Origin of the sequence: Paractinoplanes rishiriensis (genome assembly GCF_016862375.1) — a bacterium.
In the GTDB taxonomy this organism is placed as follows: domain Bacteria; phylum Actinomycetota; class Actinomycetes; order Mycobacteriales; family Micromonosporaceae; genus Actinoplanes; species Actinoplanes rishiriensis.
Genome location: NZ_BOMV01000034.1, coordinates 1 through 56203 on the forward strand (window position 1 = coordinate 1; position 56203 = coordinate 56203).

A 56203-nucleotide genomic window follows, 5' to 3' on the forward strand; every position below is an offset into this window, starting at 1 on the left:
TTCGAGGCGGCCGGCGAGGAGGCGCTCGGCGACGACCCGGCGCTGGCCGCCCGGCTGTTCGCGGCCGCCGCCGACGCGGGTCGTCCGGCCGCCGCCCGCCGGGCCCTCGCCACCGCCCTCACCGGCGACCTCGACCTGGCCGCCCGCCTGGCCGACCGCACGGTGGCCACCGGCACTCCGGCCCAGCGCGCCGAGGCCGCCTACGTGGCCGCCGTCGCGATGGCCCACCGCGGCCAGCTCGACCGGGCCGCCGACCTACTGCAGTGGGCCGGCCCCGGTCCGGCCGGCGGGTTCCGCTCCGTCGGGCTGGTCGGCACCGGCCGGGCCGCCGAGGCCGGCGAATCCGCACCCGGCACCGCCGGCGACGGCCCGCCCACGCTGCTGCACGCCACCGCGTCGCTGCTCGCCCGGGGCGTCCGCGAGTCGGTGACCGGCGAACCGGCCGTCGCGCTGTCCACCCTGGTCCAGGCGTCCACCCTGCTCGAACCGGCCGGCGCCGCGGTGCTGCTGCCGGACAGCCCGGCCGCGCTGGCCGCGCTGGTCGCCCTGCACAGCGCCGACCTCGATGTCGCCGACGTGACGCTCGAGCGCGCGGTACGCACCGGCCAGGGCGGCCCGTTGCTCGCGCCCCGGCACCTCCTGCTCCAGGCCTGGACGAGGATGCTGCGCGGCCACCTGACGGCGGCCGGCCAACTGGCCGCCGCCGCGACGGCCGCCGCCCGCCGCCCGGTCCCGGCAGCGGCCGAGACGGGTGTGCCTGCGACGGGTGGCCGGGACCTGCTGTTCGCCGCGGCACTGCGGGTGGCTCTTGCGCGGCGGGACAGTGACCTGGTCGGGCTTCGGGCGGTCTGGCCGGACGCCTGTCAGGTGCTGATCGGGCAGCCGGTCGACCTGTTCATGCTGCTGCCGCTCGGTGAGCTGACGGTGGCCGCGGCCCGGCTCGGCGAGCACCGGCGGGTCGCCACCCACCTGGCCGAGGCCGATCGCCTGTTGGAGCGGCTCGGTGACCCTCCGTTGTGGAGCGCGCCGCTGCACTGGAGCCGGCTGCACGCGGCGATCCTGGCCGACCAGCCCGAGGAGGCCGAACGCCGCGCCGCGGCGCTGGACGGCCAGCGCGCCTCCGGCCAGCTCCCCGCGGCCCTGGCCGCCGCGGCGCAGAGCTGGCTCGCCGTTTTGGCTGACAAGATCGATCCCGAGCAGGTGGCCACCGCGGCCCGTGACCTCGCCGTTCTCGGACTGGCGTGGGACGGTGCGCGGCTCGCCGGTCAGGCCGCGATCCGCACTTCGGACCGCAAGGCGATGGCCGTTCTGCTCGACTGCGCCCGGCAGTTGCAGGGCCGGCCGGTCGCGGCCGACCCGGGCGAGGCGGAGACCGGCCCGCGCGCCGCCCGGCGTGTCGCGAAGGCTGCCGGCGACACGCCGGGGCCGTTGCTCAGCGAGCGGGAACAGCAGGTGGCCGCGCTGGTCCTGGCCGGTTTGACGTACAAACAGGTGGCCGACCGCCTCTACCTGTCGGCAAAGACCGTCGAACATCACATAGCTCGGATACGCCAACGCCTAGGCTGCACCGATAGACGTGAGTTGCTGTCTCGTCTGCGCGAACTGATGGCGGACGGGACGGAGGCCGGCGGAGCGGATCGGGTGGTGGCATGAAGGAGTGGCTCCGGCGGGGCGTCGACCCACGGACCGCGGCCGGCCCGGTCCTGCTCGTCCTGCTCTGGCTGGCGGCGGCCGTGCCGGCGGTGTCCGACGCGACCCATCTGGTGCGGGCACGCACCACGGCCGACCAGCTCGGGCCCGCGGTCGACACCGCGGTGGTCGAGCTGCAGGAGGAACGGCGGCTGTCCAGCGCCTACCAGACCGGCGGCGACCCGACGGCGCTGGCCGCGCAGCGAGCCCGCACCGACCAGGCGCGGGCCGCCCTGGACCAGGCCGCCGAGGGCTGGCGCAGCAACCTGTACACCGACGACGCGGCCGCGTCGGTCGACGAGATGCGGCTCCGGCTCGGCGAGCTCGCCGGTGTCCGGGCCCAGGTGGACAGCCAGCAGGCCGGGCGCAGCGACGTCCTGGCCGCGTACTCGCGGGTCATCGACGCCGGTCTCGGCGCGCCCTGGCTGCCGTCCGGCGCCGCGCCGGTCGCACTCGGCCGGGCCCGCGAGGCGCTCGCCGAGCAGGACGCGATGCTACGGGTCGCACTGGCCACGCCGGCCGGTGTCACCGACGCCGACCGGCTGCACCTCGGCGACCTGATCGGCGCGCGGCACGCCCGGCTCAACGACGCCGGCGAGGCCGGCCGCGACCGAGGGCTGGCCGCCGTCGAGGAGCAACTGCTGCTCGGCCGCACCCCGCCGCCGACGCCGGCCGAGTGGGCCGCGGCCGCCGACCCGGTCAACACCGACCTGCGCGCGGCCGAGGTGGACGCGGTCCGCGAGGTCACCGAGGCGACGCCGGGTGCGGTGGCCGCCGTCGTGTACGCCGGACTGGTCGCCGGCATCGGGCTGATCGCGGTGATCGGCGTCCTCCTGCTGGCGCGCCGGAGCGCGACAGCACGACCAGCCGCCGCGACGACGGCCGGTGCCGGCGCGGGTGGCGGCGGCGACGATTCCCTCCGGGGGCTGCAGGCGGTCCTGCTCGACCTGCATCGCCGCAGCCAGCGCCTGATCCACCGGCAGCTGCGCCTGCTCGACGCGATGGAACGCCGGCAGTCCAACGACGAGACGCTCGGCGACCTGTTCCGCGCCGACCATCTGGCCACCCGGATGCGGCGGAACGTGGAGAAGGCGATCATCTTGGCCGGCGGCCAGCCGGGCCGGCGCTGGCGCCGGCCGGTTCCGCTGGTCGAGGTGGTACGCGGCGCGGCCGCCGAGGTGGCCGACTACGTCCGGGTGGCCACCGCGCAGGTGCAGCCGGCCGGTCTCGCCGGCCCGGCGGTCACCGACGTGACCCATCTGCTCGCCGAACTCATCGACAACGCCACCACCTATTCGCCGGGGGAGACCCGGGTCCGGGTCAGCGGCTGTCGGAATGACGACGATGGATATACCGTAACGATCACCGATGCCGGCCCCGGCATGAGTGACCTCGACCTGGCGACAGCCCACCAGGTCATGTCCGAAGCGGAGCCGCCGGGGGACGGTGTGTGGTGGGGCTTCTACGCGGTGGGCAGGTTCGCTGCCAGGCAGAACATCACCGTGCGGGTCGAGCGGGGCGCGGCCGGCGGCGTGGTCGCCGAGGTCGTCCTGCCCAGCGAATTGCTCACCGACCCGGGGGACGGAGGGCCCGGGCCGGACGCGCCACCACTAAGTCGGGTGGCGCGGATGCGGGCGCGGATCAACGAAATGAGCGAAGCTTCAACTACAACCGTAGATCTCCCCGTGGTGAGTGTTGAGCGGACCCAGTGACGACAACGGAGGCACAGTGAACGACCGGATTCTTTCCGCGATGGGCGTGGGTCCGCTGCTGGACGAGCTGGCCGGCTCGCTTCCGGGTACCGAGTGCGTCGTGCTGCTGTCGACCGACGGGCTGCCCCTGCTGGTCGCGAGCGGGACCAACCCCGACCGCGCCGAGCATCTGTCGGCGGTCGCCGCCGGGTTACATGCGATTGCCGACGCGGCCAATCGCAACAACGGCGGCCGCCGGGTCGATCAGACCGTGGTCGAGATGGACTACCGGATGCTGGTGGTGGTCCCACTCGCGCTCGGAGCGTTACTCGCGGTGGTGTTCGACGCGGTCACCGACCTGTCCGGGACCCGCGAGCGGATCACCCGGTTCGCCGACCGGCTCGGCCTGCGGATGGAACGCGCTGATCTGGTAACAACGCCATGACCAGCCCCGCCGAGGACGTCTGGTACGACGCGGAGGCGGGTCCGCTGGTCCGGCTATACGCGATCACCGGCGGGCGGACGGAGACGCCGCCGGGAGACTTCACGCTGGGCGCCATCGTGCAGCGGGTGCCGGACGCGACGCCGGCCACCGACCTGTCCCACGAGCAGGCCACCGTCGTCGAACTCGCCGAGCGGCCGGTGTCCGTGTCCGAGGTCGCGGCTCGGCTGGGACTGCCGCTGGGCACCGTGCGGGTCATCCTCAGCGACCTGCGCGATGCCGGTCTCATCCACGTTCCCCGTTCCCGCGACGCCAGCCAGGCCCCCAACATGCAGTTGTTGCAGCGGGTGCTGAGCGGCCTCAACTCTCTGTAATCCGTGGAGGATCGACCGATGAACGAGTCGTCGTCGCGGCCCCGGCGCTCGCCGAGCGTGGTGCTGCTGGACGCGATGCTCGGCATGGCAGCGGCGGTGCAGAGCGGGAACCTGCCCGGCGTGCGCACCGGCACCACCAAACGCCGCCGGCCCGGCATCGTCTGGCTGATCATGGGCGTCCTGGTGGCCGGCGCCGGCACCGCCCTGCTGGTGAGCGCGATCCTCCGCGGCCCCGGCGGCTTGGCCGCGCTGCCACCGGCGGGCGTCGCCGCGCCTGCGCCGATCGTGAGTTCACCGGTCCCCGGCAGCACGCAGCCGGCACCGTCCACCCCGGCGCCGACCACCACCGCGGTCGCCACTCCACGCCCGTCCCGCTCGACCTCCACGGTCGCCCCGTCGCTGCAGCCGACCACACCCGGCGGCGCGAGGCTGACCGCCGACTATGTCGCCGCGAACGGTTCCGGCCTGCTCGGCTACCGCGCCACCGTGACCCTGACCAGCCACGGCCCCGACCCGGCGGCCGACTGGCAGTTGACCGTCACGCTGCCCCGGAGCACCCTGCGGGTAGCCGCCGTCACCGGCGCCACGGTGGAGCAGGCGGGTGCGGTGTGGACCTTCACCCCGGACGACTCGACCCGCGAACTCCGGCCCGGCGCGACCGCGGAGATCGCCTTCGACGTCCGCGGTGCCACCCTGGTCGACGCCCAGCCCACCGACTGCCGCATCGACGACGACCCCTGCGGGGGCCTGACAAGCTGACCGCCGGCGCCCCGGGGGCCCGGGGCGCCGGCGGTCGACGCGAGGATCAGGCGCCGGAGGCGCGGCGGTCCTCTTCGGCGTCGGCGGCGCCCACCGGGACGCCGTCGGTGTCGCGGTGGGTCTCGTCGGTCGGGACTTCGGCGCCGGACGCCTCAGCGTCGGCGGCTGCGTCCGAGGCGCCTACCAGCGGGCCGGCCTGGTCGGGGTTGTCGTCCTTCATCTGCTCGGTGCCCAGCGGAACGGCAATGGGGTAGCCCTGCGGCGAGGAAGTCGTCATACGGTCCAGTTACCCGTGCCGATATTGAGAGAAACGGGCGTGGCGCGTCGCACTTGGCGGGAAATGGGGTGACTGGGAGCGGCGCCGTTGGGGCAGCATGGCCCCGTGAGGGTACGGGGACCGGCGGGATATCTGTGGTGGCTGGCACGGCAGCTCAAGGGGCGGGTGGCGCTCGGCGCGTTCTTCGGGTCGACCTGGTTCATGAGCATGGCCATTACGCCGTACCTGCTCTCCCAAGCTGTTGACCGTGGTTTGAAGGGCGGCGACCGGGGCGCGTTGATTGCCTGGTCGGGGGCCGTGCTGGTGGTGGGCATCGGCAGCGCGGGGCTCGGGATCATGCGGCACCGGAGCATGACGAAGCTGCGGCTCGCGGCGGCGCTGCGGACCGCCGAACTGGTGCTCACCCACGCCACCCGGCTCGGGGCGGCGCTGCCCCGGCGGATCACGGCCGGTGAAGTCGTCACGATCGGGATCTCGGACGTGTGGACGATCGGGCGGGCCATGAACGTCGGGGGCATCGGGGTTGCCTCGATTCTGGCCACCGCGGTGATCGCCGTGCTGTTGTTCCGTACCTCTCCCATGCTTGCGGTTGTGGTTTTGATCGGTGTGCCGGCGCTGGTGGTGCTGGTCGGGCCACTGCTCAACCGCACGCAGCGGGCCGGTTCGCGGTACCGGGAGCGCCAGGGCGAGCTGAACGCCCGCCTGGTCGACGTGCTCGGCGGGCTGCGGGTGCTCAACGGTCTCGGCGGGAAACAAACCCATCAGGCCAGGTACGAACGGGAGTCTGCGACCCTGCGCCGGCTGGGCTACCGGGTCGGCGGCCCGTCCAGCTGGATCGGTGCGCTCGGGGAGGGGCTGCCGGTGGTCTTCCTCGGGGTGGTGATCTGGCTGGCCGCCCGGCTCGCGGTGACCGGGGAGATCACCGTCGGGGAGTTGATCGCGGTGTACGGGTACACGGCCATGGTCGTGATCCCGGTGAACGTTCTGATCTTCTGCGGGTTCGACGTGACGAACGGGCTGGTGGCCGCTCGCCGGGTCATCGACTTCCTGGCGTTGCCGGTCGAGGACCCGCATGGAGCCCCGGGGCCGGAGGGCCCGGCCACCCTCTACGACCCGGAGTCGGGGGTGTGGGCCGAACCCGGCTGCTTCACTGCCCTAGCCGGCGACGGCGCGGCGATCATCGACCGGCTGGGCAGGTACGGCCCCACCACGGCGACCTGGGGCGACCGGCCGCTCAGCGGGATCGCGCTCGCCGAGGTCCGGTCCCGCCTCCTGGTCGCCGACAACGACGCCGACCTGTTCGCCGGCCCCCTGCGCGACGTGGTGGCCGGCCGGCACGACCCGGACGACGCCCTGGTCCGCGCCGCCGTCGACACCGCGGTCGCCGGCGACGTGGCCGACGACCTGGGCCGGCCGGTCGAGTGGGCCGGCCGCAACCTTTCCGGTGGCCAGCGCCAGCGGGTGCGCCTGGCCCGCGCCGTCTACGCCGACCCGGAGATGCTGCTCGCCGCCGAACCCACCTCGGCGGTCGACGCGCACACCGAGTCGGCCATCGCGGAACGCCTGACCGCCGCCCGCACCGGCCGCGGCACCGTGCTCGCCACCACCTCGCCGGTGCTGCTGGACCGCGCCGACGTGGTGCACTACCTGGTCGGCGGCCGGGTGGCGGCGACCGGCACGCACCGGGAACTGCTGGCCACGTCGCCGGGCTACCGATCGCTGGTGACCCGGGTGTTCGGGGAGGACGCATGAGCGCGGTGCTGCCGGTCGCCGATCAGCGGGCGGTGGGCCGGGCCGCGTTGCGCCTGCTGGCGGCCGATCGCCGGACGGTCGTCGTGATGATCATCCTGAACTCGCTGGCCGCGCTCGCCGGCCTGGGCGGTCCGTGGCTGCTCGGCGAGATCATCGACACGGTCACCACGGGCGGTGGGGTCGGGGCCGTCGACCGGCTGGCGGTGGCGGTGCTGGCCTGCGCGCTCGTGCAGACCGTGCTGTCCCGGTACGCGCTGTCGATCGCGTACCGGTTCGGCGAACGCGCCGCCGGCCGGATCCGGGAGAACTTCCTGCGGCGGGCCCTGGCCCTGCCCGCGGCCGTGGTCGAGCGGGTGCCGGGCGGCGACCTCGCGGCCCGCGGATCCACCGATGTGAACGCGGTCGCCACCACGCTGCGCGACATCCTGCCGAACATCTTCGCCGGCGTGGTGCAGATCATCTTCCTGATAGCCGCGGTGGTGCTGCTCAACCCGCTGCTCGGGGTCGTGGGCGTGCTGGGCCTGTCCGGGATCTGGTTCGTCACACGCTGGTATCTGCGGCGCGCCCGGAACGCGTACCTGACTGAGGGTGAGGCCAACTCGAGGCTCGCCGAGGAATTGTCCGCCACCACCGAGGGGGCGCGCACCATCGAGGCGTACGGCCTGCACGAACGCCGTCTCGCCGCCGGCGGCGAGGCGATCGCCGAGACCAAACGCACCCGCCTGGTCACGCTGGGCCTGCGCAGCGTGTTCTTCCCGCTGGTGGAGACCTCGTACGCGGTGCCGACCGTGCTCGTGCTGCTGCTCGGCGGGCTGCTCTACCTCGACGGCCGGGTCACCCTCGGCACCGTCGGCGCGGCCGTGCTCTACCTGCGCCAACTCGTCGGCCCGCTGGACACCATCCTGATCTGGATCGAGCAGGTGCAGAGCGGCGGCGCCGCGTTCGCCCGGGTGGAGGGGCTGTCCGCGGTCCCGGTCCCGCCGCCGGCCGTCACCGAGCCACCCCACAACGACAAGATTGAGGTACGCGGGGTCCGGTACGCCTATCAGGAAGGCCATGACGTGCTGCACGGCGTCGAGCTGACCGTGCGGCCGGGGGAGCGGCTCGCCATCGTGGGCCTGTCCGGCGCCGGCAAGTCGACCCTGGGCCGGCTGATCGCGGGCGTGGACCGGCCGAGTTCCGGCACCGTGACGGTGGGCGGCGTCCCGATCGCCGACCTGCCGCCCGACGAGTTACGCCGCCAGGTCGTGCTGGTGACCCAGGAGCACCACGTGTTCCGCGAGTCGCTGCGGGACAACCTGATGGTGGCCGCGCCCGACGACGAATTGCGCCGGGCACTCGCCGCGGTCGGCGCCGACTGGGCCGACGACCTCGACCGCGATCTCGGCGAGAAGCCGCTGGACGGGGCCGAGGCCCAGCAGCTGGCGCTGGCCCGGGTGGTGCTGGCCGACCCGCATACGGTGCTGCTGGACGAGGCGACCGCGCTGCTCGACCCGACCGCGGCCCGGACCGCCGAGCGGGCGCTGGCCGCCGTGCTGCATGAGCGCACGGTGATCGCGATTGCGCACCGCCTGCAGACGGCCCACGACGCGGACCGGGTGGTGGTGATGGACGACGGCAGAATCATCGAGATGGGTACGCACGACGAGCTGGTCGCCGCGGACGGCCCTTATGCCGCGCTGTGGCACTCCTGGCACGGCGAGGGCCAGCCCAGGCTCAGGTGACCACGGCTCAGCGGACCACGGCTCAGCGGACCACGGTGAGGTGGCCTCGGCGGGTGGGGCCCTTGCCCTGGGGTTTTGCGCGCAGGAAATGCAGGCCGAGGAGGGCTAGCAGCACCGAGACCGTGTCCCGCAGGACCAGGTAGCCGGCCTCCGGCGCCGTGAAGCCGCCGAGGTCGATCACGCCGTGCAGGACCGCGCCGGCGGCCGCGGCCGCGGCCGCGATCCCGGTGAGCCGGACCAGCACCGCGCCGGTGCCGGCTCCGGCCGGCGGCAGCCAGCGCTGCGCCAGGAACACGATCAGCACGGCCGGCACCACCTGCGGCACGGCCATCGCCAGGGCGGCCAGGATGCCGTGCGAGGTGACCGCGACCGAGGCGGCCACGGTGCCCAGCGCGATGACGTCGAAGCGGAGCATCCGGTAGGGCGCCTGGGCCAGCAGCCAGACCGCGCCGACCACGGCGGCCGGCCAGAACAGGGCGACCTCGGTGCGGCCGACCTCGGTGAGGTGGCCCAGCAGGGTGGCGACCAGGTAGAGCGCGGCGAAGCTCGCCGTCCGGATCGCGTATCGGGCGAGGCTCATGGCCCGTACGATCGGCCGCCGGCCAGCCGGCTTGAGCGCTCCGCGTGAGTGACCGGAGCGAAGTGCGGGTACACCCTCCGGCATGACTGTCGGTTCGCCAACCGTCCACGGGCGGTACCGCCTCGGCCGGACCCTGGGCGCCGGCGGCATGGGCCGGGTGTGGCTGGCCCGCGACGAGGTTCTCGACCGGGACGTGGCGCTCAAGGAGATCCTGCTGCCCAGCGAACTGCTCGAGACCGACCGGGACGCCCTGCACCATCAGACCCTGCGCGAGGCCCGCGCCGCCGCCCGGCTCAGCCACCCCGCCGTGGCCGGCGTCTTCGACGCCTTCGAGGAGGACGGCCGGGCCTGGATCGTGATGGAGTACGTGCCGTCGCGTTCCCTCCAGGAAATCCTCGACGACGAGGGCCCGCAGACCCCGCAGCGCACCGCGGAGATCGGCCTCGAGGTGCTGGCCGCACTCCGGGCCGCCCACGCCGCCGGGGTGCGGCACCGCGACGTCAAGCCGGCGAACGTCCTGCTCGGCACCGACGGCCGGGTGGTGCTGACCGACTTCGGCGTGGCCGCGGTCGACGGCGAGAGCCTGACCACGAGTTCCGGCATGGTGGTGGGCTCACCGCAGTACATGTCCCCGGAGCGCGTCCGCGACGGCGCCGCCAGCGCCGCGGCCGACCTGTGGTCGCTGGGTGCCACGCTGTACGCGGCGGTGGAGGGCCAGCCGCCCTACGCCCGCCGCAGCGTCATGGAAACGATCACCGCGATCGCCACCCAGGACCCGGTTCCGGCCCGCCGAGCGGGCCCCCTGGCCCCGGTTCTCGAGGGCCTGCTGCGCCGCGACCCGGCCGCCCGGACAGATGCCGCCGAAACGGAGAAGAGGCTGCGTGCGGCCGCCGAGGCCCCCGCGCTGCCGAGGCAGCGCACCGCCGCACCGGTTTCCGCCCCGCCCGCATCCGCAACAGCCGCCGCGCCACCCGTGGCGGAGGAGGAGGCCGCGTCGACCCGGACGGAGCCGGCTGCCGCCCAGCCGGCGGCGGAGGGGGAGGCCGCGTCGACCCGGACTGAGTCGGCCGCCACCCCGCCCGCGGCCGCGCCGATGCCGGTGGAACCGGTGTCCGACGACCCCGTCCCGTCGGCCGGCGGCCTCGCGCCGACCGCCGGATTCACCCCCGAGCCCGCATCCCGCAGCCGCCGCCCCCTGCTCATCGCGGCGGCTGCAATCGTCGTGATCGCGCTGCTGGCGACCGCCGCCTGGTTCGGCCTGCGCCCGTCGTCCGACGCCGGCACCCCCGACGCCGCCCCCACCACCAACGCACCGGCCCAGCCCACCCGGAGCCCCGCCGCGACGACGGCAACCACCGAGAGCGCCACCGAGCCCACCACGGCCCAGACCGCCACCGCCACAGCCACCGCCGCCGAAGTACCGCCCGCAGGCTGGCGGCTCTACCGCGACCCCACCGGCTTTGCGCTCTTCGTGCCCGAGGGCTGGACCCGCTCCAAGGAGGGTTCGATCGTCTACTTCCGGTCCGAGGGGCGCGTCCTGGGGATCGACCAGACCGACGACCCGCATCCGAACCCGGTCGAGGACTGGCGGGGCAAGGCCGAATACCGGGAGAGCCGCGGTGACTTCCCCAGCTACCGGGAGATCAAGATCGTCGAGGTGGACTACTTCCGGGAGGCGGCCGACTGGGAGTTCACCTTCAACCGGCGGGGGACCCGGCAGCACGTGAACAACCGGGGCTTCGTCACGGCGGACGATCAGGCGTACGGCATCTGGTTTCAAACCTCCGACGCAGCGTGGGCGGACCACCGGGATGACCTCCAGCTGATCTTTGAGAGTTTCCGCCCGGCCGACGGGTGAACATCGAAAGATGCCTATTGATTAGCCGAGCGCCGGGCGCCAAGCTGGTCCCGTTGTTACTGACGGGTTAACCAGGAGAGGCGCCCCATGACAACTCGCCGCACCGCGCACGCCCGCCGGACCGCGATCGTGGCCGGCAGCGCCCTGGCCATGGTTCTGGCCAGCGCCACGCCCGCCCTAGCCGCGCCGCCCGCGAAGCTGCCCGGCAACGCGGACGCCGTGGAGACCAGGTGGCAGCCCGCCTTCGACTACGACACCGACGGTTGTTACCCGACCCCGGCGATCGGCCCGGACGGCCGGGTGAACGGCGGCCTCAACCCGACCGGCGCGCTCAACGGCGAATGCCGGGACGCGTCCGATTTGGACAACACCAACGGGTACGCGCGGGCCAAGTGCAACAACGGCTGGTGCGCGGTCGCGTACGGGCTCTATTTCGAGAAGGACCAGGCGCTGGCCGGAAGTTCCCTGGGTGGGCACCGGCACGACTGGGAGCATGTCGTGGTCTGGGTGCAGAACGACCAGGCCAGGTACGTGTCGACCTCGGCGCACGGCCAGTTCAGCATCGCGGCGGCGGCGAGCGTCCGGTGGGACGGCACCCATCCCAAGATCGTGTATCACAAGGACGGGGCCAGCACGCACACGTTCCGGCTGGCGAACGCGAGCGACGACCCGCCGGAGAACCACCGCCGCGCCTGGCAGTACCCGACGCTGGTGGGCTGGAACGGCTACCCGGGCGGCATCCGGAACACGCTGAGCAACTACAACTTCGGCAGCGCCAACTTCGGCCTGAAGGACGGCACCTTCGTCACCACCCTGACCCGGGCCAAGCCGGCCGGGATCACGTTCGACCCCGGCGCATGACGAAACGGCCGGACCAGGGAACCCCGGTCCGGCCGTTTCCGCAGAGATCAACGGGCTCCGGTCAGGTGCGGCCGGGTGGCCAGGATCGCGCCGAGTGCCGCGTACCCGATCAGCAGGTGGGTCGGGCCGACCAGGTCGGCGACGCCCTGACCGAAGATGACCATAGACGGGACGGTCACCACGGCCCAGCTCTCGGCGACCAGCGGCCAGATCCGGGCGGCGCCCCTCCACCGGCCGGCGAACGCGATCTTCACGCCGATGATGAACATGCCGAGCATCGAGAGCGGCCAGAACACGTCCAGTACGGCCAGCCAGGTGTCGTCCCGGAAGGCCGGGACGGCCCCGTGCAGCAGACTCCACAGCCCGGCGAGCGCCAGCAGCACGTACTCGACCCGGAACATGCCCACCGCGACGCGCGAGGTGCCGGTCGCCCTGGTTTTGAGTTGTACGGTGAGCAGCGCGACCACGCCGATCTGGAAGAGCAGGCCGGTGAGGTCGGTGAGGGCGATCCCGAGCGAACTGGCCGGGGCGGCGCCGAGCGGGAACATCGCAGCGGCCCAGGCCAGCGACCCGCCGGTCAGGACCAGGCCGAGGCGGCGGACGGTGCGGGCCGAGATGGTGGCCGGTGCGGCGGTGGCAATCGGGGTGGTGAGCGTCGCGGTCATTTCGGTGTCTCCTTGCGGTGCGGTTCGTTGACCAGAACTCTGCTGGTCACGCGTCCCGGGCCGGCAGTTGCCGGAGCCCCGGTCCGATCCCGCTCCGGCCCGGCCGTTCCGGGACCGCTGTCCCGGGACCGTTGTCCCGCTGGAACCGGGACAGCGCCGACTCCAGCAGCGGCAGCGTGCCGGGTGTCGTACCGGTCCCAGTCCCGGTGCACGATCCGGCTGGCCGCCTCCATCCGGCGGAACAGCGCGGTGCCCGGGTACGGCGTCATGATGTGGAACGTCGCGGTCTCCAGCCCCACGCCGACCGCCCACTCCACGGTCCGGTCGAAGACGTCCGGCCCGTCGCCGTCCATCCCGAACACGAAGCTGGCGTTCACCATCACGCCGGCGTCGTGCACCCGCCGCGCCACGGCCGCGTAGTCCCGGCCCACGTTCTGCCGTTTGCGCTGCTCGGCCAGATTCGCCGCGTTGATGGTCTCGAACCCGACGAAGATGCTGCGCAGCCCCGCAGCGGCCGCCTTTTCGAGCAGGCCCGGGGAGAGGATCGCATCGACCGTGCTGGCCGCCTGCCAGACCCGGCTCATCCCCGCCATTCCGTCGAACAGCGCCTCGGCAAACCGCCGATTGCCGAACAGGTGGTCGTCGAGAAAGTAGAGGTGCCGCCCCGGCAGCCGCTCGATTGCGAAAGTCGTCGAGGAAGCGCGGCCAGGTGTCCTCGCCCGGCCCGAGAAAAACGGCGTCGGCGTGCCGCGCGGCCTCGTCCGGCAGCGACGTGACGTGCAGCCCGCCCATGGCCACGAAAACCCCGCGCTCCCGGTACATGTCGGCGAGCTGGTAACTGCGCCGGGCCGAGGTGATGAACGCCTGAATGACCACGAGGTCCGGCACGTCGTCGGCAACCGCCGCGTCAATCCGCTCCACGTGCTCGTCCAGAATCCGGACCTCATCCCCGTCATCCAGATACCCGGCGAGTGTGGCCAGCCCCAGAGGCGGAAACAGCGAGTACTTGATCGGCCGGAACAGCGGGCTGGTCGCCTCGGTCAAAGCCGGAAGGATCATGGTGACACGCATGCCAGGAACGCTAGGAAACGCGTGTGGAGAAGTGGTGCTCCCGCGGTGAAGGGCTAGCGATTGATAACGATGCCGAGGGTTGCCGCCACAACGGCCAGCAGGCCGGCGGCGCGGGTCAGGCGGCCGGCGAAGTTCGTGGTGTCGGTGCGGCCGGTGACTGTGAAGCCGCCGGCGTGCAGGTAGCAGGACGGGGGTGTCACGCCGCCGTCGACGAGGAGTTGGAAGACGAGCGTGTCGCCGGGGTTGAGCAGGATGCCGCGAATCTCGGCCCGGTTGCCGCTGTGCGAGACGGCGGTGAGCGGGCGCGGCGCCGGCCAGTCCTTGGGCACGAGATAGACGCTGGCGGTCAGGATGGTGCCGTCGGCGAACTCGACCGTGGGCGGCTCGGACATGTCGCAGTCCCTGAGCTCCACCCGGCCGGCGTTGCGGAACTCGACGCCGACCATGCGCGGATTGTCGACCCTGTTCTGGTTCCAGAAGACGTCCAGATGCTGCCAGGGTTGCGGCTGCGCGTTCCTCGATCGCCAGAGCAGGGTGTCCTCGATGCTCACCTCGATCCGGCGTAGTTGTTCCCGGCGTCTGTCCATCCGGCCGGCGATCAACGTGAGTCCGCCGACGATCAGCGATCCGGCGGCGACGAGCGTGGTCAGCTGCATCGAGGTCCCCCTGCTGGAGTACACCGGTAGGGTAATCATGGTAGGGTTTTCCCTACCAGAACCACGGTAGGTTCGGGTCCGCTTAGATCACAAGGGGCAGTGGGGAAACGGCATGCGGGTCTTCCTGGTGGAGGACAGCGGATTGTTCCGGCAGGTCCTCGCCGAGGCGCTGCGGATCCACGGCGTCGACGTCGTGGATCAATATCAGGATGCGCAGCAGATCGTGGCGGACGTCGCGAGCCTTCGGCCGGACGCCGTCATTCTCGACATCCGGCTGCCGCCGACCTTCACCGACGAGGGCATCCGGGCCGCTGCCGCGCTGCGCCGGGCATCCCCGGACCTGCCGATCCTGATCCTGTCGGCGCTCAGCGATCCGTCCCTGTTGGAGCGGCTGCTGGACATCGGCACGAGCGGTGTCGGATACCTGCTGAAGGACCGCGTCGAGGACGTCGACGGACTGGTCACCGCCCTCCGGCGGCTGGCCGACGGCGACACCGTCGTCGACCCGACGGTCATCCGGTCGCTGGTCGGCCGGGCGCGGCCGGCCAGCCCGCTCACCCTGCGGGAGAAGGAGATCCTGCGCCTGGTCGCCGAGGGCTATTCGAACCAGGGCATCGCGGCCCGGATAGCGCTCAGCCAGAAGACCGTCGAGAAACACATCCTGGGCATCTTCGAAAAACTCGGCCTGCCCCGCGAGGTCGACCGCAACCGGCGGGTCCTGGCCGTCCTGGAGTACGTGCGCGAGCGCTGACCACCGCGCGGTGCTCCACGGTCGGTGGAAATCCGGGGTTTGCCGTGGCCGCGGCCGGCGATGCGGGCCACATTGTGGTGCATGCAGCCCGAACAGCACGCGCCGATTTTGGAGATTCCGCCGCGTGGTCGCGGCAGAATGCGGTGGGTTGTCGGTGGTGCTGCTGCGGTGGTCCTGGGGATCGGGGGCGGTGCGATCGCCTACGGCCGGCTCGGGCAGGATTCGGGTGTGGCGGCCTGCGCGGCGATCCGGGACAGCCGGTTCTCGCAGTCGTCGGGTTCCGCCGAGGACATGACCGTGGAGCAGCACCGGCAAGTCCGCGAACTGTTCGCCGACTCCGGCAACGACGAGATCCGCGAGCACGGCACCAAGCTGGTGGACCTCATCTGGCAGGTGCAGCAGATGGGCGACGACGCCGGGTTGGGAGCGCTGGCGCTGGGCTATGAGATTCCGGCGTCGAAGTCCCTGGTCAAGATTACCTTCACGTTCCGCAACACGACGTCGGGGCCGATTCCGATCGAAGCGGCGTCGCAGTGGTTGACGCTGATGTACGGGCCGAATCGCACGGAGGGCGAATCTGAAGCGGGGTATTCGTCCGACGACGAATCGGAGCAGTTGTCGAATCAGGACGAGCCAACGCGGATCGCGGCGAGCGGCTCGGTCCGGATGTGGCGGACGTTCGCCGTGCCGACCGGCGGACTGACCGAACTCGCCGTGCGGGTCGACCAGCCCGAGGTGCCCGGATCGACCGGAATGCCGGCAGCGTACACGTTCACCGAGGTGGAGAAACTGCTGACGGCCCGGCCGATCAGGTGATCGGCCGGGCCGCGCGAGCCGAAGCGACTCAGACGGCGAAGCCGCGATGCCTGCGCACCAGTTTGCGCAGCATGAAGACGGTCTGGGCGATGGTGGCCAGGTACAGGATCGGCCAGCCCAGGGACAGGATCGCCGACTGGACTCCGAGGCTCTGCTGGCTCCAGGCGTAGATCGCACCGCCCAGGACGGCCACCAGGACCACCAACGGCATCACGTACGCGGATCCCTTGCCCTTTTCGGCATTTGCCTGTGCTGCCCAGTTGTCCTTGTCGGTCTGGGCCAGGAACTGGGTCCACGCCGAGACGAAGTGGCCCATCCGGATCCACATGTACATCTCCGCCGGTAGGAACAGGGCGGCGTAGAGGAGGTCGACGGCGCTCTTGTCCTTCATGGCCAGTGCCAGACGCAGGTTGAGCAGCATCGCCACGGCCGGGGGGATCAGCCAGATCGGGTTGAAGATGAACGCGTCGATCGACAGCGCGGCCACCAGCAGGAGCAGGAAGCCCAGGCGGGAGGCGATGTTGAACAGCATCGAGATGTTCTCGTACCAGCGCAGCCTCAGGTTCGGGTGCAGCGGCTGGCCCTTGTTGTCGCCCCGCTGGCCGGGCCAGAACAGGTCGATGGCGCCGAAGTTCCACTTGACCTGCTGGCCGTGCAGCGCCCGCAGGTTCGTCATCGGGCCGACGTAGGCGTACGCGCTCGCACTGATTTTGGTACTGAAGCCGGCGTCCTTGATCTGGAGCGACAGCTTGCTGTCCTCGACCTCGCTGTCCCGGACCCAGGGTGCCTGCTGGTGGTGGCGGATCATCACCATCTCCAGCGCGCGCAGGCTGAACAGGCTGCACTGGCCGCCCAGCACCGCCATGTTGCGGCCGCGCAGCAAGTTGTCCATGTTGAACGCGGCGAACTGGGCCCGCTGGCCGGCCACCAGGAAGCGCGCCATCAAACCCTTGTGCCGGCTCTTGTCGATGCTGTAGATGGCGCTCAGCCCGCCGATTCGCGGGTCGTCGGTCATCTCCAGTTCGAGCCGCTCCACGGTGTCGCGGGCCAGCGTGGTGTCGCCGTCCACGCCGAGGATGTAGTCGTAGCCACGGGACAGGAAGTAGCCGTAGTTGAGCGCGCCCACCTTCTTGTCCGGATTAACACCCATGTCGTGTACGTGCACGGTGGTGACGAATTCCTCGCCCTTCACCGTGCGGGTGTGCCGGCCCTCGAAGCTCCGGGCGATCTCGGGAGTGTCGTCGTCGGTGTTGTTGATGATGACGTGGATGACGTTCGGCAGGCGCGTCTGGGCGAGCAGACTCTTCAGGACGTCGGCGATCGTGTCCTGCTCGTTGTAGCAGGGGATGATGCAGCTGATCGTGGCGTGCCGGGGCGTCGCACTGGTGGCCGACGCGATCTCACCAGCGACCGCCTCGACGGCCTCCAACTCGGACAGCTGCGGCGGTGCCGGCGGGAGCGCCAGCGGTCCGGCCTTGGAACTGCGGGGCAGCAGGATCTGACGGTCGGTGGCCCGGCGGAGGCCGGGGCTTGGCTCGGTCATCCGTTTGCACCATTCGTGAGCAGCGGCAGGGTCAAGGTGTCGAGCGCGGTGGAGCGGTAGTAACTGTTCGACTTGGGGGCGGTCTCCACGAGGAGGTCCAGCCGGACAGTCAGCGTGAGCTTCGGTGCTCCCGCCGTCGCCGCGGGCAGCGTCACCACAGTCCCGTACGGGTACGGCGGGGTGACGTCGAACTTGCCGTTGTCGGTGGCGACCACGTCCCGCTTCGTGCCGTCGTCCTGAATCACCTGGAAGGTGCTGACGGTGATGCGGTGCGTGTTGCCGGTGTCTTCGATGTGCGCGGACACGTTGATGGTCTTGAGCGTCTCGGCGGTGTACTGCTTGGCGTTGTCCGAGGTCCAGTAGGTCAGCTTCACCGAGAAGTTGCCCTGCTTGAGCCGGTGCGTGACGGTGCCGGTGTCCAGCGGTCCGCTGGCCCGGACCGGCAGCTTCACCGGCTGCGCCGCGGCGGACGCCGAGAGCGTGGGTGACGGCTCGGCGCTGGGGGCCGAGCTTTCGGTGACCAGGGGCTTGCTGCTACTGGTGAGCTCCTTGAGGTTGCTACATCCGGTCAGGCTGGCGCTGAGCATGGCGGCGGCCAGTCCGACCGCCAAACTTCGGGGGAGGCGCAATGGGGGGCCCTTCGCTTCAGAAGCTGGCTGATGACTTTGGGCGTGACTCAGGGGGCGTCTCCTGCGGGGTGGGTGCCGGGGTCAGGGGTCTTCGTCGGCGGGAAAAGCCGCCAGTTGAGCCTTCCGGCGGTGACCGATGCCACGACCGGCAACTTTCCTGCACCTGTACGGAACCAGTTCAGCCGCGCGTCATGCCCCGTTCACGATGGGTGGCGGCTGCGCCCTATTCTCGGAGCCGTGAAGATTCGGCGCGGTGTTGGCGGCTATCTCAATCCGATTGTTCTGGTCGGGATCGGGTTGTCGGTGGGGCTCGGGCTGGTCTTCGATCTCACCGGGGCGGCCAGCGGGCCCGAGTCGGTGCTGGCCGGCTTGCTCGGGGTCACCATCACGCTGGTGCTGGATGCCAGCTGGCGGGCCGAGGAGCGGTTCGAGTTACGCACGCTGATGCGGTCGGCCGTCCGGGACGAGGTTCGTGAGCTGGCGGTCATCGTCCGGGAGATCGAGGAGCGTCAGTCCGCGCCCGAGGTGACCGGTGAGCTGCGCCGCCGCGTACACGACTTGAATGTGGGTCTGCTCGATCTTCGGGACGGGCGGATCGTGCGGCCCGGGTCCGACATGGGGCCGCTGCTGACCGCCACCGAGAGTTGTGAGCGCAGCATGGAGGCGGTCACCAACCTGCTGTCCTCGGGCACCGGCGGCGTGACCTGGTGGCGCAGCGTGCCCGGCCGCCGGTACTGGGCGGCGAACCTGGCGGCGTTGCAGCGCGGCGTGGTGATCACCCGGGTGTTCATCTGCGACGAGGTCGACGACGACGTCCGCCGGCTCATCGACGAGCAGATCGCGGCGGGCGTCGACGCCGTGGTCCTGCCGCGCCAGGAGGTGCACCCCGAGCTGCAGGTCAACCTGGTGCTCTGGGACCGCCGCCGGGCCTGGAAGGCCGACATGAACGCGCAGGGCCGCATCCTCCGGCACGTGGTCAACGCCGACGAGCGGGCGGTGCGGCGCCTGGCCGAGGCCTTCGACAGCTGTCTGGCGAGCGCCCGTCAGTGACCCCGCTGGCCGCGATCGCGATCGCGCTGGTGGTGTGGGCGATCGGCCTGATCCGGCCGGTCCGGGTGCGGGCGCTGGTCTACAGCCTGCCGATCCCGATGACCCTGGTGCTGGCCGGCGGCACGGTGCGGGTCGACGGTGCCCAGGTGGTCGGTGTGTTGCTCCTGGTGGCTTTCCTCGCGGTCACTGCATTTTTGCACGTACGCATGAAAGCGCCGGCGGTATTGGCGGTGGTGACGGCGGCGGCCGGCTACGTCCTCGTGGCGTGGGCGCTTCCGGCCCGGCTCCCGCTGCTGCCGTGCCTGCTGGCCGTAGCCGGGTTGTGGCTGGTGGGCGTCCTGGTGCGGCCCACACCGGAGTTCGAGCGGCCGGCACCGCCACCGCTGTCCTGGCCGGTCGCCGCGGCGAAGCTCACGGCCGTGCTGGCGGCGTCATTCTCGATGGTCTGGCTGGGTGGACTGCTGGCCGGCCTGGTGGTGACGTTCCCGTATTCGGGGGTGCTGGTCGCGGTCGAGGTCCGGCGTGAACTCGTGGCGTTCACGTGGGCTTTCACGCGTACGGCTATAGGATTGGTGGGTTTTATCGGGGGTTTCGCGGCCGCGCAGGAGCACGGGACCGCGGCCGGGCTGGCGGCCGGCTGGCTGGCCTACGCGGTGTGCGCGGCGGCGGTACACCGGCTGTCCCGGAGCGAGGCGGTCGCCGGGCGCCGGTGAGAATCAGGTGAGTGGGTGGCCGGTGGTGCTGTCGACGTGCGCCGGCAGCGTCCCCTCGTGCTGGTCGCCGGTGCTGGAGGTGCCGGTCGGCTCGAACATCAGGATGGCGCCGCCCGGGGAGGTCGGCTTGTGCTCGGTGCCGCGCGGCACCACGAACACGTCACCGGCGCCCAGCGTGACGGTCCGTTCGGTGCCGTCGGCGGCGCGCAGGGCGATGTCGAACCGGCCGTCCAGACCGAGGAAGAACTCGTCGGTGTCGTCGTGGACGTGCCAGACGTGCTCGCCCCGGGTGTGCGCGATCCGCACGTCGTAGTCGTTGACCCGGGTGACGATCCGCGGGCTGTAGATCTCGTCGAACGAGGCGAGCGCCTGGCTGAGGTTCACGGGCTGGTCCATGCGGTACAGACTTCTGCTGCACCGGCTCCCCGGTCTTGTACGTTCTTGAGGTGGACGAGCCGCTTCCGGAACGGTGCCGGGTGGTGGCCTGGCGGCCGGCCGTGCCCGGCATCAGCGAGGTCTTCCACGCGCGCATCGTCAACTACGAGTACCCGAAACACTGCCACGACACCTGGACGGTGCTGATCGTCGACGACGGCGCCATCCGCTACGACCTGGACACCCGCCACCACGGCGCGGTCGGCCGGACGGTGAGCATCCTGCCGCCCGGCGTGGTGCACAACGGCTACCCGTCCCGGCGCACCGGCCACTTCCGCAAACGCAACCTGTACCTGGACTCCGGTTTTCTGCCGTTGGATCTGGTGGGCCGGGCGGTCGACGGGTCGAGCTTCGAGGACGCGGCCCTGCGAGCCGCGATCGGCGCCCTGCACGACCGGCTGACCGCGCCCGACCCGCTCGACGTCGAGGAGCGCCTCGCCGCGATCGCCGAGCGGTTCCGCCACCGCCTGCTCCGCCGCCCGCCGGTGGTGCGCGACCCCGAACCCACGGTCGCCGACGGCCTGCGCGACTATCTCGACGGCCACCTCACCGGCGACGTCACCCTGAAGAACGCCGCGCATCTCCTCGACCGCAGCGTCGCCCACCTGGTCCGCAGCTTCACCCGCCGCTACCGGATCTCGCCACACGCGTACGTCATCGGCGCCCGCATCGACCTGGCCCGCAAACTGCTGCTGGACGGCGTGCCCCCGGCCCGGGTCGCCGCGGAAACCGGCTTCCACGACCAGGCCCACCTGACCCGCCACTTCACCCGCCACGTCTCCATCCCACCGGGCCGCTACGCGGCCGGCTACCCGAAAGCCGCCTCGGGGTCGTAGGGGTGACGGACCGAACGAAACCTCAGCCGATCCCGGCGGGATTGACCCGGCCGGCGTCGATCTCCGCCTCCAGGGTGTCGCGGGCCTCTTCGGCGTCGCCCTGCCGGACCAGCTGATGGAGGAGGAGCTCGAGGGCGCGGCTGTTTCCGGCGCTGACCCAGATGCGAAGGATGTCGATGGCCTCGAAGGCGCGACCCTCGCGGAGCAGCAGGAGGGCCAGGCGCTCGGCCGCGGCCCAGTTGCCGGTGTCGGCCAGGGCGCGCAGTTCCGCGAGCCGCCCACATCTCGCCAGGAGTTCCGCGAGTAGCGGCTTGTCGGGGCGGACCAGTTCGATGGCCTCGTCCGCGGCGCCGCGTGCGACAAGCAGCTCAGCGGTGAGCCGCACCAACTCGCGGTCCGCCGCGGCTACCCCGGAGCGCCGCGACCGGAGCTCGTTGACCCACTCCTCCGTGAGAACGTCGTCCAGCCCGCGCTCGCGAAACATCCGGGCCACCTCGGCGACGTAATACGGATCGGTGTCCGCGCGCGGTTCACCGCGACCGGCCCAAAGGGAAACCAGCCGGTCGACAGTCGCCGGGTCGGTGCCTGCGCCGTCCGGTACCGCCCGCCGGAGATGGTTCTGCAGCAGGATGTGGCGGAACTGGTACACCGGCCCGGCCCGGCGCAGGGCACCACGGCCGTGGGCGTCCTGCAGGAAGCGCCACAACCGGAACGGGAGCTGGCCGCGCGCCGCCAGCACCTGGTGAGCGATGTGGAATTGGAGCAGTGTCCAGCCGCCGGCGAAGAGCCAGGCCCCGGCGGCGAACACGACCAGCGACCAGAGCCCGGCGATCACCGCGTCGCGGGGCGAACGACTCCAATAGAGCACGGCCACGACGGCGACGGCGCCGAGGACGCCGTACTGAAGGGCGGTGAGGGCGGCCCCGGCCCGGACGAACCGCAGGCTGGACTTCGGTGTCGTGGCGACGAAGCGGGCCGGGGCCCACGGGCCGGTCCCGGCGGCCACCAGCCCGGCGGCCAGCGCCGTCGGAAGCGCCCACATCCACTGTTCGAGGATCCACGCGGTCAGCAACCCGCATGTCAAACCGTAGGCGAAACGCTTACCGCGATGCGCGGTTCCGGCCGCCAGCGGGCCGCGGACCGTCTCGACACCGCGCCACAGCGGCTGTAGCCACCCGGCGGCGGCCATCAGGACGAGATAGGCGGCGGCCGCCGCGCAGACGATGCCGCGGCCCGCGACGACCTGGCCGGCGACTCCGGCCAACACGGCGGCGAGGATGCAGGCGATGAGCGCGCACGAGGTGGGGTTGATTCTGAGGTTCCACCAGTGCAGATCTCGCGGGGCGGACCTGGCCAGCACGCTCAGCCACCTTGCCGCCTGCTCCGGCGAGTAGCGCCGGCCGATGTGCTCCCGCGGCACCGGCGTCGCCCGATAGGTACTGGTGACAAAGGTGGCGAACAGGCAGTCAGCGACCGCCCGGCGCGACGGGAGGGCGAGGAGGTCGGTGGGACGGGTGGACGGTTCCCGGTACGCAGCGCGGGCCAGGGCCACGAACAGTGGGCTGGACAGGGCGCTGGATACGTGCGGTGCACCACCCCGGCACAGCTCGTCGAAGACCGGTTGCCAGCGCGGGCGAGCCAGCTCCGGGTAGGACAGGAACTCGATGACCGCCTCCGGCGTGACCGGGGCGAGTTCCACCACGGCGGCCCGGGTCAGGATCGCCTGGCCGAGGACGACCATGCGCTCGTAGTCGGTGCTCCGGCAGGTGACGACCAGCGGCCGCTCCTCGGCGGCGAACGCGTCCAGTGCCAGGACAGCCCGGTACTGCCGCGACTCGGGCAGCTCGTCCAGGCCGTCCAGGACCGGCAGCAGCAGGCGCCGCTCGATCATCCGGCGGGCCAACGTGTCCGGGTCCCCGTGCCGGGCCAGCGCGTCGCCGTAGTCCTGGACGATCCGCCGCGCCACGAAGTCGTCGAGGTGCTCGCCCGGATCCCACTCGTTGATCGCCAGCAGCACCGGCGTCGGCTCGCCCTCGGCGGCCCTTCGGAGCAGCCCGAGAGTGAGCAACATCGCCAGCACGGTCTTGCCGCCTCCCGGACCGCCCAACACCATCAGCTGCCGATGCGGAAGCCCTCGGAACGCGTCGACGATCTCCGCGACGTCGCCTTCCAGCGGCAGCTCCCGCCAGTCCGCGGCGCCGCCCATGACGACCGGGCGGCCAGCGGCGGGCCGGCCGGTCGACGACCAGCGGACCGAGATCGGTGCCGGGTGGCTGACCGCGCGCAGCACGGCCTCGTGTGACCACTGCCGATCGATGCGGACACGCAGCTCGGCGAGAGCCTGCTCGACGTCCTGCCCCGCGCTTCGACGCGGCCACGCCCGATCGAGGATCACCAGGGTCGTGCCCAGCGCGCCGACCGGAAGCGCGAGCACATTCGCCCAGCCGACCAGCCGCTCGAAGGACGCGTCCGACCCGGCGACCAGCGCGCGCGCCACGATCCAGCCGCTGACCAGGAGCGCCGCGACGCCGATCAGGAACCATCCGGCGGTTTGCAGCCGGTCCCGCCATCCCCTCACGCGCCGATTGTGTCAGCCACTCGTGCCCTACCGTGACCGTACGGGTTATGGAATCTGATCGACCAAGCGGAGTTCCTGGTTCTGGGTTGTCTTGGAGTGACAAACCCTGATACCGGAACTCCGCTTCGCGATCAACATACCTTTCGACCAGGCTCGCCCACGCTTAGCTGAGCGGCGTTGGGGCTGCCGGTATTACTTGCCCTTAGAGGAGGTTTCGTTGCCGTTTTGGCGAAGGTGCGGGGGCGGCGCGACGGTCGTGCAGTTCAGCGGCACGCCGGTGGAGATGAGCCGTTCAACGGATCCCGGGGCGCCGTGCGTCACGGCCAGCTGGGCCCCGTTCAAGTAGCCGATGAACAACTGCTTGCCGGGCGGCACGGCCGAGGGGATGAACCGGAAGGTGACCTTGCCGTCCGCTTCGCGTTGGGCCTGCACGACGCGGTCGACGCCGGGGCCGCTGCCACTCGGATCCAGGGTGGCGTCGTCGTTCGGACCGGTGCAGAACTCGCCGACCCGGATCAGGACCGGGAAGCCGGCCTTGCGCAGTGCCGCCTGCAGGCCCTCGCGGTCCTCGAAGTACCGCTGCTTGTCCCAGGTCACCTCCACGGTGCCGTCGGACTGCTGAGCGACCGTGTAGGCGACCGTCTGGATGTGCACGGTGCCGGGCGGCGCCGGCGGCGGGTTGGCGTACGTCGTCACGCCGAACGCGACGCCGGCCGCGGCGACCACCGCCGTCGCCGCGCCCGCCAACCGGCGGCGGTGCAGGCGCGTGCGTCCCGTTGTCATGATCTGCTCGGCCGGCATGTTCATCGTGACCCCGTCCAGCGACTCATTCAACGCGCTCAGTACGGCCGACGTGTCGGTGTCGAAGTTGTTCATGCTTCACCCTCCTGGTGCTGTTCGGTGACGAGTTGGCCCCGCAGTGTCGAGACGGCGCGGGACAGGTGGGCCGTGACGGTTCCGCGGGCCATGCCGAGCGCCTGGGCGGTGGCCTCGGTGTCCAGGTCGAGGAAGACCCGAAACGCGATGACCTCCCGTTGCCGCTGAGGTAGTTGCCGCAGGACAGCCAGCAGACCCGGATCGGTCCCGGCGGCCGGGCCGGTGACGTCGGCGACGTCGCACGCATCGCTGAGCGCGACCTCCCGGCGCCGTCGGCGCCACCAGGAAACCCGGATGTTCAGCGCGGTGCGCACCACCCACGCCCGCGGCATCGGATGCCGTTGCACCTTCCGCCATGACATCCATGCCTGAGTGAACGCCTCGGACAACAGATCCTCGGCGAGCTGCCTGTCGGCGACGAGCGCGAGCACGGCACGCAGGCACCTGTCCCGCTCCGCCTGATAGAACTCGGTGAACTCCATTTGACCCACACCCTGTACTCGCCTCGGGGTCCCGATCCGCTTACCTCTGCCAGGCCGTAATTTCTGACCGCTGGATGCCAAGGGGGCAACGGCCGAGCCCCGCACCTCGACCAACCGGCCGCGCTCGTCCTCGATCACCGTCAACGTCTCGAGACCGAAGTGCTCGACGATGCGCTCGGCGAACACCCGCCCGGTCCACGGTGGTGCAGGGGAGCACCTCGAACTGCCGGCCGTACTGCGGATGTGATGACACCGGCTCCGCATCCGCAACTCTCACCCGGCTGCGCCCCCAGCAGCGACCCGACCACGGTCAGCAGATCCGACCCGCGACCGGTCGCCACGCGGTCTGCGCAAACTTCGGGGTCGCGTCAGGTCCCAGGCTGTAAATCGTGGTTCTGAACAGGGAGTGCGTCCGGGCAGCACGAACGGCGTACACGTTCGTCCGATCCGGAGACCGTCCACCAGATGTAACCCGCAGCGCACCGGCCGGCGGCTTGCGCCGCCGCTCTCAGAACCGGACCTGCACGTTCACCGTAATAATCGGTGGTGGCGCAATGGCAGTGCCGGGCAGTTGGGTAGCCCTCTTAACCCCGGAGGCGACGGTATCCACACGACCGTCGAACAGTCCTCGGTCGCCGTCTGCCGACTTACAGCGGCCAGCCTCTTTGTCTCCCCGGCACCACTGTCCGACCCAGAGAGTTGCCGTGACGAGGCATCAAGGAGGGTTCACCATATGGGTGCCCTTGGGCTTTTCCCTGAGCTTCGCACCCGGCAATTACCCGCCACGCACGTCAGGGCGGGGACCGGTCTCGAATACTGACCGGGAGTTACGTCTCGGGCATCAAACCCGACCTCCAATCGACGTACTCACTCACTCCGTGTGACCTCGTGGCGCACCTGACATCGGCAGATCCGGGCGTTTCAGGGTCTGGGTGCTTCGTCCGGCGTGGTTGGTGGGGTTCCTGTGTTGCTGTCTTCGGGTCAGCTTGGACGGGACCATCGCGAGGCAGGCGGGATGCGCCTCGCCTCGCTTGCGTGTGCTTCGGGCCGTAGCTGTCCCTGATACGCGGAGCCCTAGGCCCGCTCGTGTGTCAGGGTCAGGCGGTCCAGCCGAGCCATTTTTCGCCGGCGGTCAGGGCGGCCCACCAGATCAGGAACGCCAGTACCGGGATCACCAGGACCCACAACGGCTTGCGGCGCCGCATCATGGTGATGGCCGCGACCAGCAGGACCAGCCACACCAGCAGCAGCACGCCGATCGCCCACGCGGGCGCCACCAGGCCGCTCGACACATAGAAGACCAGCGTTGCCAGGAACGCGGCGAACGCCAGCCAGCCCAGCAGCCACTGCCACCACGGACGCGTCATCGCGTCAGCGTAGCGGCGGCGCGTACCAGGCGGCAGTGTTGCCCGGCAACGAATCCGGGGTCACGCCGGGGCCGCTGGCCAGGATGGGATCCGGGTGCGGTGCGGGGGCCGGTGTGTCGCCCAGGTTGACCGCGCAGACGAAGCCGGGGCCGCGCGCGAACGCCAGCACGTCCGGCGCCGACGGGAGCCAGGTCAGGCCGGCGGAACCCAGGTGCCGGCGGTGGTGCAGCGCCTCCCGGTACAGGCACAGGGTGGACGAAGGGTCGGACAGCTGCCGGTCCACCGTCAGCCCCGCCCACGACGCCGGTTGCGGGAGCCACGACGCGGTGCCGGGGCCGAAGCCGTACGAGGGGGACGTGCCGGACCACGGCAGCGGCACCCGGCAGCCGTCGCGGCCGCGCTTCCGGCCGCCGCTGCGCCGGAACTCCGGGTCGCGGCGGGACTCGGGCGGCAGCCTGACGACCTCCGGCAGGCCCAGTTCCTCACCCTGATAGAGGTACGCGGAACCGGGCAGTGCCAGCATCAGCAGCGCCGCCGCCCGAGCCCGTTGCCGGCCCACCCGGCCGCCTCCGTAGCGGGTCGCCTGGCGTACCACGTCATGGTTTGCCAGCACCCACGTCGCGGGCGCACCCACCGTGGCCAAGGCACCCAGGCTGTCGTCGATCGCGGTGCGCAGCGCCGCAGCCGACCAGGGCGCCGTCAGGAACGGGAAGGTGAACGCCGTGTGCAACTCGTCGGGGCGCAGGTAGCGCGCCATCCGGTCGAGGTCCTGCACCCACACCTCGCCGGCGAAGACCCGGCCGCCGGGGTAGGCGTCGCTGAGCCGGCGCCAGTCCCGGTACACCTCGTGCACCTCGTCGACGTCGAAGTACGGGTGTGCCGTGGACGGGCGGCGGCCCAGGTTCGGCATCTGCGGGTCCTTCGCGAGGCCGTGCGCCACGTCGATCCGGAAGCCGTCGACGCCGCGGTCGAACCAGAACCGCAGGATGTCGCGGAACTCGGCGCGCACCTCCTCGTTGGTCCAGTCCAGGTCGGGCTGCTCGGGGGCGAACAGGTGCAGGTACCACTGGTCCGAGCCGGGCACCCGGGTCCAGGCGCGGCCGCCGAAACCGCTGCGCCAGTTGTTCGGCGGCGCCTCGCCGCGGCCGTTGCGGAACAGATAGCGGGCGCGTTCCCGGCTGCCGGGGCCGGCCGCCAGCGCTTGCCGGAACCACGGGTGCTGGTCGGAGGTGTGGTTGGGCACCAGGTCGAACAGCACTCGCAGGCCCAGCTCGTGGGCCTCGCGGATCAGGGCGTCGGCGTCGGCGAGCGTGCCGAACCGGGGGTCGACGTCGCGGTGGTCGGCCACGTCGTAGCCGTTGTCGGCCTGCGGGGACGGGTAGAACGGGTTCAGCCAGATCGCGTCCACGCCCAGGTCCTGCAGGTACTGCAGGCGGGACCGGACGCCGGGCAGGTCGCCGATCCCGTCGCCGTCCGCGTCGGCGAAGCTCCACACGTACACCTGATAGATGACGGCGTGGCGCCACCAGGGTTCGCGGCTCACCGCTGGTCCATCCGCTCGCGCAGTTCCTCCTCCTCCAGGCTGGCCAGGTCGGCGGCGGCGTCCTCGTCGCGGGTGAGGTTGGCGCCGGTCTTGGGGTCGAAGAGGTGCATGCGGCGGGAGTCGGCCCAGAACTCGCCCTCGTGGTTCTCGCGCAGGCGGCTCATCGCGTCGATCTTGATGATCAGCTGGCTGCGCAGGGCCTCGCTGTCGAGTTCCGCGGCCAGGTCGGCCAGTTGCCGGGCCACCTCGGGGTTGGCCTCGAAGGGCAGGTACGCGTACTGCGAGTCGCCCAGCCACTCGGTGACGTCGACCTGCGCGCGGAAGGTCGCGCCCCGGGCCCTCTTCTCCGGGTCGAGCATCCGGGCGTCCTCGAAGTGGTCGGGCCGCAGGCCGGCGATCAGCAACTGCCCGTCGCTCACCTTGCCGGCTGCCGCCGCGGGCACCTCGACCTCCAGGAACGGCAGCTTCAGGCGGGCGCCGTCGACCATCGCGGGCAGGAAGTTCATCGGCGGCGAACCGATGAACCCGGCCACGAACATGTTGACCGGCTGCTCGTACAGCTCCCGCGGGGACGCCACCTGCTGGAGCAGGCCGCGGCGCAGCACCGCGACCCGGTCGCCCAGGGTCATCGCCTCGGTCTGGTCATGGGTCACATACACCGTGGTGGTGCCGAGCCGTCGTTGCATCCGGGAGATTTCGGTACGCATCTGACCGCGCAGCTTGGCATCCAGGTTGGACAGCGGCTCGTCGAACAGGAACGCGTTGACCTGCCGGACGATGGCCCGGCCCATGGCGACCCGCTGCCGCTGGCCGCCGGACAGGTTGGCCGGCTTGCGGTCCAGGTGCTCGTTGAGCTCCAGCATGTTCGCCGCCTCGTGCACCCGGCGGCGGATCTCGTCCTCGCTGATGCCCTTCATCAGGCGGAGCGGGAACGCGATGTTCTCGAACACGGTCAGGTGCGGGTAGAGCGCGTAGTTCTGGAACACCATGGACAGGTTGCGGTCCCGGGGCGCCTTCTCGTTGACCCGGTCGCCGCCGATCAGCATGTCGCCGGACGTGATGTCCTCCAGCCCGACGATCATGCGGAGCAGCGTGGACTTCCCACAGCCGGACGGGCCGACCAGAATCATGAACTCGCCGTCGGCGATGTCCAGGCTGACGTCGTTGACCGCCTTGAACCCGTCGCCGTACTCCTTGACGATGTTGCGCATCTCGATGGCAGACATGTACGGGTCCTTTCAGCCCTTCACGGCGCCGGAGGTGAGACCGGCCACGATCTTGCGCTGGAACAGCAGCACCAGCACCACCACGGGGATGGTCACCACGACGGCGGCGGCCGCGATCGGCGCGGTCGGCTGGGAGAACTGCGAGGCGCCCTGGAAAAACGCGAGCGCGGCGGGCACCGGGCGGGCCGCCTCGCTGGAGGTGAGCGTGATGCCGAAGACGAAGTCGTTCCACACCGCGAAGAAGGTCAGGATCGCCGCGGTGAAGACGCCCGGCGCGGCCAGCGGGACGATGACCCGGCGGAATGCCTGCCAGGCCGTCGCGCCGTCGACCTGTGCGGCCTGTTCCATCTCCCAGGGGATCTCGCGGAAGAAGGCGGCCAGCACATAGACCGACAAAGGCAAGGAATAAGAGAGGTACGGGATGATCAGGCCGAGCCACGTGTCGTAGAGACCGACCGTGCGCCACAGGTTGAACAGCGGCGTGGCGATCGCGATCACCGGGAAGACCGTGATGGCCAGCGCCACCCCGAGCACCAGTCGCTTGCCGGGAAAATCCAGACGGGAGATCGCGTACGCGGCCAGCGTCGCCAGGATGACCGAGAAGGTGGTGGCGATGACCGCCATACCGACCGAGTTGCGCAGTGCGGTGGTGAACAGGTCGGAGGCGAACACCGTCCGGTAGTTGTCCCAGCTCCACACGGTCGGCAGGAACTGCTTGTTGGTGATGTCGTCGCCGGCCTTGAACGACAGCGACACGATCCAGAACACCGGGATCAGGGCGTACAGGATGATCAGGATGGCGCCTGCGATCCAGTACGCCTGGGTGCGACGGCTGGCCTTCATTTGCGGTCACCCCTCTGCTGGGACAGGTCGGTGCGGAAGACCTTGAGGAAGAGGAACGCGATCAGGACCACGAGGATCGCGAGGATGACGCTGACCGCGGAGCCGAGGCCGATCATGACCCGGCTGATGGTCTGCCGGTACGCCAGGAACGACAGGGTCTCGGTGCTCTGCGCGCCGGCCGTCATGATGAAGATGCTGTCGAAGACCCGGAACGCATCCAGCGTGCGGAACAGCAGCGCGACCATGATGGCCGCCTTCATGTTCGGCAGGATCACCCGCTTCACCCGCTGCCAGGCCTTGGCACCGTCGACCTTGGCGGCCTCCAGGTAGTCGTCCGGGATCTGGGCCAGGCCGGCCAGCAGCAGCAGGGACATGAACGGGGTGGTCTTCCAGATCTCGGCGACGCAGACCGTGAAGATGGCCGACCAGGTGCCGCCGAACCAGTCGAACTCGCCCAGGCCGAACAGCGGATTCACGAAGCCGTAGGTGTTGCTGAACGCATAGGCCCAGGCGTACGCCGAGACGACGGTGATGATCCCGTACGGGACCAGAATTGCCGTTCGCAGCGGCGTGCGCAGATGGAGCGCCCGGTGCATCACCATGGCCAGCGCGAAACCGAGCACCAGTTCGGCCGCCACGGTGACGACGGTGATCAGCGACGTGATGCCGAACTGCCGCCAGAACAGGCCGTCGGTCAGGATCATCGCGTAGTTGCCGAGGCCCACGAAGTCGCGGCCGGTCGGGTCGGTGAGGCGGTAGTCGAACAGGGACAGCCAGACCGCGTTGAGAATCGGGTAGCCGGTGACCGCGACCATCACGATGAACGCCGGACCGGCCAGCAGCCAGCCGAGTTTGCGTTCGTGCCGGGCCCGGTCGGTGAGCCGCACCCGGCGCCGGGCGGTGCGGGCGGCCGGGGCCGTCGTGGTCGGCGCGGCGGGAGTCGTCGTGCTCATGGCCCCTCCTCTAGATCAGTCGCCGGTTGGACAGGACGTCCTCGAGCAGGTTGTCGGCCTCCCGAGGGGTGGTTTCCGGCGAGAGCGCGTCCGGCGGGTGGTACGCGGTCTGAATCGAACCGGTGACGTCGCCGTAGTACGGGCTGACCGGCCGCGGCGTGGCCTTGTCCATGCCGGTGCGGATCTCGTCGGCCATCGGGAACATCTCGCGGATCTGCGGATCGTCGAACACCGCACCCAGCGCCGCCGGGTTGCCCGCCTTGATCATGAAGTCCTTCTGGCTCTGCTGGTTGGCCAGGCAGCGGATGGCCTGCACCGCGAGGTCCTGCCGGGTGCTGAACGCGCTGACCGACAGGCCCAGCCCGCCGGACGGCGGCGCGCTGTCCCGGCCGGCGTCGACCCGCGGGTAGCTGGTCCAGCCGACGTCGTCCTTGAAGCTCGCCGGCAGGCTGCCCTCGTCGATGGCCGAGTCGAAGGCGGCCCACACGTACGGCCAATTGACCATGAACCCGCCGTCGGCGGCCTGGAATGCGGCCCGCGAATCCTCCTCGCCGGCGGTGCTGAACCCGGCCGGCGCGGCCGGTGACGCCGCGAGGTCGTGCATGATCTTGACGGCCGCGGTGCCGGCCGGGCTGTCCAGCTCGCCCCGCACCTCGCTGGCCGGCAGGTTCTCGCTGTCCGGCGCCAGAATCGAGCCGCCGGCCGAGGCGATCAGGGCGTTGACCCAGACCATCAGGCTCTCGTTGCGCCGGCCCTGCGCGGCCATCGTGACCCCGGCCTGTGACGCGCCGCGGATCAGCTGGTCCCAGGTCACCGGCCCGGCGGCCGGGTCGACGCCGGCCCGCTGGAGCACCGACTTGCGGTACCAGAGCAGTTGGGTGTTGCCGTAGAGCGGTGCCGAGTAGAGGGTGTCGCGGAACGTCGACTGCTCCAGCGGTCCGTTGAGGATGCCGGTGGAGAACTCCTGCCGTTCGGCGCTGGTGAAGGCGCGCAGGAAGCCGGCGTTGGCGAACTCGGCCATGAACGGCGGGTCGACGCTGACGATGTCCAGCGACCGGTCCTGGGCGGCCAGCCGGCGCAGCAGTTGCTCCCGGCCGCCGGCCGCGGTGTTCGGCAGGCGCTGGATGTCGAAGGCGTACGCGCCACCGGACTCGGCGGCGCAGCGGGCGGCGACGTCCGCCTGGGCGGCGTCGGCGATGAAGTAGGAGAGCGTGTTCGTCGATTCCTCGCCGCAGGCGGTGAGCAGCGAGGCGGTCAGGGCCAGCACGGCGGCGGCCCGCGGGGCGCGATGCGGATAGTCCTTGAGCACGGTGCCATCCCTTCGTCCGTGAAGGCGGCCGGATCAAGTCTGGAAACGCTTGCGGATTTCAGCCTTGATGTGACCCACATCTCATGTCAAGGGCTCGGCTCAGGTCGGAATTGGCATTCTGCAAACGCTTCCAGTCTTGCTATCGTGCAGTCGTGCCTGCCGCCGCGAGGGTCAACATGGCCGACGTCGCGCGCCACGCCGGGGTGTCCCTGGCGACCGCGTCGCGTGCGCTCAGCGCCCGGCCGCACGTGGCGCCGGCCACCCGGGCTCGGGTGCTGGCGGCCGCGGAGCGCCTCGCGTACGTGATCTCCCCGGAGGCCTCGCGCCTGGCCGGTGGCCGCACCGACCGGATCGCCGTGGTGGTGCCGCACCTGTCCCGGTGGTTCTTCGGCGCCCTGCTCGAGGGGCTCGAGGCGGTGTTGCGCGAGGCCGGCCTGGACGTGCTGCTCTACCACGCGGGCAACTTCTTCCAGCGCCTGCCGGCCCGCCGCAAGGTGGACGCCGTGGTCGTGGTGGGCATGCCGGTGGCCGAGCCCGAGCGGGCCCGGCTGGAGCTGATGGGCGTGCACGTAGTCGCGGCCGGCGGTCAGGTCGAGAGTTACCCGTACGTGTCCATCGACGACACCGCGGCCGGCCGCCAGGCCGTCGACCACCTGCTGTTCCTGAAGCACCGCCGGATCGGCATGATCGCCACGGTCGAGCCCGGCCTGCCCGGCTGGCCGGCCCGCCCCGGCCGCACCGAGGCCTACCACCGGGCGATCGCCGAGGCGGGCCTGCCGGACGACCCCGGCCTGGTGGTCACGGTGCCCTGGGGCGGCATCAACGGCGCCGACGCGATGGACCGGCTGCTGAGCCTGCGCGAGCCGCCGACCGCGGTGTACGCCCACTCGGACGAGGTGGCGCTGGGCGCGATGCGTACGCTGCGGCGGGCCGGCCTGCGCATCCCCGAGGACGTCTCGGTGGTCGGCATCGACGACCACCCGCTGGCCGACCTGGCCGACCTGACGACGGTCGCCCAGCCGGTGTACGACCAGGGCTCGCTGGCCGGCCGGATGGTGCTGTCACTGCTGGCCGGCGACCCGCCGGGCGCGGGCATCACGGTCCCGACCCGGCTGGTCATCCGCGGCTCGACGGCCCCGCCGGGCCGCTAGACGGGTTCGCCGATCGAGGTCGGCGCGAGGTCAGTGGCAGTGGGTGCCCGGTTCGGCGCCGACCTTGGTAACGCCGGGCCTCGTCCACTGTGGGACGGGCCGGCCGTCCAGGCGCCACTTCGAGTAGGTGGGCTCCTGGGGCCAGCCCTCCGGGGAGTCCTCCCAGGTCTCCTGACGTCCGAAAACGGTCATGTCGAGCAGCTTGTGCGACGCCATGATGGCCTCGACGCCGCGGCCGGTGGTCTCGTAGGTCAGGAAGAACCGGTCGTCGCGGCGCAGGTAGCAGGCGATGACGCCGCCGCCGGCGATGGCCGGGTCGTCGACGCCGTAGGTCGAGTACCACGGGTGGGTGTAGCCCATGAACTCGCGGAACGGGGCCATCTCGTCGTACGGGCCCTCGCCGAGGACGGCGAACGAGATGCCTCGGGCCTCCAGGTAGGCGGCGTCGTGGAAGTCCCAGATCGTCGCGGTGCAGCCCTCGCACTGCTCCTCGAACGGCTTGCCAAGATGCCACATGTGCTTGTAGACGACGAGTTGGTCGCGGCCCTGGAAGATGTCGGCCAGCGGCGTCGGCCCGCCGGCGCCGGTCAGCGTGACCGGGGCGACCTCGGTCATCGGCAGGCGGCGCCGGGCGGCGGCGATCTCGTCGCCTTCGCGGGTGTGTGCCTTTTCGCGGACCAGCAGGTTGTCGCGCTCGCGGAGCCAGGCCGCACGGTCGACGATGTCCGGGATGCTCATGCGGGATATCTTAAACATATCAACGGCTAGGATAAAGATAGTGAGGCGGCTGTGCCGATCAAGCGGACCTACGGCGACCTCGGCGACGCGTGCCGGGCCGCGAACGCCCTCGACCTGGTGGGTGACCGCTGGACGCTGATCCTGGTGCGGGAGTTGATCCTCGGGCCGAAGCGCTTCGCCGACCTGCTGGAATCGGTCCGCGGCATCACCCCGGCAGTCCTCACCGAGCGGCTGCGCACGCTGCGCGAGAGCGGGATCGTCGAGCCGGTGGTCCTGCCCGATCTGGCCCGCACCCGGGCGTATGCGGCGACCGCGTGGGGCCGCGGGCTGGAGCCGGTGCTGGCCGCGCTGGGGCGGTGGTATTCCGCCGGTCCCGATCCGGCCACGTCGGGCGGGATGACCCCGGACGCGCTGGTCATCGCGATGCGGACGATGGCGCCACCGGTCGCCGGCGAGACGCCGGCGGTGGAGTTCCGTCTCCACGACGACCGTCGCCCGGGCCCGCCGGTGCACCACTATCACGCGGTGACAATCAACGGCATTTTGGCGGTACGCGCGGGCGCCGCGCCCAACCCCGCGGCGGTCGTCACGGCCGATGCGACGGCCTGGGGCGGGGTCGTTTTCGGCGGCCTCCCGCTGACCGACGCGGCCGTGCGGGTGGACGGCGACCGGGACGCGGTGCTGCGGCTCGTGCGCCTCTACGCCCAGCCGGCGTGACCGGCGCCGGCAGAGCAGGCGGGCGTCAGAGCGCGGGCCGGGCCGGACGCAGCAGGGTCAGTGCGCGGAGTGCCTCGGCGCGGGAGATCGGCTGGTCGTCCTCGGCCTGGACAGCCAGAGCCATCTCGATGGCCTGCCGGATCCAGGTGGTCTTGGGCACGTCGGCGGCCTTGGCGGCCAGGGCGACGGCCTGGTCGAGTTCGTGCGGCAGGCGCAGCGAGCGGACGACCATGACCGACGACCCGGGCGGCGGCAGGGTGTCCAGCAGGGCCTGCTCGTCCTGCGGAGCGGGTGCGGGTTCGAAGGACAGCCCGTCCATGAACGCGGCCAACTGATCGGCCGTCTGCGGTACGTCGTTGTCGTGACTCATCGCGTCGCCTCCCAGTGGCTGAACTCGATCAGTTCCTTGTCGGTCATGTCACGTGCGCCGATGATCCGCCAGGTGGTGCCGGCGACCTGGTAGACCGCCACGATCAGCGGCCGGCCCGCGGTCGTCCGGCTCCACACGGTGAGCACCGGCACCCCGGTGGCGCTGACCGCCCGCCGGGGCCACCGCCGGTGGGCCGCCAGCGCCTGCCGGACCTCGTGCGGCGCGATGCCGGCGAGGGCGGCCAGCGCCCAGTCGTCCCACTCGTAAGGCACCCTGCCAGCGTACTACGCACGTGATACGAGACTCGATCCCTTAAGCTCGGCGAGGTGGCGACATTTGTGCTGATCCACGGATCCGGGGACGTCGGGTGGTACTGGCACCTGGTGGCGAGCGAGCTGCGGGCGCGCGGGCACGACGTGGTGGCCCCGGACCTGCCGTGCGAGGACGACGCGGCGGGCCTGAACGAGTACGCCGACGTCGTGGTGCGGGCGATCGGCGACCGGACCGAGCTGATCGTGGTGGCCCAGTCGGCCGGCGGGTTCACCGCGCCGCTGGTCTGCGACCGGGTGCCGGTGGAGCTGCTGGTGCTGCTCGCGCCCATGATCCCGGCGCCGGGCGAGAAGGCCGCCGACTACTTCGCCAACACCCGGTATGAAGGCGGCGGCGACTACGGCGACGAGATCGCGCTGTTCTACCAGGATGTGCCGCCCGACCTGGCCGCCGAGGCGCTGAAGCGGGGACGCGCGCAGTCCGAGGCCCGGATGGGTGACCCGTGGCCGCTGCGCGCGTGGCCGCCCGTACCCACGCAGGTTTTGATCTGTCGTGATGACCGCCTGTTTCCGCCGGCCTATCTGCGGCGGGTCGCGCGGGAACGGCTGGGCATCACCCCGGAGGAGATCGACGGCGGACACACCCCGGCGCTGAGCCGCCCGCGCGAGCTGGCCGGCCGCCTGGACGCCTACGCGGCCGAGCGCGGCGGCTACAACGCCGAACTGCGCCGGCACACCGAGGCGCTGCGCCGGGCGGCCGGCGTGCAGCCCGGCGACCACGTGCTGGACATCGGCTGCGGCGCCGGCCAGACCACCCGGCAGGCCGCCCGCGCCGCCCGGGACGGCAGCGCGCTGGGCGTCGACATCCTGGCGCCCGCCGTCGAGCGGGCCCGCGAGATCACCGCGATCGAGGGCCTCGGCAACGTCACCTTCGAGCCGGGCGACGTGCAGCGGCATCGGCTGCCGGCGGCCCGCTTCGACCTGGTGATCAGCCGGTTCGGCACGATGTTCTTCGACGACCCGGCGGCCGCGTTCGCGAACATCGCGTCGGCCCTGCGCCCCGGCGGCCGCCTGGCGATGCTGACCTGGCAGGACGGCGAGCGCAACGAGTGGCACGTGGCCATCCGCGAGACGCTCGGCGGTGCCGCCGGCCCGAACGCCTTCTCGCTCGCCGATCCACCGGCCGTCACCGAACTCCTGGAGGGAGCGGGGTTCACCGAGGTGGCCTTCGCCGACGTGCACGAGCCGATGTACTTCGGCCGGGACGTGCCCGAGGCGCTCGCCTGGATCCGCAGCTTCACCTGCACCAGCGACCTCCTGAACGGCCAGACTCCGGCCGACGCGGAACGCACGGTCGAGCGGCTGCGCGAGATGCTCGCCGCCCACCGGACCGGCGAGGGCGTCAGCTTCGGCTCCCGAGCCTGGCTGGTCACCGCCCGTCGCCCGTGAGGTGATGGTGATCTCCGTCGCCCGCGACCGAAAATGACGGTCCATGCGGGAGTCGGGAGGCGCCGGTGTCGAACAGCGCGGAGACCATCCGGCAGAGTGTCCGGAATGCGTTCCTGGCCGAGGTCAGCGAGGACTTCGTCCTGCAGTTTCTCGCCGAGATCCGGGCCAACATGCGCGACGCCGAGAAGCGGTCGCGGCGGACCACCGGGCTGATGGTGGTGCTTGCGGCCGCGTTCGAGCTGATCAACCGCGGTGATCTTTTTCTGGTGCCGGTGGGCGATCCCTTCGGGCAGGCCATGCGGGATGCCCGGTTCCGGCGCCGGAACACCTTTCTGAGCGTGGCGGCGTGGCTCCGGTTTCCGCTGTTCGTCATGGTGCCGCCGGCCGGCGCGATGGCTTTCGAGGTCTACGCATTCGTGCAGTTGTTCGGGCGGGATGACATCAGCCTGGCGAGCGCGCTGGTGGCGGCGGCGATCACCGCGGTGCTGCTCACGCTGGCGGGTGCGCGGGTCCTCGACGAGTCGCCGCATGGTGGGGGACCGTGGCGGACACGTCAGAGCAGCGCGCGGGCCGGCCAATAGCGGAGGCCGGCCGGGCGCGCCGCCCGACCGTCAAGCGTCCGGTGCGGGCCGGGCCGCGGGCAAGCGGCCGGGTGACCACAGGACCCAGGCGTTGCCGAGCACGAACAGGCCGTGTGCGACCGTGGCCGCCACGCCCATCGGCACCAGGCCGAAATGGCCGAAGCTGCTCCAGAAGAACAGGTTGGCGCCGCCGAGCAGCGCGTGCACCGCCAGGGCCAGGACGTTCCAGAACGGGCGGCCGTCGGTGCGCGCCACGGTCAGCAGCAGGATGCCGATGAGCGTGGCCAGGCCGTGTGCCTCCACCCAGCCGAGCGTGTAGTGCGAATTCTCGAAGATCGCCCCGAGCGGGCCGGCGCCGGCCAGGTAGCTCAGCAGTTCGAAGGTGAACTGGACGCCACCGATCAGGGTGAGGAAGACGCCGTCCGCGGTCAGCACCAGCCGGCGGGTCATGACGGGCCGCACCATTCGGCGATCGCGGCCCGGTCCAGGTTGCCGTCGCTCGCCCAGGCCACGTACGCGTCCGGCCGGACCAGCACGAACGCCGGGCCGGGGAAATCCGGGCAGTGCACGACGTGGACGCCCGGCAGCGTGACCGGCGTACGGGTGATCAGCACGAACCGGCCGTCCCGCAGGTGCTCGTAGAGCCGGACGTCGGGCAGTCGCCGGCCCACCCAGGCGTGATCCGCGCCGGTCCGCTTCGGATAGTGGATGCCGACGCCGCTCATCCGGGCGGCCATCGCCACCCGGGTGCGGTGGAAGCCCAGGATGCCGCGGATCGCCAGCGACTGGATCGCGTTGCGCACCCTGGACTGGCCCAGCACCAGCCGGTTGAACGTGTCGGTCAGCCGGAGCACCTGCTCGCCGACCGGGTGGCGCTCCGCCTGGTAGCTGTCCAGCAGCCAGGGCGCCGCCGTGCCGCGGACCGCCGCGGCCAGTTTCCAGCCCAGGTTCATCGCATCCTGGATGCCGGTGTTCATGCCCTGGCCGCCGAGCGGGGAGTGCACGTGCGCGGCGTCGCCGGCCAGGAAGACGCGGCCGTCGCGGTAGCGGGCGGCCTGCCGGCGTTCGCTGAGGAAGCGGCTGGTCCAGCGGGGTTCGCCCATGCCCAGGTCGCTGCCGGCGATGCGGCGGAACGCGTCGCGCATCTCGTCGTAGGTGACCGGCTCGCGCAGCGGCACCCGGTCGCGCTGCCGGTCCCAGGCGATCAGCCGGAACCAGCCGTCGCCGAACGGCACGCAGATCACCGCGCCGTCGGTGTTGGTGCGGGCGAACATCGCCTCGGCCGGCGGTTCGGTGAGTTGCGCGTCGGCCAGCAGGATGTGCGTCTCGTACTGCTTCCCGATGAAGTCGATGCCGAGCAGGCGGCGGACTGTGCTGTGCGCGCCGTCGGTGCCGACCACATACCGGGCCCGCTCGGTGCCGGGGTGCGCGCCGCCCACCTCGAGCGTCACGCCGGTCTCGTCCTGCCGCAGGTCGAGCACCTCGGCGCCGGACACGATGTCCACACCCAGCTTCTCGGCGCGGGTGCGCAGGACCCGCTCGGTTCCGCTCTGCGGGGCGATAAAAATCATGGGGTACGGGGTGTCCAGCACGTCCAGGTCGAGCGTGGCCCCCGGCACCGGGGTCACACTGGGCACGCGTACGCCGTGCAGCAGCACCTCGTCGGCCATCCCGCGGGCGTCGAGCAGTTCCAGCGTGCGGGCGTGCAGGGCGAACGCCCGGGTGATGTTGGGGTCGGACTCGCGCCGCTCCAGGACTCGGCAGTGGACGCCGGCGAGCGCGAGTTCGCAGGCGAGGGCCAGGCCGGTCGGCCCGGCACCGACGACGATGACATCGGCGGAGTTCATGGCTGCTCCATTCGTGGTCGTTGACCGTCGCAGCGTGCGCCGCCGGCACATCGACTCGAATCAGTGAAGCCACCAGTACGATCGGACCATGCTGCACGGGCGGGTGCGGGAATGCGGGCTCATCGACGAGTTGCTGACGGCTGCCCGGGCCGGGCGCAGCGGCGTGCTGGTGCTGCGCGGCGAGGCCGGGATCGGCAAGTCGGCCCTTCTCGGGTACGCGGCGGACCGCGCCGACGGCCTGCGGGTGTTGCGCGGCACCGGCATCGAGTCCGAATCGGAGCTGCCGTTCGCCGCCCTGCACCAGCTGTTGCGGCCGGTCGCCGGGCTGATCGACGCGGTGCCGGCCCGTCATGCCGCCGCGCTGCGGGCCGCGTTCGGGCTCGGCCCGGTCGGCGGCGAGGACCGCTTCCTCATCTCGGTGGGCGTGCTCAGCGTGCTGGCCGAGGCCGCCGAGGAGGGCCCGCTGCTCTGCCTGGTCGACGACGCGCACTGGCTGGACGGCGCCTCCGCGGACGCGCTCACCTTCGCGGCCCGCCGGCTCGACGCCGAGGGGGTGGTGATCCTGTTCGCCGCCCGCGAGCATTTCGCCGCGCGCGGCCTGCCCGAGCTGGCGCTGGCCGGGCTCGATGCGGCCGCCGCCGGCGCATTGCTGGCCGAGAAATCCCACATTCAACTGCCTGACGGCGTCCGTGACAGCCTGGTCACCAGCACCGCCGGCAACCCGCTCGCGCTGCTGGAACTGCCCGGGTCGCTCTCCGCCGGGCAACTGGCCGGCCGGGAGGCGCTGCCCGAGCGGCTGCCGGTGAGCGCCGACGTCGAACAGGTCTTCCTCGAGCGGGTCCGCCGCCAGGACGGGCCGGCGCAGACGCTGCTGCTGGTGGCCGCGGCCGAGGACACCGGCGAACTGGGCGTGATCCTGCGCGCGGCGGCCGGCCTCGGGGTTACCGCCGACGCGCTGGACGCCGCCGAGCGGGCCGGCCTGGTCCGGGTGGACGGCGGCACGCTCGCGTTCTGCCATCCGCTGGTGCGCACCGCCGTCTACCGCGGCGCCACCTTCTGGCAGCGGCGCGAGGCGCAGCACGCGCTGGCCGCGGCGCTGGACGGCGACGACCACGCCGACCGGCGCGCCTGGCACCTGGCCGCGGCCTCGCTGGGGCCGGACGACGCGGTCGCCGACGAGCTGCACCGGTCGGCCGACCGGGCCCGGCAACGCGGCGGGCCCGCGGCCGCGGCCGCGGCGTACGAGCGGGCGGCGGCGCTGACCGCCGGGCCGCAGCGGCGCGGTGAACGACTCGCCGACGCGGCCGAGACGGCCTGGCAGGCGGGTCAGGCCGACCGCGCCCGCACGCTGCTCGGCCGGGCCGGGGTGCTGGGGCCCGAACCGGTGCTGCGGGCGCGGATCGAGCACCTGCGCGGGTCCATCGAGGGCACCGGCGGCGACCCGACCACGGCGTACGGGATCCTGGTGGCCGGCGCCGAGCCGATCGCCGCGAGTGACCCGGTCCGCGCGGCCCGGATGCTCACCGAGGCCGGTCAGGCCGCCTGGCTGGCCGGTGACGTGCGCGGCCTGCACGAGGCGGGCCGGCGCCTCGCCGCGCTGCCCACCCCGGACGACGCGGTGCCGCTCAGCGCGCAACTGGTGCTGGGCCTCGACAGCCTGCTCAGCGGGGACACCTCGCGGGCCGTGGTGCACCTGCGCGAGGTCGCCGCCCGCGCCGCCGACGTCCCCGACCCGCGGGCCATGCTGCTGACCGCGGCCGGCACCATGTTCCTGGGCGACGACGCGGTGGCGGTCGGCCTGTTCACCACCGCGGTGGCCCGGGCCCGGTCGGCGGGTGCGGCCGCGATGCTGCCGGCCCTGCTCGCCCCGCTGTCCTCGCTGGAGGCGTGGACCGGCCGTTACGCCACCGCCACCGCGAGCGCCACCGAGGGCCTGCGGATCGCGCAGGAGACCGGCCAGGACAACCCGGGCGCCCACCTGCGCAGCGTGCTGGCCTGGATCGCCGCGGTGGCCGGCCGCGAGACGGAGTGCCGGGAGCACGCCGCGGCCGCGCACGCGCACGCGATGGGACACCGGCTCGGCCCGTCGGCCGGCATCTCATCCTGGGCGCTGGCCCTGCTCGACCTGGGTGCGGGGCGCCCTGAGGCGGCGTGCGACCGGCTCGAGGCGCTGGCCGCGGCCGGTCCCGGCGAGTCACACCCGATCGTCGCCGTGTTCTCCGCGGCCGACCTGGTCGAGGCCGCGATCCGCACCGACCGGCTCGCGGTGGCGGCGCAGGCGGCGGCGCGCCTGGAGGCGTGGACCGTGCACACCGGATCGGTGTGGGGCCGGGCGCTGCTGGCCCGGTGCCGAGGTCAGCTGGCCGCCCCGGAGGACGCGGACGCCTGCTTCACCGAGGCGCTGTCGCTGCATCTGACCGGCGGCCGTCCGTTCGACACGGCCCGCACCCGGCTGCTGTTCGGCGAGCTGCTGCGGCGGCGCCGGCGTCGGGCCGATGCCCGGGTGCACCTGCGCGCGGCGTACGAGATGTTTGAAAGGCTGAGCCTGACCGCCTGGGCCGAGATGGCGAACGCCGAGCTGCGGGCCACCGGCGAGACCGCGCGTAAGCGCGAACCGGGCACGGCCGACCAGCTCACCCCGCAGGAGGTGCAGATCGTCCGGTTCGTGGGGGACGGCGCCACCAACCGCGAGGTGGCCGCCCAGCTGTTCCTCAGCCCGCGCACGGTCGATTACCACCTGCGCAAGGTCTTCACCAAGCTGGACGTCTCATCCCGCGCCGAACTGATCAAACTCGCGGCGCACTGGTGATGTCACTGATGCGAACTGGCGGTCCACGCCGGACGCGGACCGCCTTCGCGTTCTTCTCCGCCGCCTCAGACACCTACCGGAGTTGAGGCGGCGAGCCTGGTGGGGAGCGCGCCCGGCTCATCCGCCCGCCCCTAGCGCGGGCGGACGGCGAACGCGGGGACGACGGCCGGCGGCGGTGTCACGAGCGGCGGACGCACCGGCGGGTTCACACAGAGCGTGGTGCTGCCGTCCAGCACGTAGTGGGCCAGCTTGTTCGCCACGAACTGGCCGATGGCGGACTGGGCCTCCTCGGTGGAACCGCCGATGTGCGGGGTGAGGATCACGTTGTCCAGGCCGCGCAGCTCGCTGACGAACTCGTCGCCGCGGCCGTTCGGCTCGGCCGGGAAGACGTCCACGGCGGCGCCGGCGAGGTGGCCGCTGACGAGCGCGTCGCGCAGGGCGAGGTGGTCGACGACGATGCCGCGGGAGAGGTTGAGGAACAGGCTGCCGGGGCGCATGCGTTTGAACTGCTCGGCGCCGAAGAAGCCGGCGTTGCCGGGGCGGCCGTCGACGTGCAGGGTGACGAAGTCGCTGGTCTCGAGGAGTTCTTCGAGGCTGGCGCAGCGGTGGGCGTTGCTGAGGGCGAGCTTGTCGGCGGTGTCGTAGAAGGACACGTGCATGCCCAGGTTTTCGGCGAGCACGGACAGCTGCGTGCCGATGTTGCCGTAGCCGACGATGCCCAGCCGGCGCCCGCGGATCTCGTGTGCGCCCTCGGCGCACTTGTCCCACACCCCGTTGTGCATCAGCGCGTTCTTCTCGGCCAGCCGCCGGGTCAGCACGATGATCTCGGCGAGCGCCAGTTCGACGACCGAGCGGGTGTTCGAGTACGGGGCGTTGAACACGGCGACACCGGAGGCGGAGGCGGCGTCGAGGTCGACCTGGTCGGTGCCGATGCAGAAGGCACCGATGGCGACGAGGCTGTCGGCCGCCTCCAGGACCCGGGGGGTCACTCTGGTTTTGGACCGTACGCCGAGCAGGTGCACACCCGCGATGCGCTCGATCAGCTGATTCTCGTCCAGAGCGCCGGGCAGCGACTCGACGTGGTAGCCCTCGGCCTCGAGCCTGGTCACCGCGTCGCGGTGGATGCTCTCCAGCAGAAGGACTCGCACCTTCGCCTCGATGATCATGTTGTTCCGTTCCGTGTCGTCGGGCTACGTCACGCGGCCGTTGCCTTACCGCCTCTCTCACCGCCGCCGTTCGTGGGGTCAGCCAGCTATACGGATTACGGAACGGTTTCGATTTACTCGGATCGGTGTTTTTCCAACGTCGGCGGATCACCCGGTACCCGATGACGATCACCGTGACCGCCCGGCACCGCTGGCCGACCGCCCTGGTCCTGGCCAGCGCGATGTTTCTGGTGCTGTTCGACAGCCTGGCCGTGGCCACCGCGCTGCCGGCGATCGGCGCCGAGTTCGGCCTGGCCCCGGCGGCCCTGCACTGGGTGATCACGTCGTACTCGCTGAGCATCGGCGGTCTGCTGCTGCTCGGCGGCCGGCTGTGCGACCTGTGGAACCGGCGGAACCTGATCGCCGGCAGCCTGGCTCTGGCCACCGCCGGCTGCGTGCTGGCCGCCCTGGCGCCCAACTTCGGCCTGCTGCTGACCGGCCGGGTCATGCAGGGCGTCGCCGCCGCCCTGGCCATCCCCGCGACCCTGGCGTCGGCCGCCGAGATCTTCCCCGACGAGCCGTGGCGCAGCCGGGTCTTCTCGGTGGTGGCCGCGGCCGCCAACGGTGCCGGCCTGGTCGGCGCGGTGTGCGGCGGCTTCATCACCGCACAGCTGGGCTGGCGGTGGGTGTTCTGGGTGGTGGTGCCGATCGGGGTGGTCGCGGTGGCCGGCGCGGTCCGGCTCCTGCCCAGCACCCGGGGCGGTACGGCGGGCCGGCGGCTGGACGTGGCCGGCGTCGTGCTGGCGACGTGCGGGCTGGTGGCGTTCCTGTACGGGATCTCCGGCACCGCCGCCCTGGCCGTGGCCGGGCTCCTGCTGCTGGCCGGCCTCGTCTGGTGGGAGCGCCGGGCCGCCGACCCGCTGGTGCCGCCCGCGCTGGTGGCGTCGCCCCGGATGCTGGGCGGCTGCGTGGCGTTCTGGCTGCACTCCGCCGGCTACGCCGCCGTGGTGGTGGTCGGCAGCCTGCAACTCCAGGACGTCTTCGGCCTCAGCCCCGCCGCGGCCGGCCTGGTGCTGGCGCCCGTGCTGCTCGGCGCGCTGGCCACGTCGGCTCCGGCGGGCGCGCTGATCCGCCGCGTCGGCTCCCGGCTGGTGGTGGCGAGCTCACTGGCCCTGTGCGCGGTCACGTTGGCGCTGCTGGCCGCGACCGGCGGCCGCAATCTGGCGGTGGTGGTGACGCTGCTGGTGGTGTGGGGCCTGAGCGCCGGGCCGATCTACGTGGGGCTGACCCGGGCCTGCGTCGGCGACGCCGACCCGGACGACCGGGGGATGGCGTCGGCCCTCTTCGAGTCGACCACCCACATCAGCGGCGCGGTGGCCGTGGCCGGCTATCTGACCCTGCTGGGCGCCGGCGCGTCGTACGGCTGGATCCACCTGCTGGCGGCACTGGGCACCGCGGCGGGGGTTTTCACCACGCTGCGCCTGATGCCCCGTCAGCCGTAGCCCAAAGTCACCCGGCGGTAGACCAAAGAAGGCGGTGTCCCCGGGCCGGCCATCCCTAGGCTCGCCCCATGCAGCCCGGCCCGATCGCCCCCGCCGCCCGCGCACTCGGCCCCGACCTGGCCCGCGGCTTCATGCTGCTGTTCATCGCCCTGGCCAACACCCACTACTTCCTGCGCGCACCGTCGGTGCTGGGCGGCTACCCCCAGGACGGCACCGCGCTGGACCGGGCCACGATCTGGCTGCTGTCGACCTTCGTGGACGGCCGCGCGTTCCCCATGTTCGGCCTGCTGTTCGGCTACGGCGTGGCCCAGATAGCCCGCCGCCACCCCACCGGCACCCGCACCCTGCTGTGGCGCCGTAGCGCGGTGCTCATCGTGGTGGGCCTGCTGGACGCCCTGCTTTTCTACGTGGGCGACATCCTGGCGGCGTACGGCGTCCTGTTGTTGGTCGGTGCCTTTTTGATTCGCTGGTCGGACCGCTGGCTGCTGCTGATCGCGCTGCTGTTCTTCGTGATCTGCGCCCTGCCCACCGCCGACGCCTCCACGATCAGCGCCGCCCTGCCCGACCCCGCGATGCTCCCACCCGACCTGCCCACCATGCTCACCTCGCGCCTGCCGGCCGCCCTGGTGGTGGCCGGGCTGGGCCCGATCGGCTTCCTGTGCCCGTTCGCCGTAGGTTTGTGGGCCGGCCGCCGCCCCATCCTCGAACGCCCGGTCCTGCTCCGGAGCGTGGCCGCGCTGGGCATCACGGCTGCGGTGGTGGGAGCCCAGCCCATCGCCCTCCTGCTGGCCGGAGTCACGACCCGGCCCGGTGCCGGCACACTTTCGCTGCTGGGGGCGCTGCATTCCGCGACGGGCACGCTGGGCGGCTTCGGGTATGCGGCCTTGGTGGCGCTGATCGCCCGCCGTCTGAGCCCGCAGCACGCGGTGGTGGCCGCGATTGCGGCGACGGGGCAGCGCTCGATGACTTGCTACCTGTTGCAGTCGGTGTGCTGGGCGCTGCTGTTCACGCCGTTCTTGCTGGACCTCGCCGGGACGCTGTCGGTCACCGCGACAGCTGCGGTGGCCGCCGTGACGTGGGTGGGCACGGTGCTGGCCGCAGACTGGATGCGGCGGCGGGGTGAGCGGGGGCCCTTCGAACGGCTGATACGCAACGTGACCTACGGCCGTGCCGCCCGCACGCCGGCGCCGACAAGCTCGTGATCGACCACCACCCGCGGCGGCCATGCTTCCGCCGGCCCGCGTTGCGTTCTGCCCGGCGCCGCTTTCGGTCGGCCCGTTGCCCTTCCGTCGGCCGCGTTGCCCTTCCGTCGGCCGCGTTGCGTTTCGTGGGCCCGCCGCTTCTCTCCGCCCGGCGTTGCGCTTCCGCTGGCTGTGCCGCTTTCGTCACCGGCGCCGCGTTTCCGCCGCTTCGGGGGAGTGTTCGGTGCTGTTCGGCGGTCCTGTTTGACGACAGCGTGACTTTCGCCAATGTCCGTTTGCGTGGGTTATGCGCGGTAACCGTTGCGGGCGCGCTCCACGAACGGCGCGCCTCTCCTCCTGCCGCCGGTCAACGCCACCGCATGCCGGGATCCGCCGGCCACATCGTGGGCACGTCCTGGAATGCGGACGATCATTCCACCCGCCAGGACATCAGCCGGAGCAAAAGCCACGTAACACACTATAAGGCCGCCTCGCCGATAGATCGTGGCGAGTTCCTGTTCGACCGGAACACCAACTTTTCAAGATCGCGACCCGGAGCCACCACCGCCGGAGCCACCACCGCCAGACGACGGCGGGTGTCGGCGCGCTGTGGCACTTCACCGGCCGCGCATCAACCAAATGGCGAGCGAGAGCAAGCCTCCAAGATCTGGTCCGGGCGCTTGCGAAGCGCCGTTTTACAGTTATATATCGGATATGTTCGAAGGAACAGGATCACCAACCGCGCAGCTGTCCCATGAGATGGCCAGCCGTGTCCGCTGCTGAACCTCGGTGCCGACCGGTAGCCGGGGCGCGAAGATTTTCAGTGGGTATGTGCCGTCGGGTCAGGGCCCGAAGCGCGGGCGCCCACCGGCCGCCGTCGCTGCGGCGCATCAGTCGGAGTCGGGTGGCGGGACGGGCTCCTTGTGGTCAGGAGTTGTTGCGGTCGCGCCAGGCGATCCACTTGCGGAGGGGGCTCAGGTCGTAGTCGGGGCCGCTTGCGCCCACCGTGAACAACCGGACACCCAGCTCGGCCAGCTGCCCGCCGATCTCGTCCGGGGCGGCGTCGCCGCGTACGCCCACCGATTTTTCGATTGTTGAAGGGTCCCGGCCGACGGCAGCGCAGTGGTCGGCCAGGATCTGGGACTTGCGGGGGAAAGTCTCCAGGTCGGCGAACGAGTGCCAGATCTGGGCGTGGCGGGCCACCAGGCGCAGCGTCTTCTTCTCGCCGCCGCCGCCGATCAGGACCGGGATCTGCCGGGTCGGGGCGGGGTTCAGCGCGGTCCAGCGCTGCTCGATGCGGGGCAGCGCCGAAGCCAGGTCGTCCAGGCGGCCGCCGGCCGTGCCGAACTCGTACCCGTACTGGTCATAGTCTTTTTGGAACCAGCCGGAACCGATGCCCAGGATGAGCCGGCCCTCGCTGATGTGGTCGACCGTGCGGGCCATGTCGGCCAGCAACTCGGGATTGCGGTAGCTGTTGCAGCTGACCAGGGCGCCGATCTCGACGCGCGAGGTGGCCTCGGCCCAGGCGCCCAGCATCGTCCAGCACTCGAAATGCTTGCCGTCGGGCTCGCCGGACAGCGGGTAGAAATGGTCCCAGTTGAAGACGATGTCGACGCCCAGGTCCTCGGCCTCGGCGGCGGCCCGCCGGATCGCGGCGTAATCGGCATGCTGGGGCTGGATCTGTACGCCGATCCGGATGCGCTGCTCGGTCATCCGCCGATCATTGCACCCCGATAGGCTCGGTATGCATGGAGCCCTGCGGGCTCGCCGGCCCGCCTCGCCGAGGCGGCCAGCGGTGGGCAGGGCTGGGAGCGCCGCGAGTCGCCGGCTACAACCCGGACGCGCTGGCCGCCGCCCGCGGTCCGGTGCCGCTCGCCGAGGGCGTCGAGCTGGAGCGCGCCACCCGGGGCTCGCCGCGGGCCGAGGACATCGCCCGGAACAACTGCCACGACGCGTACCACCATCTCTGAGATATCAGGCAGATGACCGGTCGGCCTCCGGTGACCAGGCGATGACGGGTGCCAGCGGCAGCTTCGCGGTCACCCGGAATCCGTCGGTGCCGGGACCGGCTTGGAAGGTCCCGCCGATCGCGGTGACGCGCTCCCCAAGCCCGACCAGGCCATGGCCGGTCGATGGGACCGTGGTGCGCTTGCCGGCGCGCCGGTCGGTGACCTCAATGTCCAGGTCGGTCGCTGTCCAGGTCAGGTGAAGGAGCGCGGTGGAACCGGGGCCGGCGTACTTGGTGGAGTTGGTGAGGGCCTCCTGGATCACCCGGTAGGCCGTCAGGTCGACGCTCGGGTCCAGGTCGGCCGGCGTTCCGGTGTAGCCGGCCGTCACGGTCAGGCCGGTGGTGCGCATGCGGGCGAGCAGGTCGTCCAGGCCGTCCAGGCCCGGGTGCTCGGCCGGTGCGGCGTCCGTGGCCGGGGTGAGCAGGGTCAGCAGGCGGGCCAATTCGGTCATCGAGCGGTCGCCGGCCTCGCGGATGGCGTCCAGGGCCTCCTGCGCGCGGGCCGGGTTGCGGGTGAGGACGGAGCGGGCGCCGGCCGCCTGGAGCAGCATCATGGTCACCGTGTGCGAGACGATGTCGTGCAGTTCGCGGGCGAGTTGCAGGCGTTCGGCGCGGCGTTCCTGTTCGGCGGCGCGGGCCGCGGCCCGGCCCTCGGCGGTGCGGTGCATCGAGTAGCCCAGCAGCCAGGGCGGGATCGCGAGCAGCGCATATGGCGTGCCGAGGAGAACCATCTCGACGGGACGAGCCGGTTCGCCGTAGTTCTGCAACTTCGTCGCCAGGATGGCGGCGTAGGCATAGGCGGCACCGGTCGTGCAGGCCGGCACGATCGAGACGCGGCGGTCGTATCCGCGGGCCACGGCGTGCAGGGCGATCAGCGGGCCGACGATGTAGTCGGAGTACGGCTGGGCCTTGGTGAGCTCGATCAGATAGACGACGTGGATGAGCAGGACCGGTAGCGGCCACCGACGGCCGAGCAGCAACGTCAGCAGTACGCCGGCGTGGACGTAGGTGAAATCCTCGGGAAGCCAGACGTACCAGTCGACGGCGAACGCGACCGTGATCAGTGTGCCGTCCACCAGGAGCTGGCGGGCGGCGCGGCGGGCCGGGTCCGCGGCCGGTTCGTCGTCCGTGACCAGCCGCATCACGGTCAGCATGCGCCGTAGTTCGGCCATCGATCGGGTGCCGGCGTCCTGGACGGCTTCCAGGGCCTGCGCCGCCCGGTCCGGATCGGTAGTCAGCGCGGCCCGGGCCTCGGCCGCCCGCCGCTGCATCACCTCCACCGAGTGGGTGATGATCCCGTGCAGGTCCTGGGCGAGCCGCGACCGTTCGGCGCGCCGGGCCCGCTGGGCGGCCTTGGCGGCCTGCTGTTCCTGAGCCGCCCGCCGCATCCAGTACCCCAGGGTCCAGGCCGCGGTGGCCAGGCCGGCGAACATGGCCGATCCGATGAGGTCCGGACCGTCGGAGGCGACGTCCGATACGGCGACCGGCACGGCGCACGCCAAGGCGGCCGTGATCGAGGTGCGACGATCGCGGTGCCGGGCCACCGCGTGCAGGGCGATGAGCAGCCCGGAGCCGAGATCCCAGCCACCCAGCGCGATCAGCTGGCCGGCGTTGAGGATCAGAACGGTGATCGGCCACCGGCGCCGCACCAGCAGCGCGAGAAACGCGATCGCCGTGAGGAGGGAGGAAACGGGGTGGAAACCGGTCAGGAACCAGGCTTGATCGATATAAAGAGCAAAAGCGATGAGAGGTACGTCGATCAGCAGCCGAACCATCATCGCCTCCCACGGATCCGGGTGGCGTGCGGCGCGAAGTCGATCGTGGCGGTCAGCGGCAGCATCGCCGTCACCGCGAAGCCCTCGGTGCTCGGAGCGGCGGTGAAGGTGCCGCCGCCGATGCCGACCCGTTCGCGCAGCCCGATCAGGCCGTGGCCGGTGGACGGCATGCTGGGCCGGCTGCCGGTCCGGCGGTCGGTGACCGCGATCCGCAGTTCGGTGCCGGTCCAGTCGAGCCGGACCTCGGCGGTGGCATCCGGGCCGGCGTACTTGGTGGAGTTGGTGAGGGCCTCCCGGATCACCCGGTACGCGGTGAGGCTCACGCTGGGATCCAGCGGCCGAGGTTCGCCGGTGGTCTCCACCGCGACGGTCAGGCCGGTGGCGCGCATGGTCCGCACCAGCTCGCCGAGACTTTCCAAGCCGGGCAGCCGGACGTCGGCGCCGTCGGCCGGTTCGATCAGTGCCTGCAGGCGGCCGAGTTCGTCGGCCGATCGCTCGCCGGCCTCGTGCACCGCGTCCAGCGCCGCCGCGGCCCGGCCCGGATCCTGGAGCAGGACGGCTCGGGCTCCGGCCGCCTGGAGGAGCATCAGGGTGACCGTGTGCGAGACGACGTCGTGCAGGTCCCGGGCCAGCCGCAGCCGTTCCTCCCGTCGTTCCCGCTCGGTCTCCCGCGCGGCCGCCCGGCCCTCCGCCGCGCGGCGCATCGAGAAGCCCAGGTACCAGGCCAGGAAGGTGGGAACGCCGTAGACCGACAGCCCGGCCGCCGCTGACAGCGGGCCGTCGAGGTTGTCCTGATGCAGCAGCTGGAGGAAGAACGGGCCGGCGCATCCGCACGCGGCGAGCTGCGACGTCTCGGGGCTTGCCCGCCGCGCCACGGCGTGGAGGGCGATCAGCAGGCCGAGCACGTAGTCCGAGCCCCCGACGAACAGGCTCACCGTGCCGGCGTAGACCAGCTGGGCGACGAACACGGCCACCGGCCACCGCCACCGCAGCAGCAGGCCGGCCAGCGCACCGGCGTTGATCCACGTCATCGCCCATCGGTCAGCCGGGCCCAGGTCGCCGATCCACACGAACCGGTCGAAGTACAGCGCCACCGCGACGAGCGCCAGCTCGGCCAGCGGCCGGAACCCGGTCCGGTGCGGGCGGTCCGGTGCTTCGTCATCGGCGGCCAGCCGCATCACCGTCAGCATGCGCCGCAGTTCGGCCATCGCCTGGTTGCCCGCCGCCTGCACCGCGTCCAGGGCGCGCTGTGCGCGGTCGCGATCACCGGCCAGGGCCGCCCGGGCCGACGTCGCCTCGCGGCGCATCAGGGCGACCGACTGGGTGATGATGTCGTGCAGTTCAGCGGCCACCCGCCGGAGTTCGGTCCGCCGTGCCTGCTCGGCCGTCCGGGCGGCGAGTTGTTCCTGGGCCGCCCGCCGCATCCAGTAACCCAGCATCCAGGCCAGCACGATCAGCCCGGCCTGTGCCACCACCAGTTCGACACTGACGCCGTAGGTCCGGTGCTGAACGAAATGCTCTGTTCCGAAGGGGACCGCGCACGCCATTGCCGCGGCGAGCGAGACGCGCCGGTCGCATTGCCGGGCCACCGCGTGCAGCGCGAGCAGCAGCGCCAGGCCGATGAATTCCGCGCCGAGTATTCCGACAATGAGCAGCAGCGAGAATTGCAGAAGAAAGACCGGCACCGGCCAGCGCCATCGAAGGAACAACGCGCCACAAGCGACGGCCGTAGCGACCTGGACGGCGAACATCGCTTCCGGATGGGAATCGGCTACCGAACCCAGGAGCTCGTCGAACGAGTAGACCACCGCGATGAGGGGCGCGTCGAGCAGCAGCAGCCGCCACAGCCAGGGACGCCGCGCGACGGCGAAGGGGTGAATCGGAGTCATCCTCGCCTACCGCGGAATCGGGACAGAAGGCAGATCAGACCCAAACTAAAACCAAAACCATGCAGCCGTACGGGATTCCGCAAGGACGGTTCGAAAACGTTGACAGGCTTCTATTTCTGACGGACGGTCTGGGCATGCTTTCCCACCGCCCTCGCGTAATGCTCGCCGCGACGCTCCTCGCGGCCGCCACTGCGCTCGCCGTCGCGGCCGGTCCGGCCGCCGCGGCCCCCACGACAACGCCGACGCCCACCCCGACCGCCACCCCGACCGTCACGCCGACCCCCACGCCGACGCCGACCGCCACGCCGACGCCGACCAGCACGCCGACGCTGCCGCCGCCGACCTCCAGCACGCCGCCGCTGCTCAGCCCGGTCACCGATCTGCGGGCCACCGCCGTCACGCCCGGCTCGATCACGCTCGCCTGGTCGCCGCCGGCCGGGTGCTGTGCGATCGCGAGCTACACCGTCAGCTACACCCAGGCGTTCAACGACATCGTCTGGAGCCAACCGGCCGGCACCGCCACGACCGTCACCATCACCGGGAGCATCCGGTCCACGGCGCAGTACCGGTTCTCGCTGTCCGTGACGGACGTCGAGGGGCACTACGCCGGGTCGAACTCGATCACCGTGGTGACCCCGGCGGTGTCGACCGGTGACACCACGCCGCCGGGGACGCCGGGGGATCTGCGGATCACCGAGGTCACGCCGAACGGGCCGAACCTGGCCTGGAACGCGACCACCGACAACGTCGGGGTGGTCGACTACCTGGTCTACTTCTTCGACGGCTGGTACTCGTCGACGCTGGTCGGCAACACCACCGGCACCTCGTTCGTGGCGCCGTTCCGGAGCAGCAGCACCGGCATGCACTACTACTACGTGCGGGCGCGGGACGCGGCCGGCAACCTCTCGATCGCCGCCGGGCCGGTGCGGGCGGCCACCCCGACCACGCCGACCGCGCCGCCGCCGAGCGCCTGCAAGGTCGGCTACCGCACGACGTCGGAGTGGAACGGCGGCTTCGTCGCCGAGGTGACCGTCACCAACACCGGCACCGCGCCGGTCGACGGGTGGCAGCTGGCGCTCACGTTCGGCGGGGACCAGCAGGTCACCTCGGCCTGGCACGCCTCGTTCAGTCAGGCCGGCACCGGTCTGACGCTCACCGGCGCGAGCTGGAACTCCAGGATCGCCGCCGGCGGCAGTGTCACGGCGGGGCTGATCGGGCGCTGGACCAGCAGCAACGCGGCGCCGGTCGCGGCGGCCCTGAACGGCGGGGCCTGCACGTTCTGAGCAGAGGGGCCGGGCTCAGAGCCCGGCCCCATCCCGTCATCGGGTGCCGAGCACCGAGCCGGCGGACAGCTTCGCGGGGCCGGCGCACCGGACCACGGTGACCCGCACGTACCGGGCCAGGTCGGTGAAGTTGACCCGCCCGGCGCCGGTGGCGTCGGTCGTGTCGGTGGCGGCCGGGAACCAGCGCCGGCCGTTCTGCGACGTCTCCACCTTGTAGGTGGTGCCGTGCCGGGTCTTGAAGTCGAGCTGCACGCCGGTCAGCTCGCGCAGCCGGCCCAGGTCGACCTGCCAGCCCTTGCCCTTGCTCTTCCAGCGCAGCCCGGCCGCGTGGTCGCTGGGGATCTCCTCGGCGGTGTAGCGGCTGTAGTTGTAGTGCATCTTGGCCTGGGGCAGCGGCCGGCCGGTCACCTTGGCGGTCAGGTCGCACCCGGCGGTGCTGGCGTACACCTGGGCCTGCGTGCCCATCACGTAGTCGACCACCTCGATGCGGTCGTCGCCGCAGATGTCGCCGCGCACCATCCGGCCGTCGACCGGGAAGGTGGCCACCCGGTTGCCGTGGCCGTCCCAGATGCCGGCGATCTCGCCGCAGCCGCGGTTCCAGGAGAGCATCAGATCGCCGTACGTGCCGTCCCAGTTGTGCAGCGGCTCGACCACCGTGCCCCAGCAGCCGAGCGTGGTCCGGTTCTCCTTCCACAGCGTCTCACCGGTCGCCGACACCACGTACAGGCCGTCCTTGCCGGTGGTCGCGGTGCGGTCCACCCGGTCCAGGCCGGCCACCTCGAGCCCGGGCAGGTCGGGGCGGAAGTCGCCGAGCCCGATCTGCTGCGCCTCGACCGCGTCCAGGTTCTGCCAGAGCCGGGTGCCGTCGGCCCGGTACGCGTTGGTGCTGTCCCCGCCCTTGCCGGCGCCGCCGAACACGATGTCCTGGCCGCCGTCGCCGTCGATGTCGCCCACCGCGATCGAGTCCGGGTGGTCGGCCATGTCCGCGGTCCAGACCAGCGTGCCGTCCGGCTTGACGAAGTCGTACCCGGCCAGCAGTTCCTGCTTGCCGTCGTCGTCGAAGTCGTGCGGGTACGGGCGGTGGCCCACCACCCCGGTGTGGGTCCAGAGCAGGTTGCCCAGCTCGTCGGTGACCCAGACCTGGTTGTAGCGGTCCTTGAAGACGATGTCGCGCGGGCGGTCCAGGCCCCGGACGTTGGCGATGATGATGGTGTCCCACGCGTCCGGTCCGGGCACCGGGAACTCGCGTACCAGAGCCCCGGTCCTGCCCTCGAAGATCCGGAACACGCTGTCCATCACGGCGAGCACCTCGTTGTCGCCGTCGCCGTCCAGGTCGTAGATCTCGGCGGGGATGTCGGTGCCGTTGTTGGTCACCCGGGGGTCGGGGGTGCCGACCTGCCACATCTGGCCACCGGTGATGTCGTACGCGGTCAGGCTCTGCACCTGCCGGCCGATGTAGCGGTCGTCGGCCGAGTAGGTGGGCTGCATGGTGACGATGTCCAGCCGCCCGTCGCCGCTGACGTCACCGAGCAGCAACCGGGCCCCGGTGCCGCCGGCACTGGTGTCGACGCTGGCGATCAGCTGGGGTTCGAGCGAGACGGGCGCGGCCTGGGCCGGTGCGGATCCGACGGTCAGTCCGGCGCCGGCAAGGGCTATGGCCAATCCGGTACGAATGGGTTTCACGGCACGCTTTCCCTTCGAGGGCGGTAGTGGTAAGCGCTTTCCCGCCGCCACCCAACCACCCGGATCGACCACTGTCAATCAGGCCGGCAGGTGGCCGAAAGGCGCCGATGACGTGGCTCATAGCGCAGGAATCCTCACGTCGGGGCCGGCCCGGCCGAAGGGCCCACCAGCGCGTCGGAAGTCGCGCCGAAAAAGCAACTCAAGCCGGACAGGAGGTCGCCGTGGTGGATCTGCCTCGGGTCGGTACCCCGATGTATGTGGTGCACGCGGAAGGGGTGAACTACCGCTCCCGCCTGGAGGCCGTCGACGGCAACAAGCTGAGCCTGGCCGCGCCGCTGGAGACCACCGGTCCCGAACAGCCCCGGCCGGGGCATCAGCTCGACGTGTTCTGGGCGCTGCCGCGGGCCCGGGTCATCCTGCCCTGCCGGTTGATCGAGGTGGTCGACAACGCCCCGTTCCGGTGGGTGCTGGAGCCGATCGGCACGCCGAAGCAGAGCAACCGCCGCGAGTACGTGCGCGGCGGCGGTGGCGGGCCGGTGCGGCTCGCCGCGGAGGAGGGCGCCGAGGCGGTCGTCGGCCGGCTCCTCGACATCAGCGAGGGCGGCCTGCGCTGCTGGGTGGCCCGCGCGCCGCAGGTCGGCACCGGCGACAAGATGCAGGCCTCGGTGCCGCTCGGCCGGCGCGACGTCGAGGTGGACGGCGCGGTGCTCTCCGTGCGCGACGCCTACGACGAGCCCGGCCAGCACCTGATCCTCACCTTCGCGGCAGGCGAGCGGGTGGCCAAGGCGATCCGCCAGCACGTCTTCGCCTGGGAGATCTCCGAGCGCCGCCGCTTCGAGCACGGCTGAACTCGAGCACGGCTGAACTCGAGATCGGCTGAATTCGAGATCGGCTGAGTCAGTCCGGCTCGTACCGGCACAGGTGTCCGGTGCGGACCGCGCGGTCCAGGTGACGGCCCAGCTCCGGCTGGGCCGTGCCGATCCGCCGGATCGCGTCCCGGATCCGGGCGGAGACCGCCTTACGGGCCCGCTCGGCGGCCGACCCGCCCAGCTCCCGGGCGGCGCCGCCGGGCCGGGTCGCCCGGCGCAGCCCGGTGAGCAGTTGTTCCCGTTCGGCGGCCGCCCGCTCGCGGCGGCCCAGGTCGGAACCCGCCAGCTCGGCGTCCAGCTCGGCCAGGCGATTCCGGTACGCGCGCAGCGCGGCCCGGTCCAGCACCGGGTCCGGGGCGATCCGGTCGGCCGGCGCGCCGCCGGCCAGGTCGACGGCCGGCACGTCGGTGCCCGGCCGGGCCAGCAGCGTGGCCAGGTCGCGCAGTCCCTTGGCGTCCCGCAGATAGTCGGTGTGACCGCGGTAGTTCAGCTGCCACAGGTCGCCCACCCAGCGGAGCTCCGGGCCCGGCGGCACCAGGGCGGCAAGGGCCCGCTCGCTCTCCCGTTCCCAGAGCCGGGCCCCGAGCC

At 71.7% G+C, this 56203-nt stretch carries 52 protein-coding genes and 2 pseudogenes (1 of these 54 cut by a window edge); 24 read left to right on the forward strand and 30 right to left on the reverse strand.

Annotated features, from left to right (window positions below):
- From Ari01nite_RS14995 to Ari01nite_RS15015, 5 genes are all read left to right on the forward strand, one after another.
- A partial coding sequence (locus Ari01nite_RS14995) for a helix-turn-helix transcriptional regulator (RefSeq protein ID WP_203781847.1) occupies positions 1-1653 on the forward strand: 1653 nt, incomplete at its 5' end.
- Complete coding sequence (locus Ari01nite_RS15000) at positions 1650-3401, forward strand: sensor histidine kinase (protein ID WP_203781848.1); 1752 nt, start codon at positions 1650-1652, stop codon at positions 3399-3401. The genes Ari01nite_RS14995 and Ari01nite_RS15000, both read left to right, overlap by 4 nt.
- Positions 3402-3417: 16 nt before the next feature.
- The gene (locus Ari01nite_RS15005) at positions 3418-3825 is read left to right on the forward strand and encodes a roadblock/LC7 domain-containing protein (RefSeq protein ID WP_203781849.1); all 408 of its coding nucleotides are present in this window, start codon (positions 3418-3420) and stop codon (positions 3823-3825) included.
- Positions 3822-4196 carry a DUF742 domain-containing protein gene (locus Ari01nite_RS15010; RefSeq protein ID WP_203781850.1) on the forward strand — a complete coding sequence of 125 codons (375 nt, stop codon included), beginning with the start codon at positions 3822-3824 and terminating at the stop codon, positions 4194-4196. Before Ari01nite_RS15005 ends, Ari01nite_RS15010 begins: the two co-directional genes overlap by 4 nt.
- Positions 4197-4214: 18 nt before the next feature.
- A complete protein-coding gene (locus Ari01nite_RS15015; protein ID WP_203781851.1) occupies positions 4215-4955 on the forward strand; it encodes a cellulose binding domain-containing protein in 741 nt (246 codons plus the stop codon).
- Between the two features lie 46 nt (positions 4956-5001).
- Here Ari01nite_RS15015 and Ari01nite_RS15020 read toward each other — a convergent pair whose 3' ends face one another.
- On the reverse strand, positions 5002-5232 hold the full coding sequence (locus tag Ari01nite_RS15020) for a hypothetical protein (protein WP_203781852.1): 231 nt from the start codon (positions 5230-5232) through the stop codon (positions 5002-5004).
- A 165-nt stretch (positions 5233-5397) separates the two neighbouring features.
- On the opposite strand from Ari01nite_RS15020, the gene Ari01nite_RS15025 reads away from it, so the two are divergent.
- Together Ari01nite_RS15025 and Ari01nite_RS15030 are read left to right on the forward strand one after the other, a co-directional pair.
- Positions 5398-6984 carry an ABC transporter transmembrane domain-containing protein gene (locus Ari01nite_RS15025; protein ID WP_203781993.1) on the forward strand — a complete coding sequence of 529 codons (1587 nt, stop codon included), beginning with the start codon at positions 5398-5400 and terminating at the stop codon, positions 6982-6984.
- Entirely contained in the window at positions 6981-8708 is a 1728-nt protein-coding gene (locus tag Ari01nite_RS15030; protein ID WP_203781853.1) for an ABC transporter ATP-binding protein, read from the forward strand. Before Ari01nite_RS15025 ends, Ari01nite_RS15030 begins: the two co-directional genes overlap by 4 nt.
- A 22-nt stretch (positions 8709-8730) precedes the next feature.
- On the opposite strand, the gene Ari01nite_RS15035 is transcribed toward Ari01nite_RS15030, so the two are convergent.
- On the reverse strand, positions 8731-9288 hold the full coding sequence (locus Ari01nite_RS15035; protein WP_203781854.1) for a hypothetical protein: 558 nt from the start codon (positions 9286-9288) through the stop codon (positions 8731-8733).
- An 82-nt stretch (positions 9289-9370) separates the two neighbouring features.
- Between Ari01nite_RS15035 and Ari01nite_RS50895 the strand changes: the two genes are divergently transcribed.
- Both Ari01nite_RS50895 and Ari01nite_RS15045 read left to right on the forward strand, forming a co-directional pair.
- Positions 9371-11146, forward strand: a complete 1776-nt coding sequence (locus tag Ari01nite_RS50895; RefSeq protein WP_203781855.1) for a serine/threonine-protein kinase — start codon at positions 9371-9373, stop codon at positions 11144-11146.
- An 87-nt stretch (positions 11147-11233) separates the two neighbouring features.
- Positions 11234-12007, forward strand: a complete 774-nt coding sequence (locus Ari01nite_RS15045; protein WP_203781856.1) for an NPP1 family protein — start codon at positions 11234-11236, stop codon at positions 12005-12007.
- 47 nt (positions 12008-12054) lie between these two features.
- On the opposite strand, the gene Ari01nite_RS15050 is transcribed toward Ari01nite_RS15045, so the two are convergent.
- The 4 genes and pseudogenes from Ari01nite_RS15050 to Ari01nite_RS15060 form a co-directional block, all read right to left on the reverse strand.
- On the reverse strand, positions 12055-12672 hold the full coding sequence (locus Ari01nite_RS15050) for a hypothetical protein (protein ID WP_203781857.1): 618 nt from the start codon (positions 12670-12672) through the stop codon (positions 12055-12057).
- Complete coding sequence (locus Ari01nite_RS49840) at positions 12669-13256, reverse strand: B12-binding domain-containing radical SAM protein (RefSeq protein ID WP_239162787.1); 588 nt, start codon at positions 13254-13256, stop codon at positions 12669-12671. The genes Ari01nite_RS15050 and Ari01nite_RS49840 overlap by 4 nt, the downstream gene beginning before the upstream one ends.
- A gap of 127 nt (positions 13257-13383) precedes the next feature.
- Positions 13384-13743, reverse strand: a pseudogene (locus tag Ari01nite_RS49845) (cobalamin-dependent protein); the annotation flags it as partial.
- Positions 13744-13796: 53 nt separating this feature from the next.
- Positions 13797-14399, reverse strand: coding sequence for a hypothetical protein (locus Ari01nite_RS15060; RefSeq protein ID WP_203781858.1), 603 nt, complete (start codon positions 14397-14399; stop codon positions 13797-13799).
- 112 nt (positions 14400-14511) lie between these two features.
- Between Ari01nite_RS15060 and Ari01nite_RS15065 the strand changes: the two genes are divergently transcribed.
- Together Ari01nite_RS15065 and Ari01nite_RS15070 are read left to right on the forward strand one after the other, a co-directional pair.
- Positions 14512-15150, forward strand: a complete 639-nt coding sequence (locus Ari01nite_RS15065) for a response regulator (protein WP_203781859.1) — start codon at positions 14512-14514, stop codon at positions 15148-15150.
- Between the two features lie 81 nt (positions 15151-15231).
- Complete coding sequence (locus Ari01nite_RS15070; protein WP_203781860.1) at positions 15232-15966, forward strand: hypothetical protein; 735 nt, start codon at positions 15232-15234, stop codon at positions 15964-15966.
- A gap of 28 nt (positions 15967-15994) precedes the next feature.
- Here the strand turns inward: Ari01nite_RS15070 and Ari01nite_RS15075 are convergent, their stop codons facing one another.
- Together Ari01nite_RS15075 and Ari01nite_RS15080 are read right to left on the reverse strand one after the other, a co-directional pair.
- Positions 15995-17509: a glycosyltransferase family 2 protein gene (locus tag Ari01nite_RS15075; RefSeq protein ID WP_203781861.1), complete on the reverse strand. Its 1515-nt coding sequence runs from the start codon at positions 17507-17509 to the stop codon at positions 15995-15997.
- Positions 17506-18120, reverse strand: coding sequence for a hypothetical protein (locus Ari01nite_RS15080; protein ID WP_239162769.1), 615 nt, complete (start codon positions 18118-18120; stop codon positions 17506-17508). The genes Ari01nite_RS15075 and Ari01nite_RS15080 overlap by 4 nt, the downstream gene beginning before the upstream one ends.
- Positions 18121-18375: 255 nt before the next feature.
- Here Ari01nite_RS15080 and Ari01nite_RS15085 point away from each other — a divergent pair, with 255 nt between their 5' ends.
- Complete coding sequence (locus Ari01nite_RS15085; RefSeq protein ID WP_203781862.1) at positions 18376-19188, forward strand: hypothetical protein; 813 nt, start codon at positions 18376-18378, stop codon at positions 19186-19188.
- Entirely contained in the window at positions 19185-19901 is a 717-nt protein-coding gene (locus Ari01nite_RS15090) for a hypothetical protein (protein ID WP_203781863.1), read from the forward strand. The genes Ari01nite_RS15085 and Ari01nite_RS15090 overlap by 4 nt, the downstream gene beginning before the upstream one ends.
- 3 nt (positions 19902-19904) lie before the next feature.
- On the opposite strand, the gene Ari01nite_RS15095 is transcribed toward Ari01nite_RS15090, so the two are convergent.
- Positions 19905-20297: a cupin domain-containing protein gene (locus Ari01nite_RS15095; protein ID WP_203781864.1), complete on the reverse strand. Its 393-nt coding sequence runs from the start codon at positions 20295-20297 to the stop codon at positions 19905-19907.
- A 50-nt stretch (positions 20298-20347) separates the two neighbouring features.
- On the opposite strand from Ari01nite_RS15095, the gene Ari01nite_RS15100 reads away from it, so the two are divergent.
- Positions 20348-21172: an AraC family transcriptional regulator gene (locus Ari01nite_RS15100; protein WP_239162770.1), complete on the forward strand. Its 825-nt coding sequence runs from the start codon at positions 20348-20350 to the stop codon at positions 21170-21172.
- Positions 21173-21194: 22 nt separating this feature from the next.
- Here the strand turns inward: Ari01nite_RS15100 and Ari01nite_RS15105 are convergent, their stop codons facing one another.
- From Ari01nite_RS15105 to Ari01nite_RS15150, 10 genes and pseudogenes are all read right to left on the reverse strand, one after another.
- Positions 21195-23750, reverse strand: coding sequence for an NACHT domain-containing protein (locus Ari01nite_RS15105; protein ID WP_203781865.1), 2556 nt, complete (start codon positions 23748-23750; stop codon positions 21195-21197).
- Between the two features lie 192 nt (positions 23751-23942).
- Positions 23943-24626 (reverse strand): hypothetical protein, encoded by a 684-nt coding sequence (locus Ari01nite_RS15110; protein WP_203781866.1) that lies wholly within the window; start codon positions 24624-24626, stop codon positions 23943-23945.
- Positions 24623-25108, reverse strand: coding sequence for a sigma factor-like helix-turn-helix DNA-binding protein (locus tag Ari01nite_RS15115; protein WP_203781996.1), 486 nt, complete (start codon positions 25106-25108; stop codon positions 24623-24625). Before Ari01nite_RS15115 ends, Ari01nite_RS15110 begins: the two co-directional genes overlap by 4 nt.
- A gap of 96 nt (positions 25109-25204) precedes the next feature.
- Positions 25205-25452 (reverse strand): annotated as a pseudogene (locus Ari01nite_RS15120) (YrrC family ATP-dependent DNA helicase); the annotation flags it as partial.
- 753 nt (positions 25453-26205) lie between these two features.
- Complete coding sequence (locus Ari01nite_RS15125) at positions 26206-26475, reverse strand: hypothetical protein (RefSeq protein ID WP_203781867.1); 270 nt, start codon at positions 26473-26475, stop codon at positions 26206-26208.
- Positions 26476-26479: 4 nt separating this feature from the next.
- Positions 26480-28018: a glycoside hydrolase family 13 protein gene (locus Ari01nite_RS15130; protein WP_203781868.1), complete on the reverse strand. Its 1539-nt coding sequence runs from the start codon at positions 28016-28018 to the stop codon at positions 26480-26482.
- Positions 28015-29244, reverse strand: coding sequence for an ABC transporter ATP-binding protein (locus Ari01nite_RS15135; protein ID WP_203781869.1), 1230 nt, complete (start codon positions 29242-29244; stop codon positions 28015-28017). Before Ari01nite_RS15135 ends, Ari01nite_RS15130 begins: the two co-directional genes overlap by 4 nt.
- Positions 29245-29256: 12 nt before the next feature.
- Entirely contained in the window at positions 29257-30087 is an 831-nt protein-coding gene (locus Ari01nite_RS15140; RefSeq protein ID WP_203781870.1) for a carbohydrate ABC transporter permease, read from the reverse strand.
- On the reverse strand, positions 30084-31040 hold the full coding sequence (locus Ari01nite_RS15145) for a carbohydrate ABC transporter permease (protein WP_203781871.1): 957 nt from the start codon (positions 31038-31040) through the stop codon (positions 30084-30086). Before Ari01nite_RS15145 ends, Ari01nite_RS15140 begins: the two co-directional genes overlap by 4 nt.
- A gap of 10 nt (positions 31041-31050) precedes the next feature.
- On the reverse strand, positions 31051-32349 hold the full coding sequence (locus Ari01nite_RS15150; protein ID WP_203781872.1) for an extracellular solute-binding protein: 1299 nt from the start codon (positions 32347-32349) through the stop codon (positions 31051-31053).
- Between the two features lie 152 nt (positions 32350-32501).
- Between Ari01nite_RS15150 and Ari01nite_RS15155 the strand changes: the two genes are divergently transcribed.
- The gene (locus tag Ari01nite_RS15155) at positions 32502-33500 is read left to right on the forward strand and encodes a LacI family DNA-binding transcriptional regulator (protein WP_203781873.1); all 999 of its coding nucleotides are present in this window, start codon (positions 32502-32504) and stop codon (positions 33498-33500) included.
- Between the two features lie 30 nt (positions 33501-33530).
- On the opposite strand, the gene Ari01nite_RS15160 is transcribed toward Ari01nite_RS15155, so the two are convergent.
- Positions 33531-34238, reverse strand: a complete 708-nt coding sequence (locus Ari01nite_RS15160) for a DUF899 family protein (RefSeq protein ID WP_239162771.1) — start codon at positions 34236-34238, stop codon at positions 33531-33533.
- A 51-nt stretch (positions 34239-34289) separates the two neighbouring features.
- On the opposite strand from Ari01nite_RS15160, the gene Ari01nite_RS15165 reads away from it, so the two are divergent.
- The gene (locus tag Ari01nite_RS15165; RefSeq protein WP_203781875.1) at positions 34290-34955 is read left to right on the forward strand and encodes a winged helix-turn-helix transcriptional regulator; all 666 of its coding nucleotides are present in this window, start codon (positions 34290-34292) and stop codon (positions 34953-34955) included.
- 25 nt (positions 34956-34980) lie between these two features.
- On the opposite strand, the gene Ari01nite_RS15170 is transcribed toward Ari01nite_RS15165, so the two are convergent.
- Together Ari01nite_RS15170 and Ari01nite_RS15175 are read right to left on the reverse strand one after the other, a co-directional pair.
- A complete protein-coding gene (locus Ari01nite_RS15170; RefSeq protein WP_203781876.1) occupies positions 34981-35325 on the reverse strand; it encodes a hypothetical protein in 345 nt (114 codons plus the stop codon).
- Positions 35322-35597, reverse strand: coding sequence for a BrnT family toxin (locus Ari01nite_RS15175; protein ID WP_203781877.1), 276 nt, complete (start codon positions 35595-35597; stop codon positions 35322-35324). Before Ari01nite_RS15175 ends, Ari01nite_RS15170 begins: the two co-directional genes overlap by 4 nt.
- A 54-nt stretch (positions 35598-35651) precedes the next feature.
- Between Ari01nite_RS15175 and Ari01nite_RS49850 the strand changes: the two genes are divergently transcribed.
- Complete coding sequence (locus Ari01nite_RS49850) at positions 35652-37043, forward strand: alpha/beta fold hydrolase (protein ID WP_239162772.1); 1392 nt, start codon at positions 35652-35654, stop codon at positions 37041-37043.
- Positions 37044-37108: 65 nt separating this feature from the next.
- Positions 37109-37624, forward strand: coding sequence for a hypothetical protein (locus tag Ari01nite_RS15190; protein ID WP_203781878.1), 516 nt, complete (start codon positions 37109-37111; stop codon positions 37622-37624).
- 30 nt (positions 37625-37654) lie between these two features.
- Here Ari01nite_RS15190 and Ari01nite_RS15195 read toward each other — a convergent pair whose 3' ends face one another.
- Positions 37655-38074 (reverse strand): hypothetical protein, encoded by a 420-nt coding sequence (locus tag Ari01nite_RS15195; RefSeq protein ID WP_203781879.1) that lies wholly within the window; start codon positions 38072-38074, stop codon positions 37655-37657.
- Positions 38071-39471 carry an FAD-dependent monooxygenase gene (locus tag Ari01nite_RS15200; RefSeq protein WP_203781880.1) on the reverse strand — a complete coding sequence of 467 codons (1401 nt, stop codon included), beginning with the start codon at positions 39469-39471 and terminating at the stop codon, positions 38071-38073. Before Ari01nite_RS15200 ends, Ari01nite_RS15195 begins: the two co-directional genes overlap by 4 nt.
- 88 nt (positions 39472-39559) lie before the next feature.
- Between Ari01nite_RS15200 and Ari01nite_RS50900 the strand changes: the two genes are divergently transcribed.
- The gene (locus tag Ari01nite_RS50900; protein WP_203781881.1) at positions 39560-42280 is read left to right on the forward strand and encodes an ATP-binding protein; all 2721 of its coding nucleotides are present in this window, start codon (positions 39560-39562) and stop codon (positions 42278-42280) included.
- Between the two features lie 131 nt (positions 42281-42411).
- Here Ari01nite_RS50900 and serA read toward each other — a convergent pair whose 3' ends face one another.
- On the reverse strand, positions 42412-43446 hold the full coding sequence (gene serA / locus Ari01nite_RS15210) for a phosphoglycerate dehydrogenase (protein WP_203781882.1): 1035 nt from the start codon (positions 43444-43446) through the stop codon (positions 42412-42414).
- A 125-nt stretch (positions 43447-43571) separates the two neighbouring features.
- Here serA and Ari01nite_RS15215 point away from each other — a divergent pair, with 125 nt between their 5' ends.
- Positions 43572-44927 (forward strand): MFS transporter, encoded by a 1356-nt coding sequence (locus Ari01nite_RS15215; RefSeq protein ID WP_203781883.1) that lies wholly within the window; start codon positions 43572-43574, stop codon positions 44925-44927.
- Positions 44928-44995: 68 nt separating this feature from the next.
- Entirely contained in the window at positions 44996-46129 is a 1134-nt protein-coding gene (locus Ari01nite_RS15220) for a DUF418 domain-containing protein (protein ID WP_203781884.1), read from the forward strand.
- Between the two features lie 906 nt (positions 46130-47035).
- On the opposite strand, the gene Ari01nite_RS15225 is transcribed toward Ari01nite_RS15220, so the two are convergent.
- The gene (locus tag Ari01nite_RS15225; RefSeq protein ID WP_203781885.1) at positions 47036-47821 is read right to left on the reverse strand and encodes an LLM class F420-dependent oxidoreductase; all 786 of its coding nucleotides are present in this window, start codon (positions 47819-47821) and stop codon (positions 47036-47038) included.
- Between the two features lie 35 nt (positions 47822-47856).
- Here Ari01nite_RS15225 and Ari01nite_RS15230 point away from each other — a divergent pair, with 35 nt between their 5' ends.
- Positions 47857-48078 carry a hypothetical protein gene (locus Ari01nite_RS15230; protein WP_203781886.1) on the forward strand — a complete coding sequence of 74 codons (222 nt, stop codon included), beginning with the start codon at positions 47857-47859 and terminating at the stop codon, positions 48076-48078.
- Between the two features lie 4 nt (positions 48079-48082).
- Here Ari01nite_RS15230 and Ari01nite_RS15235 read toward each other — a convergent pair whose 3' ends face one another.
- Entirely contained in the window at positions 48083-49891 is a 1809-nt protein-coding gene (locus tag Ari01nite_RS15235; protein ID WP_203781887.1) for a histidine kinase, read from the reverse strand.
- A complete protein-coding gene (locus tag Ari01nite_RS15240) occupies positions 49891-51780 on the reverse strand; it encodes a sensor histidine kinase (protein WP_203781888.1) in 1890 nt (629 codons plus the stop codon). The genes Ari01nite_RS15235 and Ari01nite_RS15240 overlap by 1 nt, the downstream gene beginning before the upstream one ends.
- 158 nt (positions 51781-51938) lie before the next feature.
- Here Ari01nite_RS15240 and Ari01nite_RS15245 point away from each other — a divergent pair, with 158 nt between their 5' ends.
- On the forward strand, positions 51939-53063 hold the full coding sequence (locus Ari01nite_RS15245) for a cellulose binding domain-containing protein (RefSeq protein ID WP_239162773.1): 1125 nt from the start codon (positions 51939-51941) through the stop codon (positions 53061-53063).
- 36 nt (positions 53064-53099) lie between these two features.
- Here the strand turns inward: Ari01nite_RS15245 and Ari01nite_RS15250 are convergent, their stop codons facing one another.
- Positions 53100-54746, reverse strand: coding sequence for a discoidin domain-containing protein (locus Ari01nite_RS15250; protein ID WP_203781889.1), 1647 nt, complete (start codon positions 54744-54746; stop codon positions 53100-53102).
- A 221-nt stretch (positions 54747-54967) separates the two neighbouring features.
- On the opposite strand from Ari01nite_RS15250, the gene Ari01nite_RS15255 reads away from it, so the two are divergent.
- The gene (locus Ari01nite_RS15255; RefSeq protein WP_239162774.1) at positions 54968-55594 is read left to right on the forward strand and encodes a PilZ domain-containing protein; all 627 of its coding nucleotides are present in this window, start codon (positions 54968-54970) and stop codon (positions 55592-55594) included.
- A 49-nt stretch (positions 55595-55643) separates the two neighbouring features.
- Here Ari01nite_RS15255 and Ari01nite_RS15260 read toward each other — a convergent pair whose 3' ends face one another.
- A protein-coding gene (locus tag Ari01nite_RS15260; RefSeq protein WP_203781891.1) for an ATP-binding protein crosses the window boundary here: on the reverse strand, positions 55644-56203 show its final stretch. It continues 2452 nt past the right edge of the window; only the last 560 of its 3012 coding nucleotides appear in the window; its start codon lies off the right edge, out of view — the gene reads right to left on this strand; it ends in the stop codon at positions 55644-55646.

What these genes read in the sequence shown, in the direction of transcription:
- Ari01nite_RS15195 (WP_203781879.1), bottom strand. Translation starts at nt 38,074, where the DNA reads ATGACCCGCCGGCTGGTGCTGACCGCGGACGGCGTCTTCCTCACCCTG.
- Ari01nite_RS15230 (WP_203781886.1), top strand. Translation starts at nt 47,857, where the DNA reads ATGGAGCCCTGCGGGCTCGCCGGCCCGCCTCGCCGAGGCGGCCAGCGG.
- Ari01nite_RS15045 (WP_203781856.1), top strand. Translation starts at nt 11,234, where the DNA reads ATGACAACTCGCCGCACCGCGCACGCCCGCCGGACCGCGATCGTGGCC.
- Ari01nite_RS15065 (WP_203781859.1), top strand. Translation starts at nt 14,512, where the DNA reads ATGCGGGTCTTCCTGGTGGAGGACAGCGGATTGTTCCGGCAGGTCCTC.
- Ari01nite_RS15135 (WP_203781869.1), bottom strand. Translation starts at nt 29,244, where the DNA reads ATGTCTGCCATCGAGATGCGCAACATCGTCAAGGAGTACGGCGACGGG.
- Ari01nite_RS15035 (WP_203781854.1), bottom strand. Translation starts at nt 9,288, where the DNA reads ATGAGCCTCGCCCGATACGCGATCCGGACGGCGAGCTTCGCCGCGCTC.
- Ari01nite_RS15220 (WP_203781884.1), top strand. Translation starts at nt 44,996, where the DNA reads ATGCAGCCCGGCCCGATCGCCCCCGCCGCCCGCGCACTCGGCCCCGAC.
- Ari01nite_RS15200 (WP_203781880.1), bottom strand. Translation starts at nt 39,471, where the DNA reads ATGAACTCCGCCGATGTCATCGTCGTCGGTGCCGGGCCGACCGGCCTG.
- Ari01nite_RS15225 (WP_203781885.1), bottom strand. Translation starts at nt 47,821, where the DNA reads ATGACCGAGCAGCGCATCCGGATCGGCGTACAGATCCAGCCCCAGCAT.
- Ari01nite_RS15020 (WP_203781852.1), bottom strand. Translation starts at nt 5,232, where the DNA reads ATGACGACTTCCTCGCCGCAGGGCTACCCCATTGCCGTTCCGCTGGGC.
- Ari01nite_RS15235 (WP_203781887.1), bottom strand. Translation starts at nt 49,891, where the DNA reads ATGGTTCGGCTGCTGATCGACGTACCTCTCATCGCTTTTGCTCTTTAT.
- Ari01nite_RS15170 (WP_203781876.1), bottom strand. Translation starts at nt 35,325, where the DNA reads ATGAGTCACGACAACGACGTACCGCAGACGGCCGATCAGTTGGCCGCG.
- Ari01nite_RS15075 (WP_203781861.1), bottom strand. Translation starts at nt 17,509, where the DNA reads ATGACCGAGCCAAGCCCCGGCCTCCGCCGGGCCACCGACCGTCAGATC.
- Ari01nite_RS15145 (WP_203781871.1), bottom strand. Translation starts at nt 31,040, where the DNA reads ATGAGCACGACGACTCCCGCCGCGCCGACCACGACGGCCCCGGCCGCC.
- Ari01nite_RS15140 (WP_203781870.1), bottom strand. Translation starts at nt 30,087, where the DNA reads ATGAAGGCCAGCCGTCGCACCCAGGCGTACTGGATCGCAGGCGCCATC.
- Ari01nite_RS15245 (WP_239162773.1), top strand. Translation starts at nt 51,939, where the DNA reads ATGCTCGCCGCGACGCTCCTCGCGGCCGCCACTGCGCTCGCCGTCGCG.
- Ari01nite_RS15110 (WP_203781866.1), bottom strand. Translation starts at nt 24,626, where the DNA reads ATGAACAACTTCGACACCGACACGTCGGCCGTACTGAGCGCGTTGAAT.
- serA (WP_203781882.1), bottom strand. Translation starts at nt 43,446, where the DNA reads ATGATCATCGAGGCGAAGGTGCGAGTCCTTCTGCTGGAGAGCATCCAC.
- Ari01nite_RS15050 (WP_203781857.1), bottom strand. Translation starts at nt 12,672, where the DNA reads ATGACCGCGACGCTCACCACCCCGATTGCCACCGCCGCACCGGCCACC.
- Ari01nite_RS15095 (WP_203781864.1), bottom strand. Translation starts at nt 20,297, where the DNA reads ATGGACCAGCCCGTGAACCTCAGCCAGGCGCTCGCCTCGTTCGACGAG.
- Ari01nite_RS15015 (WP_203781851.1), top strand. Translation starts at nt 4,215, where the DNA reads ATGAACGAGTCGTCGTCGCGGCCCCGGCGCTCGCCGAGCGTGGTGCTG.
- Ari01nite_RS15000 (WP_203781848.1), top strand. Translation starts at nt 1,650, where the DNA reads ATGAAGGAGTGGCTCCGGCGGGGCGTCGACCCACGGACCGCGGCCGGC.
- Ari01nite_RS15160 (WP_239162771.1), bottom strand. Translation starts at nt 34,238, where the DNA reads ATGAGCATCCCGGACATCGTCGACCGTGCGGCCTGGCTCCGCGAGCGC.
- Ari01nite_RS15240 (WP_203781888.1), bottom strand. Translation starts at nt 51,780, where the DNA reads ATGACTCCGATTCACCCCTTCGCCGTCGCGCGGCGTCCCTGGCTGTGG.
- Ari01nite_RS15115 (WP_203781996.1), bottom strand. Translation starts at nt 25,108, where the DNA reads ATGGAGTTCACCGAGTTCTATCAGGCGGAGCGGGACAGGTGCCTGCGT.
- Ari01nite_RS15070 (WP_203781860.1), top strand. Translation starts at nt 15,232, where the DNA reads ATGCAGCCCGAACAGCACGCGCCGATTTTGGAGATTCCGCCGCGTGGT.
- Ari01nite_RS50900 (WP_203781881.1), top strand. Translation starts at nt 39,560, where the DNA reads ATGCTGCACGGGCGGGTGCGGGAATGCGGGCTCATCGACGAGTTGCTG.
- Ari01nite_RS49840 (WP_239162787.1), bottom strand. Translation starts at nt 13,256, where the DNA reads ATGAGCCGGGTCTGGCAGGCGGCCAGCACGGTCGATGCGATCCTCTCC.
- Ari01nite_RS15060 (WP_203781858.1), bottom strand. Translation starts at nt 14,399, where the DNA reads ATGCAGCTGACCACGCTCGTCGCCGCCGGATCGCTGATCGTCGGCGGA.
- Ari01nite_RS15010 (WP_203781850.1), top strand. Translation starts at nt 3,822, where the DNA reads ATGACCAGCCCCGCCGAGGACGTCTGGTACGACGCGGAGGCGGGTCCG.
- Ari01nite_RS15030 (WP_203781853.1), top strand. Translation starts at nt 6,981, where the DNA reads ATGAGCGCGGTGCTGCCGGTCGCCGATCAGCGGGCGGTGGGCCGGGCC.
- Ari01nite_RS50895 (WP_203781855.1), top strand. Translation starts at nt 9,371, where the DNA reads ATGACTGTCGGTTCGCCAACCGTCCACGGGCGGTACCGCCTCGGCCGG.
- Ari01nite_RS15125 (WP_203781867.1), bottom strand. Translation starts at nt 26,475, where the DNA reads ATGACGCGTCCGTGGTGGCAGTGGCTGCTGGGCTGGCTGGCGTTCGCC.